General features: G+C 51.3%; 39 protein-coding genes (2 of these 39 cut by a window edge). 30 read left to right on the top strand and 9 right to left on the bottom strand.

Annotation, left to right across the window (positions count from 1 at the left end; all coding sequences use genetic code 11):
- On the bottom strand, nt 1-732 hold the 5' portion of the coding sequence (locus tag PXY01_RS09815; protein ID WP_127569670.1) for an ROK family transcriptional regulator. 441 nt of this gene lie to the left of the window's left edge; the window shows 732 of its 1,173 coding nt (coding positions 1-732); it begins with the start codon at nt 730-732; the stop codon falls past the left edge of the window.
- Between the two features lie 448 nt (nt 733-1,180).
- Between PXY01_RS09815 and xylA the strand changes: the two genes are divergently transcribed.
- Entirely contained in the window at nt 1,181-2,494 is a 1,314-nt protein-coding gene (gene xylA, locus PXY01_RS09810) for a xylose isomerase (RefSeq protein WP_127569669.1), read from the top strand.
- Nucleotides 2,495-2,606: 112 nt separating this feature from the next.
- Nucleotides 2,607-4,103 carry a xylulokinase gene (gene xylB / locus PXY01_RS09805; protein WP_127569668.1) on the top strand — a complete coding sequence of 499 codons (1,497 nt, stop codon included), beginning with the start codon at nt 2,607-2,609 and terminating at the stop codon, nt 4,101-4,103.
- A gap of 143 nt (nt 4,104-4,246) precedes the next feature.
- Here xylB and PXY01_RS09800 read toward each other — a convergent pair whose 3' ends face one another.
- Nucleotides 4,247-5,158: a helix-turn-helix domain-containing protein gene (locus PXY01_RS09800; protein ID WP_127569667.1), complete on the bottom strand. Its 912-nt coding sequence runs from the start codon at nt 5,156-5,158 to the stop codon at nt 4,247-4,249.
- Nucleotides 5,159-5,415: 257 nt separating this feature from the next.
- Here PXY01_RS09800 and PXY01_RS09795 point away from each other — a divergent pair, with 257 nt between their 5' ends.
- Complete coding sequence (locus PXY01_RS09795; RefSeq protein ID WP_246027860.1) at nt 5,416-5,883, top strand: hypothetical protein; 468 nt, start codon at nt 5,416-5,418, stop codon at nt 5,881-5,883.
- Between the two features lie 61 nt (nt 5,884-5,944).
- Here PXY01_RS09795 and PXY01_RS09790 read toward each other — a convergent pair whose 3' ends face one another.
- Nucleotides 5,945-7,216: a BaiN/RdsA family NAD(P)/FAD-dependent oxidoreductase gene (locus tag PXY01_RS09790; protein WP_127569666.1), complete on the bottom strand. Its 1,272-nt coding sequence runs from the start codon at nt 7,214-7,216 to the stop codon at nt 5,945-5,947.
- Between the two features lie 164 nt (nt 7,217-7,380).
- On the opposite strand from PXY01_RS09790, the gene PXY01_RS09785 reads away from it, so the two are divergent.
- The 7 genes from PXY01_RS09785 to acpS all read left to right on the top strand — a co-directional run bounded on the left by PXY01_RS09785 (nt 7,381) and on the right by acpS (nt 12,756).
- Complete coding sequence (locus PXY01_RS09785; RefSeq protein WP_127569665.1) at nt 7,381-8,241, top strand: alpha/beta hydrolase; 861 nt, start codon at nt 7,381-7,383, stop codon at nt 8,239-8,241.
- A gap of 245 nt (nt 8,242-8,486) precedes the next feature.
- Nucleotides 8,487-10,208: an ATP-binding protein gene (locus PXY01_RS09780; protein WP_127569664.1), complete on the top strand. Its 1,722-nt coding sequence runs from the start codon at nt 8,487-8,489 to the stop codon at nt 10,206-10,208.
- A gap of 49 nt (nt 10,209-10,257) precedes the next feature.
- Nucleotides 10,258-10,383: a hypothetical protein gene (locus tag PXY01_RS23045; protein ID WP_262385085.1), complete on the top strand. Its 126-nt coding sequence runs from the start codon at nt 10,258-10,260 to the stop codon at nt 10,381-10,383.
- 11 nt (nt 10,384-10,394) lie between these two features.
- Nucleotides 10,395-10,802, top strand: coding sequence for a DUF3905 domain-containing protein (locus tag PXY01_RS09775; RefSeq protein ID WP_127569663.1), 408 nt, complete (start codon nt 10,395-10,397; stop codon nt 10,800-10,802).
- A 147-nt stretch (nt 10,803-10,949) separates the two neighbouring features.
- Nucleotides 10,950-11,384 carry a BrxA/BrxB family bacilliredoxin gene (locus tag PXY01_RS09770; protein ID WP_127569662.1) on the top strand — a complete coding sequence of 145 codons (435 nt, stop codon included), beginning with the start codon at nt 10,950-10,952 and terminating at the stop codon, nt 11,382-11,384.
- Nucleotides 11,385-11,403: 19 nt separating this feature from the next.
- A complete protein-coding gene (gene nadE, locus PXY01_RS09765) occupies nt 11,404-12,213 on the top strand; it encodes an NAD(+) synthase (RefSeq protein ID WP_127569661.1) in 810 nt (269 codons plus the stop codon).
- Between the two features lie 108 nt (nt 12,214-12,321).
- Entirely contained in the window at nt 12,322-12,756 is a 435-nt protein-coding gene (acpS, locus tag PXY01_RS09760; RefSeq protein WP_127569660.1) for a holo-ACP synthase, read from the top strand.
- Between the two features lie 75 nt (nt 12,757-12,831).
- On the opposite strand, the gene PXY01_RS09755 is transcribed toward acpS, so the two are convergent.
- The gene (locus PXY01_RS09755) at nt 12,832-13,164 is read right to left on the bottom strand and encodes a c-type cytochrome (protein WP_127569659.1); all 333 of its coding nucleotides are present in this window, start codon (nt 13,162-13,164) and stop codon (nt 12,832-12,834) included.
- A gap of 153 nt (nt 13,165-13,317) precedes the next feature.
- Between PXY01_RS09755 and PXY01_RS09750 the strand changes: the two genes are divergently transcribed.
- The 4 genes from PXY01_RS09750 (at nt 13,318) to PXY01_RS09735 (ending at nt 17,790) form a co-directional block, all read left to right on the top strand.
- Nucleotides 13,318-14,250 (top strand): helix-turn-helix transcriptional regulator, encoded by a 933-nt coding sequence (locus PXY01_RS09750; protein ID WP_164744366.1) that lies wholly within the window; start codon nt 13,318-13,320, stop codon nt 14,248-14,250.
- A 46-nt stretch (nt 14,251-14,296) separates the two neighbouring features.
- Nucleotides 14,297-15,586, top strand: coding sequence for an A/G-specific adenine glycosylase (mutY, locus tag PXY01_RS09745; protein ID WP_246027867.1), 1,290 nt, complete (start codon nt 14,297-14,299; stop codon nt 15,584-15,586).
- Complete coding sequence (locus PXY01_RS09740; RefSeq protein WP_127569656.1) at nt 15,583-16,218, top strand: bifunctional 4-hydroxy-2-oxoglutarate aldolase/2-dehydro-3-deoxy-phosphogluconate aldolase; 636 nt, start codon at nt 15,583-15,585, stop codon at nt 16,216-16,218. Before mutY ends, PXY01_RS09740 begins: the two co-directional genes overlap by 4 nt.
- A gap of 861 nt (nt 16,219-17,079) precedes the next feature.
- Nucleotides 17,080-17,790: a 4'-phosphopantetheinyl transferase family protein gene (locus tag PXY01_RS09735; RefSeq protein WP_127569655.1), complete on the top strand. Its 711-nt coding sequence runs from the start codon at nt 17,080-17,082 to the stop codon at nt 17,788-17,790.
- Between the two features lie 193 nt (nt 17,791-17,983).
- On the opposite strand, the gene murA is transcribed toward PXY01_RS09735, so the two are convergent.
- Entirely contained in the window at nt 17,984-19,270 is a 1,287-nt protein-coding gene (gene murA, locus PXY01_RS09730) for a UDP-N-acetylglucosamine 1-carboxyvinyltransferase (protein ID WP_127569654.1), read from the bottom strand.
- Nucleotides 19,271-19,678: 408 nt separating this feature from the next.
- On the opposite strand from murA, the gene PXY01_RS09725 reads away from it, so the two are divergent.
- Both PXY01_RS09725 and PXY01_RS09720 read left to right on the top strand, forming a co-directional pair.
- Complete coding sequence (locus PXY01_RS09725; RefSeq protein WP_127569653.1) at nt 19,679-20,878, top strand: copper amine oxidase N-terminal domain-containing protein; 1,200 nt, start codon at nt 19,679-19,681, stop codon at nt 20,876-20,878.
- A 162-nt stretch (nt 20,879-21,040) separates the two neighbouring features.
- The gene (locus tag PXY01_RS09720; RefSeq protein ID WP_127569652.1) at nt 21,041-22,213 is read left to right on the top strand and encodes a transglutaminase domain-containing protein; all 1,173 of its coding nucleotides are present in this window, start codon (nt 21,041-21,043) and stop codon (nt 22,211-22,213) included.
- 41 nt (nt 22,214-22,254) lie between these two features.
- Here the strand turns inward: PXY01_RS09720 and PXY01_RS09715 are convergent, their stop codons facing one another.
- Nucleotides 22,255-23,400 (bottom strand): virulence factor, encoded by a 1,146-nt coding sequence (locus PXY01_RS09715; protein WP_127569651.1) that lies wholly within the window; start codon nt 23,398-23,400, stop codon nt 22,255-22,257.
- 314 nt (nt 23,401-23,714) lie between these two features.
- On the opposite strand from PXY01_RS09715, the gene PXY01_RS09710 reads away from it, so the two are divergent.
- The 3 genes from PXY01_RS09710 to PXY01_RS09700 all read left to right on the top strand — a co-directional run bounded on the left by PXY01_RS09710 (nt 23,715) and on the right by PXY01_RS09700 (nt 27,450).
- Entirely contained in the window at nt 23,715-24,794 is a 1,080-nt protein-coding gene (locus PXY01_RS09710; protein ID WP_127569650.1) for a Gfo/Idh/MocA family protein, read from the top strand.
- 252 nt (nt 24,795-25,046) lie between these two features.
- Complete coding sequence (locus PXY01_RS09705; RefSeq protein ID WP_127569649.1) at nt 25,047-26,669, top strand: ABC-F family ATP-binding cassette domain-containing protein; 1,623 nt, start codon at nt 25,047-25,049, stop codon at nt 26,667-26,669.
- 148 nt (nt 26,670-26,817) lie between these two features.
- A complete protein-coding gene (locus PXY01_RS09700; RefSeq protein ID WP_127569648.1) occupies nt 26,818-27,450 on the top strand; it encodes a zinc ribbon domain-containing protein in 633 nt (210 codons plus the stop codon).
- A gap of 124 nt (nt 27,451-27,574) precedes the next feature.
- Here the strand turns inward: PXY01_RS09700 and PXY01_RS09695 are convergent, their stop codons facing one another.
- Nucleotides 27,575-28,486 (bottom strand): helix-turn-helix transcriptional regulator, encoded by a 912-nt coding sequence (locus PXY01_RS09695; RefSeq protein WP_127569647.1) that lies wholly within the window; start codon nt 28,484-28,486, stop codon nt 27,575-27,577.
- Nucleotides 28,487-28,715: 229 nt separating this feature from the next.
- Here PXY01_RS09695 and yicI point away from each other — a divergent pair, with 229 nt between their 5' ends.
- The 6 genes from yicI (at nt 28,716) to PXY01_RS09665 (ending at nt 37,667) form a co-directional block, all read left to right on the top strand.
- Nucleotides 28,716-31,040 carry an alpha-xylosidase gene (yicI, locus tag PXY01_RS09690; RefSeq protein WP_127569646.1) on the top strand — a complete coding sequence of 775 codons (2,325 nt, stop codon included), beginning with the start codon at nt 28,716-28,718 and terminating at the stop codon, nt 31,038-31,040.
- A 178-nt stretch (nt 31,041-31,218) separates the two neighbouring features.
- Complete coding sequence (locus PXY01_RS09685) at nt 31,219-32,901, top strand: AraC family transcriptional regulator (RefSeq protein ID WP_127569645.1); 1,683 nt, start codon at nt 31,219-31,221, stop codon at nt 32,899-32,901.
- Between the two features lie 107 nt (nt 32,902-33,008).
- Nucleotides 33,009-34,025: an ABC transporter substrate-binding protein gene (locus PXY01_RS09680; RefSeq protein WP_164744365.1), complete on the top strand. Its 1,017-nt coding sequence runs from the start codon at nt 33,009-33,011 to the stop codon at nt 34,023-34,025.
- 9 nt (nt 34,026-34,034) lie between these two features.
- Nucleotides 34,035-35,042, top strand: a complete 1,008-nt coding sequence (locus PXY01_RS09675) for a FecCD family ABC transporter permease (protein ID WP_127569644.1) — start codon at nt 34,035-34,037, stop codon at nt 35,040-35,042.
- Nucleotides 35,035-36,057 carry a FecCD family ABC transporter permease gene (locus PXY01_RS09670; RefSeq protein WP_373864288.1) on the top strand — a complete coding sequence of 341 codons (1,023 nt, stop codon included), beginning with the start codon at nt 35,035-35,037 and terminating at the stop codon, nt 36,055-36,057. Before PXY01_RS09675 ends, PXY01_RS09670 begins: the two co-directional genes overlap by 8 nt.
- A gap of 23 nt (nt 36,058-36,080) precedes the next feature.
- Nucleotides 36,081-37,667 (top strand): alpha/beta hydrolase, encoded by a 1,587-nt coding sequence (locus PXY01_RS09665; RefSeq protein ID WP_127569643.1) that lies wholly within the window; start codon nt 36,081-36,083, stop codon nt 37,665-37,667.
- 71 nt (nt 37,668-37,738) lie between these two features.
- Here the strand turns inward: PXY01_RS09665 and PXY01_RS09660 are convergent, their stop codons facing one another.
- Nucleotides 37,739-38,788, bottom strand: a complete 1,050-nt coding sequence (locus PXY01_RS09660) for a cysteine peptidase family C39 domain-containing protein (RefSeq protein WP_127569642.1) — start codon at nt 38,786-38,788, stop codon at nt 37,739-37,741.
- Between the two features lie 151 nt (nt 38,789-38,939).
- Nucleotides 38,940-39,335, bottom strand: a complete 396-nt coding sequence (locus tag PXY01_RS09655; RefSeq protein ID WP_127569641.1) for a ribbon-helix-helix domain-containing protein — start codon at nt 39,333-39,335, stop codon at nt 38,940-38,942.
- Between the two features lie 201 nt (nt 39,336-39,536).
- Between PXY01_RS09655 and PXY01_RS09650 the strand changes: the two genes are divergently transcribed.
- From PXY01_RS09650 to PXY01_RS09630, 5 genes are all read left to right on the top strand, one after another.
- The gene (locus PXY01_RS09650) at nt 39,537-41,285 is read left to right on the top strand and encodes an ABC transporter ATP-binding protein (RefSeq protein ID WP_127569640.1); all 1,749 of its coding nucleotides are present in this window, start codon (nt 39,537-39,539) and stop codon (nt 41,283-41,285) included.
- Nucleotides 41,272-42,045 carry a helix-turn-helix domain-containing protein gene (locus PXY01_RS09645; protein ID WP_127569639.1) on the top strand — a complete coding sequence of 258 codons (774 nt, stop codon included), beginning with the start codon at nt 41,272-41,274 and terminating at the stop codon, nt 42,043-42,045. Before PXY01_RS09650 ends, PXY01_RS09645 begins: the two co-directional genes overlap by 14 nt.
- A 229-nt stretch (nt 42,046-42,274) precedes the next feature.
- Nucleotides 42,275-47,086: a non-ribosomal peptide synthetase gene (locus PXY01_RS09640; protein ID WP_164744364.1), complete on the top strand. Its 4,812-nt coding sequence runs from the start codon at nt 42,275-42,277 to the stop codon at nt 47,084-47,086.
- Between the two features lie 31 nt (nt 47,087-47,117).
- Nucleotides 47,118-54,893, top strand: a complete 7,776-nt coding sequence (locus PXY01_RS09635) for a non-ribosomal peptide synthetase (protein WP_127569637.1) — start codon at nt 47,118-47,120, stop codon at nt 54,891-54,893.
- A gap of 144 nt (nt 54,894-55,037) precedes the next feature.
- A protein-coding gene (locus PXY01_RS09630; protein WP_127569636.1) for a non-ribosomal peptide synthetase crosses the window boundary here: on the top strand, nt 55,038-57,671 show its beginning. Its footprint extends 5,064 nt past the window's final position; only the first 2,634 of its 7,698 coding nucleotides appear in the window; it begins with the start codon at nt 55,038-55,040; its stop codon lies beyond the right edge, outside the window.

Raw genomic sequence — 57,671 nt, 5'->3', positions numbered from 1 at the left:
ATGGCCTAACTCCCCGGAGAAGCCGGAGGCCCCCTTATACAGCTCTTTGTTCAAAATGATCCCGGTTCCGATCCCGATTCCGACACTTACATAAATCTGATGCGATATACCGCGTCCTGCTCCATACTTCTGTTCACCTTGCGCACCGGCGTTCGCTTCGTTATCGATCGTAACAGGTACGTTGAATTTATCCTCAACCAGCTTTTGCAGTTCAACCCGATCCCATTCCAGGTTAGGAGCGAACAGGATGGCGCCCTTGTCATCGACAATGCCCGGCACTCCGATGCCAATGCCGACGATTCCGTAAGGGCTGGCTGGCGCAAGAGCAATTAGCTTCTCGATGCATTCTGTCAGCTGCTTTAAGCCGGATGCCATATCGGGACGCTTCATTGACCACTGCCGTTCCTCGATCACATTGCCGCGCAGGTCAGTCAGCACGCCTCTAATATAGTTAACCCCCAGGTCGATGCCAATCGCATAGCCTGCCTGCGCATTGAATAACAGCATGACTGGCTTGCGTCCGCCTTTTGATTCGCCTTGCCCGATCTCTTCAACGAGCTGCGCTTCGATAAGGTCCATGACAAGACTAGATACGGTCGCCTTGTTCAACCCCGTCTGCTCGGAAATTTGCGCTCTTGACAAAGGTCCGCCTTTCAGCACAGAGTCGAATACGATCGCCGTATTTATTTTTTTTATCATGGTTTGGTCGCCTGTCGGCTTTGGTTTCGCCATATTTTTACATCCTCTGCAACAATAGTGGTTTTATTGTAGCATAACCGCTTAGGTTTGTTTAGTCATTAAACGAAGTAAGCGCTGTGCAGGGCCATTAATTAGTCGTGCGGTAATGATTATCGAATGAAAGTGCAACAATAGAACGGTATGCCCGCCAGATCCGATCGACATAGTAAAGAAGAACGTTAAGTCAATTTATAAAGTGGTGTATGAAGAGAACTTTTAGCGGCTACAATACGACAGATATAACAAATGTTACTCCAAAAACAGATTAAAAAAAATTTGTTCAAAAACTTAGTTTGTTTAATAGACAAACCAAGTTCCGGAGTGGTATGCTGTCGTTAGAACACCGCAATGCATTCGGTAACGAAGGTCGGATCGATCTAAGAGGCCGATGTGCAGGCATCGCAGTTTTGCACTAAATTATACTGAGGAGGATAAGTTAACGATGGCTTATTTCGCTAACATTCCGCAAATCAAATTCGAGGGCAAAGGCTCCGACAATCCGCTTGCATTCAAACATTATGATCCGAAACAAGTTGTACTTGGCAAAACAATGGAGGAGCACCTCCGTTATGCAGTTGCATACTGGCATACTTTCACGGCTAACGGCACGGACCCATTCGGTGCGGGTACGGCAGTTCGTGATTGGGATAAACTGAGCGGTCTCGACCTGGCGAAAGCTCGCGTAGAAGCAAACTTCGAATTCATGGACAAGCTGAACATTCCGTTCTACTGCTTCCATGACCGCGACATCGCTCCAGAAGGTGAAACGCTGCAAGAAACGAACAAAAACCTCGACGTTATCGTCGCTCTGCTCAAAGACGGCATGAAAGCGTCCGGCAGAAAGCTGCTCTGGAACACGCAAAATATGTTCACGAACCCTCGCTTCGTTCACGGCGCTGGTACGGCAGTTAACGCTGACGTATATGCTTACGCTGCAGCACAAGTGAAGAAAGGCCTTGAAGTAGGTAAAGAGCTCGGCGCTGAAAACTACGTATTCTGGGGCGGTCGTGAAGGCTACGAAACGCTTCTGAACACGGACATGAAGCTGGAGCTGGACAACCTGGCTCGTCTGTACCATATGGCTATCGCTTATGCGAAAGAAATCGGCTTCGACGCACAATTCCTGATCGAGCCTAAGCCGAAAGAGCCTACGAAGCACCAATACGACTTCGACGCGGCTACGACGATTGCATTCCTGCAAAACTATGGCCTGAAAGAGCACTTCAAGCTGAACCTTGAAGCTAACCATGCTACGCTTGCTGGTCACACGTTCGAGCACGAAATCCGCGTTGCTGCAATCAACGGCATGCTGGGCTCGCTCGACGCAAACCAAGGCGACATGCTCCTTGGCTGGGATACGGACGAGTTCCCTACGGATCTGTACTCCACGACGCTTACGATGTATGAAGTTCTCAAAGCAGGCGGCCTGGGCCGTGGCGGCGTAAACTTCGACGCAAAAGTACGCCGTGGTTCGTTCGAAGTGGAGGACCTCTTCCTGGCTCACATCGCAGGTATGGACAGCTTCGCATGGGGTCTGAAAGCAGCTGCGAAACTGATCGAGAACAAAGTACTCGACAGCGTAGTAGAAGAGCGCTATGCAAGCTTCAAATCCGGCATCGGTGCTGATATCGTTTCCGGCAAAGCAACGCTGGCTTCCCTGGAGCAATACGCGCTGCAAAACAACCCGATCGTCAACAAATCGGGCCGTCAAGAGCGCATCAAGCTGCTCCTGAGCGAAGTAATCTTCAGCGTATAAAATATCTATTGAATCTCGAGGCCTGAATACGGTCTCGCCAATCATAATTCAAGTTCAAAAAGTCGGCTATTTAGCTGGCTTTTTGAACTGTTGAGGGGAGCATTGTCGGACGATGAGTTATGTAATCGGTATTGACCTCGGAACGAGCGCCGTCAAGGCGCTGCTTGTTGATCGTGAAGGTGCGGTCCGCGGTGAAGCCTCGCGCGCATATCCGCTGTTCCATGAGCATTCCGGCTGGAGCGAGCAGAAGCCGGACGATTGGGTAGAAGCAACGATTGAAGCTTTGAAGGAGCTGTCCAGCGCTGAAGGCGTCAATCCTGCTGAAATCGAAGGCATCAGCTTCTCGGGTCAAATGCACGGTCTCGTGCTGTTGAATGCGGAAGGCAACCCGGTGCGCAATGCGATTCTGTGGAATGATACGCGTACGACGGAACAGTGCCGTGAAATCGAGCGTACGCTTGGCGATAAGCTGCTCAGCGTTACTCGCAATCCGGCGTTGGAAGGCTTTACGCTGCCTAAGATTTTGTGGGTTCGTCAGAACGAGCCGCAAGCATTCGAGCAATCGAAGCTGTTTCTGCTGCCGAAAGACTATGTGCGTTACCGGTTGACTGGTGAACTGCATATGGATTATTCGGACGCTGCAGGCACGCTGATGCTTGATGTAGCGAACAAGCAATGGAGCAGCGACGTGCTGGCTGCATTCGAGCTCCCGGCATCGTTCTGTCCACCGCTAGTTGAGTCGCACGGCTTAGTCGGCACGCTGCTGCCTGCTGTAGCAGAACGTTCCGGTCTTCCGGCTTCGGTTAAAGTATTCGCTGGCGGTGCAGACAATGCGTGCGGCGCGATCGGCTCGGGCATTCTGTCCGAAGGTCTGACGCTCTCGAGCATCGGTACGTCCGGCGTTATTCTCAACTACGAGAACGACAAGGATGCCGACTTCGCAGGTAAAGTTCACTTCTTTAACCACGGCAAAGAAAATGCGTTCTACGCGATGGGCGTTACGCTGGCTGCTGGATACAGCTTGAGCTGGTTCAAGAACACATTCGCGCCAGGCGAATCGTTCAATCAAATGCTGGAAGGCGTTGGCGAAGTGAAGCCGGGTGCAGGCGGTCTGCTGTTCACTCCTTATCTCGTCGGTGAACGTACTCCGCATGCAGACGCACAAATCCGCGCAAGCTTTATCGGTGTTGACGGCTCGCACCGCCGGATCGATTTTGCTCGTGCGGTAATGGAAGGGATTACGTTCTCGCTTAACGAGTCCGTTGACCTGTTCCGTAAAGCCGGCAAAAAAATCGAAACCGTTATTTCGATCGGCGGCGGCGCGCAAAATCCGGTGTGGCTGCAAATGCAAGCGGACATCTTCAACGCGACGGTTGTTGCGCTTGAGAATGAGCAAGGCCCGGGTCTCGGCGCAGCGATGCTCGCAGCCTATGGCTGCGGCTGGTTTGCAAGTCTCGACGCATGCGCGGATAAATTCGTCAAACGCGGCGCATCGTATACTCCGAATCCGGAGACGGTTGAAACGTATGCAGGTCTGTTCCGCATTTACCAGCAAGTATACGAGCAAACGCGCAGCTTGAACACAGCACTTGCCGCATACCGCAACTAATCAACGAGTATCTATTCCAGACTCTTATATCATTCGCGCACATTAAGGCGCACCCTAATACAAGCCGCTCTTTCGAGACTAGACTCCGAAGGGGCGGCTTTCTTATCGGCAAACAACAATCCCCCGGAATCCGGGGGATTGTATTATATGCTAAAGCTATAGGGGCCCCAGATCTCTTCCGGTCCGACGCCCAGTTTGTCAGCGATAAGCTTTGCGGTCAGCCGCTTAGGCTTCTTGATCTTGCCGTTACGTATTTTGGATATGGTTGTAAGCGAGATATGTGTTGAACGCGCAAGTTCGGTAACCGACACATTCTTCTCAGTCATGAGCAGTCTCAGCTTGAAGGAGGAGTCGATCTCCAACTGCTTCGGCTCCAAATGGAGCAGGACGACGGCGCTGCTCCTCACCTCACCTGTCCAACGACGGAAGGACATAAACAATGCGCGCGCTGTATAGCTATGGTCTTCGATATGAAGACTGAAGATGCAGGGATGCGGCTTCCGGTTGGCTGATGAATAGTCGATTGCCCGTTTCACATGTCTTCTGTCGTTTAACGATACGAATTGAAGGGCTGGCTGGCACAGAAAGCTCGAGGCGTCGTATTTCACTGGCGTCATGTAGCTTGTAATAGCCTGCACTGTCATCTCGTTGTCGAGAATGATGGATGCAGCCGCCCGTTCTCCGCGAATGACAGAGTCGATCCATTGCTGCTCAGTTATGTCATGCATTATAACTGCATATCGGCTGCCGCTGATGTCCGCTCTGCTAATTCGAATCACTTCCAAGCGAACGTCGAATTCGATATCTCTCTTGGAACGGATACGGCACCAAGGAACAACTGCCTTCGGCTGTACCCATTCCTCAAGTCGCTCGAACGGCTCGTTAGTCCCAACGTCGGCGACTACAAATTGGGATGGAGAGATGCCGAGCACTTGCTCCTTGTTGTAACCGCTCCATTGACAGAAAGCGTCGTTCATATCGACTAATTGAACTGTATTTGGCGAACAATCGATAATTAGAATCGGGTCTGAACTAAACGAGAAAACGTCGTACATGCACTGACACCTCTTTACGTCAGGATAAGTAACTCTAATCCGCTTTTCTTAATCTGATTTGATTGTATCATTTTCAATGTTATATTACATGACATAAATGAATAATTATTTGTAACATTTGATGGACGGATTTAGATTTTTTTGACCATCAGTTTTACGTTTATGCGGTTCTATGGATAAAAGTGGGGAGTGACGGGCAACGTAAGATGACTGCGCCGACGCTCGTACGATATTGGAGTACATGAGCGGCAGCGGCAATGAATACACGCATGCTGGAGGAAGTGAGAATAGGTATGGAAAGCACGAACGGCTCCGCGCTTTTATTTCAATTTGCCGATCATGTGAGTGCACAGAATGCAATTGCGACACTTCGCGAGCTTGGTTACGATCCGGTTGCGCATGAAGGAGGGCGCATTCATATTCATCTGGAAGGAAGTGACTTGACGTCAGCGCTGGAGATTGCGATGGCGCATGGAGGAGAGCTGGTAGAGGAGCATCCGCTCGATCCGGCTGCGGTAACGGGGCTTGCGTACGGAATGGACAGCATTCCGATACCCGCGCATACTGTCAATGAGGATTGGACGGATGAATACGCGGTCGGCAGCGGGGCTTATGCAGATGAAGGGGCGGGACTTCGCAACCGCGACGATGACGGTAATGAGGAAGATAGATTTAGACCCGACGACGGTTCCTATAATTTTATTTCGGGCGATGTTCATACCTAGAAGAAAGGGCTGTTCCGCTGGTTGTGAAGAAACTGACCTCAGAACAGCCCATATAAATTTATCAAACCTGCATCAGCGCACGTTCTGCAGCGCTTCTGCCGGCGGCATAGCCTGTCGAGAAGGCAGCAGTAATGTTATAGCCGCCTGTATAGCCGTGAATATCCAGCACTTCTCCACAGAAGTAAAGACCGGACATGAGCTTCGATTCCATTGAACGTGGATCGATCTCCTTCAGATGAACGCCTCCACCAGTAACGAAGGCTTCTTCTATCGATCGTGTGCCGTATGCGCGCAGCGGAAACATTTTTGTCACCTTCGCCAGCTCCATCCACTGCTGCTTCGGGATATTATCGTACGTCAGCTTATCCGGCAGCTCGGCTTTCGCAAGAAGCAGTGGAATCATTTTGTCTGGCAGATAGCGGTGGAGTACGTTTTTGATCGTCTTCTTAGGCTCGGCCTCCGCCAGCTTCAACGTCTCGGCATACACCTCATCAACTGTCTTATCGGGTACAAGGTCAATCGTTAGCACGATGTTTCCGATTTGATATTGCTTCAGCGCCTTCACAACAAACTGGCTGCAGCGCAGCGCGATCGGACCGGAGATGCCGAAATGGGTGAAAATCATGTCGCCGCGATGCTCTATTATTCGCTTGCCTTTCGGATTCCAGACTGACAAGCAAACATCGCGAAGCGATACTCCTTGCAGCTCCTTCGAGACGATGAATGGCTCATTCGACGTGATTGGAACCTCTGTCGGAAACAGCTCGGTAATGGTATGTCCAGCTTTCTCGGCCCAAGCATAGCCGTCTCCGGTCGAGCCGGTGTGCGGAACGGATTTGCCTCCGGAAGCGATAATGACAGTCGATCCAGCGATTCGTTCGCCGGAACGCAGCTTGACGCCGGCAACGGTCCCTTCTTTATATATAACTTCATCAACTGGTGAATGAACACGAATTGTAACGCCTTGTTTAACGACTCGATTAATTAACGCATCGACGACCGTTTTAGCTTTGTCTGTTACAGGGAACATGCGGCCGTTGTCCTCTTCCTTCAGTTTGATTCCCATCTCTTCAAAGAAAGCGACTATATCCTTGCTGCCAAAGCCAGTCAATGCGCTGTATAGAAATCGCCCGTTACCTGGAATATGTTTAATGAGCTCATCTAAATCCTTATTGTTCGTCACGTTGCAGCGTCCGCCGCCGGATATGCCAAGCTTCCGCCCGAGCTTATCGCCCTTGTCAAGCAGCAGAACGCTTGCTCCGGCTGAGCTTGCAGCTACTGCTGCCATTAGTCCAGCTGAGCCGCCGCCAATAATAATTACATCATAAATCATTATTTCGCCTCCGTGTCATCCCTGCTATGCCCTTCATTGTATACGCATTAAGCTCCATTGGCAAAGCTGTGGTCTGTTCTTGCTAGGCAATTGGATGAATCTCTTGCACTTTTTATCCAAAAGTGTTAAACCGAAAGTAAAAAGAGGTAAAGGATGTGCGGCTAATGAACTCAGCTTTTCAGCAAAGACAGCCTGTCTCATTTATAATGCCCAGTCCGGTAGACGGGCTACAGCTGCATGCAGCCGAGTGGCCCGTATTGACTAATCGTCCTCTTGGCGTCGTATGCGTCGTTCACGGGATGGGAGAGCACAAGGGGAGGCAGGAGGCTATAATCCGGCCGCTTCGTGATGCGCGTTTCGTCGTGTTTCATTACGACCAGCGGGGGCATGGGCAGTCCGAAGGTCGTCGAGGTCATGCACTGAAGCTATCCGATCTTACCCGTGACTTGGAAGCGATAACGGCTGAAGCGGCCCGCCGATATCCGTCACTGCCCTTATTCGTATACGGGCACAGCATGGGCGGTAACGTCGTTATTAATTATGCACTTCGGCACAAGCCGAGGCTTGCAGGTGTCGTGTTGACTAGTCCGTGGCTTCGCTTGTCGTTTCAGCCGCCTGTATGGAAGGTTAAGCTTGCGCGAACGGTCGGCAGACTGTGGCCGACGTTCTCGCAGTCGACCGGCTTGAAACCGGATGCTTTATACCGCCCGGGAAATCCGTATGCCGCACCGCCGCGTGACGAGCTGTCACACGGACGTATTACCGCTTCTATGTTCACTTCAGTCGTGGACGGCGGTGAATGGGCAATTGCACATTCGTACGAGTGGAAGGCTCCACTTCTTATCGTGCACGGAACGGCTGACCGCATTACTTCATTCGAAGCGAGCCGTCAGCTTGCGAATAATGCTTACCGGGATAGATGTACGTTCATAGCGGTGGAAGGTGGCTATCATGAGCTGCATCATGATTTGGAAGGTCCGAAGACAATGCAGAGGATTACGGAATGGCTGAGAATCACAACCTGAAATGAGCAGGCGGCTTCATAAAAGAATCGCTTTAGGGGGAAACGGATATTCATAAGTAAACCATAACAACGTTGGCAGTTGTCGGTTGGACAGCTGCTTTTCTAGTTTAATGAGTAAACAAGTAGGAATTATGAAATTGATGGTAGCTAAATTGCTGGAAGTATGTTTTAATCTGTGATAAATGATGGAAAATAAAACTCGAATTAATATGGGTTATTCAGCGTTCTAGGGAGGCAATTTGCCGGATGTGGAAGACGATGATTTTACAAGTATTCATATCCATGCTGCCGTCTCTTGTCTATCAATTGTGGCATGATCGGCCGAATTGTAACGCCAAGTGGGGAGCTTGGTCTACGGGGTTGTTCTGCGGTGTATCTATGGTGCTGTGCATGTTGTTGTCGATGCAGACGGAATCAGGCTATCAATTCGATATTCGACTTATTCCTTATATAATCGGCTCATTATACGGTGGTTACTGGAGCATGGGGGCGCTGACTCTCCTGTACGCAGGCCTTAGAGTCCCCTTCTTCCATACGGAAGGTGAATGGCTGACATTCGGGGTAATACTAATCATTTTTTGTCCGCTGCTTGTCTTGTTCATTCAGCCGTTTCATCTTGCCAGACGTAAAGAAAAGCACAGGATCGGGGTAGTGCTCATAACGGTATTGCAACTGCTGTACAGCACTTCTTTGCTCATTGATATTATTTTACAGAGACCGAATTTTGCATGGAGTGATGTATGGCTGTTTGGCGGCTTAATCGTGTTATCTTATCTCGTATTATGGGCCTCTATTCTTATTATCGAGAATATGCGTGAGAAGCAGCTGCTTCATGGCCAGCTAAGAAGAATGTCGGAGAAATACAGGGCTGAGGTACAGAAGCTGCAGCAGTTTATCGATGAGACTCCGCTCGGAGTCGTTATTCTCAATGCAGAAGGTAAAATTACACATTTGAATGAAGTGGCCCATAGGTATTTTTCTACTTCTGCCGAGAAAGGGACCGCCAATGAGATGAGAGGCCGTACTTATGTGGATCTGATCGATCAAGCCCAGGATGGGCAAAGTATTGCTATGCTGCAGAATGCACTCGGAGGTCAGAGAACCTCGTTTCAGCTTCAGGAAACGGAAGGACGGGTATTCGTCAAAACCGCCTTTACGATACGCGATAACGAGTTGGCGGGACAGGCCTCCATTACGGGGGCTGCGCTAATTATGCATGATATAACAGAGCTGAGCCATCTACGCGATGAGCTTGGCCGGATGGACAGGTTTAGTCTGGTCGGACAGATGGCGGCCAGCATAACGCATGAGATTCGCAACCCAATGGCCGTTATACGTGGATTCGTCCAATTGATGAGAGAGCGGGCAAATGAAGGGCAGCTGGAATATTTCCGTATCATTATAGAGGAGCTTGATCGAGCGAACGGGATTATTAACGATTTTCTATCCCTTGCTCAGAACCGATTGATCGATAAGACGCATTATTCGCTCAATAGTCTGATGGAGGAGATGCTCCCACTTATTCAAGCGGATGCCAATCTCCGCGGCATTCAAGTGGAGTGGCAGCCGAGGCCGGGGCTCCCTGAGCTGCTTCTGAACGATAAGGAGATTAAGCAGCTTATTCTGAATCTGGCCCGCAACGGACTGGAAGCGATGAAGAACGGCAGCGGCGTACTGTTAATTCGTACCGATTGGATACCGGGAGCGGTGGTGCTTCGTGTACAGGATAACGGGGTTGGGATTACCAAGGATCAAATGGACAAGCTGTTCGAACCGTTCTTCACAACCAAATCAAGAGGAACGGGGCTTGGACTACCTGTTTGTCTTAGTATCGTTGAACGCCACAACGGCCGGATTGATGTGGAATCGGAGGAGGGGAAAGGAACGACGTTTATCGTCACCTTCCGTCTGGAGGACGGAACTGCGGAGGCCGCTGCTTCGGTTGAGAAATATAAAAACATTGGATAAGCCGCAGCCCTGACGAGCATACTAATTTTCGGAAGGGGGTTATATGACGGTGAGCAGCAAAAACGCTCAGCAAAGCAGCGCCGATGCGGCCAAGCAGCGCGCGGGCTCCGGTAAAGCGCCAGAGTCGCAAGGCTATGATAAGAAGCTGGATGGTCCTAACCGTCCGTCTACATAGGCGGATAAGCAATGAGCAGACAACGGTATGAGGACTGGCTGGATGAACGAGATGCTGAGGCATACGGATATGCGGACGATCCGGAGCTTGATCCGTATGAGATCAATTTTTTGCCCGCATATCGCAAAGGTCGGGGGCCTAGGGCGCCGTTCGTTAACCGGTATGGAGTCGTCATTGGAGACCATATCTATTCGTCTCCTGAATCACCGCTGGAGCAGTGGACGAAGGATACAGATCCTGCTGTAATGGCAGGGGATGAGTGGGTCCACCCATACAAGGATATTGGATTTATGACGGCAGATAACCGAGCGATCTTCGAAGAAGGAGAATCGCCTGAATCGGGAATATTGCTCCATCCTGATAAAGATGTGGGCTACGTTTCCGATCCGCCGTCCTCGGACAAAGACAAACACGAATAAACGCCATGCGGCCTGTTGCAGGTACGCTTCATTTGATTATTCCAGACGACAAGCAGCCGGAGGATGCCCGGCTGCTTTTTCTTTACTTTCATTTTCAGCGAGGTTTATAATAGTAAGTAACATAATTTTGAAAGGTGAGTGAGGTACATGTCAATGTCCTTCGAACGATATATGCTGGATATGGTTCAACCGATGCGTGACGATCTGACGCGTCTTGGCATTCAAGAGCTGCGCACGCCAGAGCAGGTTGAAGAAAGTATCCCTAATGCGAAAGGTACGGCGTTAGTCGTTGTGAACTCTGTATGTGGATGTGCTGCAGGTCAATGCCGCCCAGGCGTGGCACTTGCGCTTTCGCACGACGTAATTCCGGACCACCTGTATACGGTGTTTGCTGGCCAGGATAAGGAAGCTACGGCGAAAGCACGCGAATATTTCGCGCCATATCCGCCATCTTCACCTTCCATTGCCGTAATGAAGGATGGAGAGCTCGTCCACTTTATCGAGCGCCATCAGATCGAGAACCGTTCGGCTGAAGAGATCGCAGCCGATTTGACGGCTGCATTCGATCGCTTCTGCCGCTAATAAGAGAGGACGGTTAGCGATGAGTTTACAGCGCGAAATTATTGAACGGCTCGGCGTTCAGCCCACAATCGACGTTGATGCGGAAATACGCAAGCGTGTCGATTTTCTCAAAAGCTATGTACTCAAGTCCAACGCCGCGGGACTGCTCATCGCCATTAGCGGAGGGATAGACAGTGCAGTCACTACGGGGCTGTGCAAGCAGGCGACAGATGAGCTGTCTGCCGAAACCGGCAAGGAATATATTACGCTCGGCGTATTCCAGCCCTATGGAGAGCAAGCGGACATTTCCGATAGCTATGCGACAGCCGATGCTTTCAAGCTGACCCACCGCGTGGAGACGAATATTGGGGAAGCGGTCGATGAGATCACGCTTGAGGTTGAGCATAGTATGAAGGCGATCGGAATTAACCGGCATCTTAGCCGAGGCGGTAAGGGCAACATCAAAGCAAGAACGCGTATGGTTATGCAGTATGCGCTTGCATTCGATTTGAACTTGCTCGTCGTTGGTACGGACCATGCATCGGAAGCGATTACCGGCTTTTACACGAAGTGGGGAGATGGCGCGGTCGATATTACGCCACTTAGTACGCTGAATAAGCGTCAAGTGCGCCAGCTTGCCGCGAAGCTCGGCGTTCCTCAGAGCGTGCTGGATAAGGCGCCGACGGCCGGCTTATGGGAAGGCCAGACGGATGAGAACGAGCTCGGCATCAGCTATGAGGATAACAGCAGCTATCTTGAAGGCAAGCAGATTGATCCTGCCGTTGCTGCGAAGCTTGAGAAGCAATATTTGCGCACGGAGCATAAACGTTCGCCGATTCCGGGCATCTAAGGAATCGAGCGATAGACAAGCCGGGACCTGATCGCTAGTAGCGAGCCGTCCCGGCTTTCTTGCAAGTATCAAGGATAAGGATACGTCAAATAATGGGGGATCACGAGCTTGATTATCGGAATCGGGCACGATATAGCTGATGTAGACCGAATAGCCGGCATACTGGAGAAGGAATCGGCAGATCGGTTCATGAAACGAGTCTTAGCCGGTCCTGAGCTGGAGGCTGCATATCAACTGACCGGAAGGCGCCTTGCGGAGTACGTGGCAGGAAGATTTGCAGCGAAGGAAGCGGTTGTGAAGGCGTTGGGCTGCGGCATTGGCGCAACGGCGGGATTACATGATGTGATCGTGACGAGAGAGCCAAGCGGCAAGCCGGCTGTGCATCTGTCAATGTCGGCTAAGCTCAAGCTTGGCTGGGTTAGCGATGAAGAATTAGAAGCGGGCTCAGGTCAGGAAGAGGATGGCAGGAGGCGTATACACATTACGATTACACATGACCGGGGATTAGCTTCTGCATTTGTCGTCATTGAGCAGCTCGACTAATTAAGCTTCGCATCATTAGCCCGTAGCTCCCAAGCACCTGACTAATAAGCCGGTCAGCATTAGATGCTAGCCGGCTTATTGGTGTGCAGCGAGCCATTCGCTAAGCGACTCGATCTCAGCTGTCGACAGCTTGTCCTGGAACGGAGGCATAACGTCGCCACCATTTGTAATTTGATGGACGATTTCTTCCTTCGTCATGCGGGCGCCGACTGTACGCAGATCGCTGTCGGGTCCGACTCTTCCGCTTAAATCCGCAGCATGACAGCTTATACATTTCGAATTGTAGAGCGCTATCGTATCGGCAGGACCGACTAGTTCATTCGAAGATCGGTTTGATGAACCACAGCCTGCGAATACGGCAATCGCTGCTGCGACTATAATAGCTAGCCGTACTTTTTTAAAGGTCATCGCCTACCCTCTCTTATCGTATGTTCTACAGCCAATTATAACATAACACAGTATTTCATCTTCTCTTTGCCGCACAGTCTCTTTATAATGAGGGAAGGCCCGTATTATTACGTGTCAAGCAACGATGAATCCAACACTAGGAGCATAACTATTTTGGCGTACGATAGCATATTGCATAGAAAACTGATTCAAATGGATGCGGAGCATGTGCTGAGTGGTATTTCGAGCCGGGAAGCGGGTTGGATAAGCGACTCGACAGGTATCGAGCTGAATCGGCTGTTTCTACCGATTTCCGGTCAAGGATGGCTGCAAATTGAGAACAAGAGAATGACGACGATACCCGGTAAGCTGTATTTGCTGCCTGTTGATGCGGAGCTGTCTTTCGGAACGGAAGGGAGCAGCAGCTTTGTTTTCTATTTCACTCATTTCAAAATGAATTTGGGCGATTATAACCTGCTTAAGGAGCTGGAAGTTCCATTCTGGATTGAGGCGGTGAACGAGCAAGAGCTGATTGAGCTGTTTGAGAAGCTGATTCGGCTACAGCAGACGGATTCGCTTCTTCAAGAGTGGCGGAAGAAAGCAGTGCTCTTAGAGTTGATTGCCTATTATATGGAGGGTGCTGGCTTCGAACGCAAAATTGAGGCAAAGCAAGCCTTGATCGAACAGTTCGAAGAGGTACTGAATTATATTGAGGACAATATGTCAGAGAGCATAACTATCGAGCAATTGGCGTCGATCGTTTGCCTTCATCCCAACTATTTCATTACGATATTTAAGAGCTTTACCGGCATCTCGCCGGTCAACTACATCATTGAACGCCGATTAGAGCACGCCAAAGCGCTCTTGTCGGAGACTGATATGGCGGTAGCAGATGTTGCGGCACGGATTGGCATGCAGAATCATTACTTGTCACGGTTGTTCAAGCAGCATTTCGGCTTGACGCCGCGCCGGTATCGCAAGCTGTCACATTCCATTGAAGGTGCTGTTCAACCGGCAGATTGTATAGATGATGGAGGGGACGGGGCAAGAAAGGAGGGGGCTAGTCATGAGCGGAGCTCGCGGTTCAGCACGAAAAAGCGCAAATAGCGTAGACGAATTCGCGGCTGCGCCTGTGCATTCGCAATATTTTGGCATGGAGCTTCTTCGCTGGTACGATGCTGTGAAGAGAAAGCTGCCGTGGCGAATGAACCGAGATCCGTACCGCGTGTGGGTATCCGAAATTATGCTGCAGCAGACGCGTGTCGATACGGTCATTCCTTTCTATGAACGATTCATGTTGAGATTTCCGACCGTTCAGGCATTGGCAGAAGCGCCTGAGGAAGATGTTCTGAAGCATTGGGAAGGACTCGGTTACTATTCACGCGCACGTAATTTACAAGCTGGCGCGAAGGAAGTTGTCGAACGATTCGGCGGAATCGTACCGGATGACGCAGCCTCGGTCGCTTCGTTGAAAGGAGTAGGACCCTATACGGCTGGAGCGATTATGAGTATTGCCTTTAATCGTCCCGAGCCGGCTGTTGACGGTAATGTTATGCGTGTTCTGTCGCGGTTCTGGCTGCTGGAGGATGATATTGCCAAGCCGTCAACCCGCGTCAAAATTGAAAAGCTGGCAAGAGCGATTATCCCAGAAGGCCGGGCAGGGGAATTTAATCAGGCGCTTATGGAGCTCGGCGCGTTAGTCTGTACACCCAAATCGCCTGGCTGCTTGACTTGTCCGGTCATGGAGCATTGTGAAGGCCGTCTGGCGGGCAAGGAGAAGGAGCTGCCGATTAAATCGAAGGCGAAGCCTCCTCGTCCTGAGTGGCGGCTTGGCGTTATCGTTGCAGGAACGGGAGAGCGGGCAGGTCAAGTGCTCGTTAGGCAGCGCCCGGAGACGGGGCTGCTTGCACGTATGTGGGAGCTCCCGCATGTGCTTGTGCCGCAAGAGGCGGAGAAGGCACTTGGCGGAGCAAGGCCGACCGCTGGCCGACCGAAGAAGGTGCGTGGAGCGGTGGCGTTAGGCGGCGAATCAGAAGCATCTAGTCGGAGGCTCGAGTATTCTGCGATGGCCGATTTGCTCACAAGAACGCTGTATAAGGATACCGGGCTGCTGCTTCGTCCGATTCGCCATTTGACAGAAGCTGAGCATGTGTTCAGTCACATTCATTGGAAAATGGACGTATTCGAAGCGGACATGCCGGGGGTGTTGGGTACAGAAAGGGTTGGCGGAACAGCAGCAGCCGCTGCTGAATCACCCGTAAAATACGTGACGTCGGCTGATAACGTGCAGCAAGCGGATGAGGGAAGAGCTAAGGATGACAGCCTGCCGGAAGGGTACAGATGGATTGGACCTGAAATGATGGAGACGCTGACTTTTCCGAATTTATTTATTAAGCTGCTACAGCAGTATTGGGGGATCGACGGAGGGAGATTATCGAAATGAGCGAATTGCTGGACATGCTTCATCGCCATCGGATTGTCGCGATATTGCGCGGCATCGAGCCAAGCCGTGCCGACATGACGGCGAAAGCGATTATTGACGGCGGGGTGCGGCTGCTTGAGGTGACGATGAATACGGACGGTGCAACCGCCATTATCGATCAATGGCGAACGAGGTTTGGCGGCGGTGAAGCTCGAATCGGTGCAGGTACGGTGCTCGATGTGAAGATGGCGGAAGAGGCTGTAGCAGCCGGGGCGCAGTTTCTAATCTCGCCGAATCTTGATGAGCAAGTGATAGCCTACGGTATGGAGAGGGGCATATCCGTATGGCCGGGCTGTATGACGCCTACTGAGATTGTCCGAGCTTGGAAGGCCGGGGCTGAGGCGGTCAAGGTGTTTCCGATGGGGACGCTTGGCTGGAAGTACCTTGCTGAAATACGCGCCCCACTTAACCAGATTCCGATGCTCGCCACCGGCGGCGTCAACCTAGATAATATCGGTGATTATTTTCGTGCTGGAGCGTGCGCAGTCGGTATGGGAACGAAGCTTGTCGATATGGATTGGGTCCGTGCGGGCGAGTATGAGCGGATTACAGAGCGTGTGCGGCAGTTCGTGTCGGCGGTTGAAGCGTTATAGAACAATAGAATGTTATATTCAGGCCTGCAGCAGAAGCTGCAGGCTTTTTTAAAAATCTTCTTTCTTGGGCAGCAGGTAGAGTAACATACCGAGCATCGTATATTTGAACAGCCTTGCTCTAAAACGAAATTTTTTTTCGACTGTAATCTCCAGAGGTACGAAAGGGACTGCTATTGTAAGCAGAGATAGGATGATTGTCTCCGTAGTTTGATGCCTCCTTCGATTGATTGCAGTTATTCTATTCGGGATCATTTGTTTGAGTTTGTTTCCTTATGTCGGATGAGATGCAGTACGATCAACATTAGAATAAGGACGACCGCTTTGTTAAGTTCGGCTACAATAAAAAGATTAAGCATGATGATGGTACCTAGAGCTGTAATGGACGAATCACCAAAATCTTTAATATAGTAGATGAAGCCTTGGATGGAGAAGATTAAGCTTATTGCTAAGCAGATATATAGTTTTTTTTAGTCATATAATGAGTCCTTTCAGGTTTGTTAGTTCTATTCTGTATCATGTTCTTTAATTATCGATTAGTTGAGAGAACGTTACTCGTCGGGGAGAAGGAAATCGGGATCTGAATAAGGATATTTTTGTTTATTTATAAACATATTATCATATTGAGAGGGGGACAAAAAAGAAGCCTGCGGCTAAAGCTGCAGGCCTTTCAATGATAGAACTTATATTAAAGGGGGGTCTTGTCACTTATTATAGGAGGTTAAGATGAAATGAATCTGAGAGGAATGTTACAGAATGATTACAAGATTTCCTCATAAAAAATAGTACCAACTACGTTCAAATGAGGTTATAATTTCCTGGTATGATGATTCTAGGGAAAGTGATGTAGAGTGGAGGCGGTACGTGTTGGTAGAGCTTTTCATGGTTCGTATTAATGAGAAAATAAGTCCCTCCATCATTTATCAGGATGTGCTGCCGACTTTATCTGCCGAGAGGCAGAATAGAGTTCGTAACTATAGACGTGAAGAGGATGCTAGACGATCGATTGTCGCCGAAATGCTGATTCGAGCTATTGTAATGGATAAATTCAAATTGGCCCATAATGAGATCGTATTCGGAACAAACGCATATCAAAAGCCTTTCTTAACTAACAATAGAGCATTTCATTTTAATTTATCTCACTCCGGCGATTGGGTATTGTGTGCCATAGATGCCTCTCCAGTAGGGACTGATGTCGAACGGATCAAGCCGATCGATCTCGACGTTGCTAGACGGTTCTTCTCAGCCTCGGAGTATATCGATTTGATGAGCAAACCAGAATCAGAGCAGCTGACTTATTTTTATCGTCTGTGGACAATGAAGGAAAGCTATATAAAAGCAGTGGGCAAAGGGTTGTCAATACCGTTGGACTCCTTCACCTGTCAGGTAAGTGAGACAGGAGAGAGAGCGCTGATTGAAGATTCTGGCAGGGTTTATTTTTTGCGTACGTTCCCGCTGGGTGATTATATGGTATCGGTATGCACGCAGAAGGATCAATTCTCCCAGCCGCTTGAATTGAAGGAGGAGACGTTGATTCACAGCTATTTAAGTTTATTGAATCGGAGAAAAGTGTAAAAAAAGTAGCCTGCAGCATTCGCTGCAGGCTGTTCTCAAATATATTTGGATTCTTATGGGGGGTCATGACTGTAATTATAGTTTCCTATTCTGAAATAGACCTTAGTGTAATATTACGGCTAGATTACAAATGAGTAACCGTTTGCATATGAATGATATACAGGACATGCCTAATAGTAACTTATAGATCGGATTAGCTTGTATGTGAGATCGGTAACGATTCGTCTAAGTCCAGCATCGTAATCTTCGCGCCCAGTGAGGAGAAGAGACCGATCACATCCTCGTAGCCGCGCTCGATATGCTGTATACCGGCAATCGTCGTTATACCTTCTGCACGAAGTCCAGCAAGGATGAGACAGGTGCCAGCTCGAACGTCTGAGGCATGGACAAGCGTACCACGCAGCGGAATACCGCCTCGTATAGAAGCGACACCGGATCGTACCTTAATGTCTGCCCCCATCCGGATAAGCTGTGGGACGTGATTGAATCTTCCAGGGTATACTCGCTCGCCGATGATGCTCTTCCCTTGAGCCATCGTCAGCAGAGCCGTTAACGGCTGCTGTAGGTCGGTTGCAAAGCCTGGATACATCGCTGTCCGGACTCTTACTGCTCTTAGAATACCGGTGGAATGAGCCGTAATGGAATGATCGTTGATTTCAATGTCGAGTCCGATCTCGCGGAGCTTCGCTAAACAGGAGGACAGATGCTCCGGTATTACGTCTTGTACGGTAACACTGCCGCCGGCAGCGCCGGCCGCCATTAGGAATGCGCCGGCAATTAGCCGGTCTGGAATGACGGTATAAGTACATCCTGATAATGAAGCTACGCCTTCAATTCGAATACAATCGGTGCCGGCTCCGGTGATCCGTGCTCCCATTCGGTTTAGCAAATTGGCAGTATCCGTGACTTCGGGATCGCGTGCCGCATTGAGCAGCGTAGTTGTGCCCTTCGCCAGCACTGCTGCAAGCATTGCGTTAATGGTAGCTCCGCATGTGATGACATCGAAATAGATGGATGCTCCGGTAAGCTGCTTAGCTTCGACGCTATAGCTGCTTTCTGTGTAAGAGTATGTCGCTCCCATCATCGTTAAAGCTTTGACGTGCTGATCCATCGGACGGCTGACGAAATCGTCTCCGCCTGGATAGCCGACGGTTACTTTGCCGAATTTGGCAAGCAGTCCCCCGATAAAATAATAGGCGCTGCGGAACGATGAGGATTGTCCGGCGTCTAGAGCTGTTGAGTGTATCGCCGTCGGATCGACGATAAGCGAACCGTTCGGCTCGCGTGTAATGCGAAGACCGATTCTCTGTCCGATATCGCTGATCACACGAATATCGGCAATATCAGGTATACCTATAAGCTTAACCGGCTCGTCCGCTAAGCAAGCAGCAGCGAGCAAGGCAAGCGAGCTGTTCTTGGACCCAGGAATATGGACGCTGCCGCTCAAAGGACCGGAACGTTCCACTTTAATTGCCCTCATTAATGTTTCCTCCGCTCGAATAATCTTCATTCGCCAATGCAGAATTGACGTTGCCGCTGTTGAAATTGTTCATCATTTCATAGATGCTTTCTGATCGGAAATATAAAGCAAGTGAGGGCACAAGTGCTTCGAATAGCTGTTGTAAAATAAGTTACCGATGCTCTTCGGTCAGCATAATATTCCTCTAATATGTGGAGATATGACATAATCTGAGTCGATTATATTCTGCGTTGTTCGATGTTGTCAATTTATGCATGAGGCCTCGTGAATAGGTAGTCTCTCTCCCTCTAGAAATCTCGAATTCATATAAAATAAGCGGGTTACCTATTTATAGGTAATAGTGAAAATAGATTACTATTTAGGTATAATATTTTATGATCTGTTCTACATATTATTGAGAGGAGAAACATGATGAAGAAGCTTACTGCACTCATATTGGCCGCGATGCTGCTCATGCTAACATTCGCTGGCAGTATCTCCGCAGCTGCGAACAATAAGCAGTCCATTCAAGTATGGATTAACGATCAGAAGGTTCAATTCGACGTTCCTCCTATTCTTGTGAAAGGTACGACGTATGTCGAGTTCAAAGGACTGTTCAAAGCGCTCGGTTATTCCATTTCTTATGATGAGTACAGCAAAGTGATTACAGGCAAGTCGGAGCAAGGCACCTTGACACTGAATACGTTAACGGGAGCAGCGACAGTCAACGGTAAGAAGCAAGAGCAATCCGCACAGCCGATCATTCAACAAGGACGTACGCTCGTTCCACTTCGTTTCATTGCGGAAGCAACGAATTTGAATGTGAAGTGGAACAAGGAGTCATTAACGATTACGATTACGTCCAAAGGCTCTTCGGAGGGCGAGATTAAAGAACTGCAAGCTTTTTTGAATTTACTTGACGAATATTCCGATACCTATGATATTGACAACATCCGTAAACTGCTTTATCCAGGCTCACCACTTGAATCGATTATCGACCAGGTATTGGATACAGTATCTGATGACAATGTGGTGACGAAGACGACCTCTACGCTCACTAGAGTGCTGAACTTGCAGGGCGATTCGGCTGTGATCGAAGTTGAGCAATTATCGAATAAAGTAAGCGGCGGCTTTTATTTGGACAACAAAGCGATCTATCAGCTGCAGTTGAAACGCGGCGAGGATCAGCAATGGAAGCTGTATATGCTTGTGCCGGAAGAGATCGAATACCTGAACGTAGAAGAGGCGGTCAGCAAGGAAGCAGATGTGCCTGCTGACGAGAAGGCGGCAATTCTAGATGTGATTGACAAGCAAATTCAAGCAACGAATGCCGAAGATCTTGAAGCCTATAAGGCTACGCTCGATCCGAGTATGACGGGGATCAATGAAACAATTGCGCTAACGAAGCAGGTGTTCGCCGCTTACGACTTGAAAGTGACGCTTGAAGTGTCCCGTATTGTCGAATATTCCGATACGAAAGCGGTTGTATATGTCGTGCAGAAGACGGAGAAGCTGGCAGGTCCTGCATTCGAAGATAACCGTACTCAGTTAATTCTCACTCTAATCAAATCGGCCTCGGGACAATGGCTCAACAGCGAAGGCACAATCATTAAAACTGAAGCAATATAATGCATTTTATGAAATGAGGGTTGCCGCAGGCGGCCTTTCTTTATTTTGCTGGCATAGAGATATAGGGCCTGGGGATTAGCTTTCCAAAAATGGTTCTAGCTTCTCGGTTTCGGTTATAATGATGGTTAACATGATCGAATCAAGGAACGCGAGGTGGATGAGGTGCGTATTGTACGAATCATCCTAGTCTTGACATTATTCGGAATGCTGGGTGTATGGCAGCTTCAGAGAGAGGCGTTCCAGAGGAAGCTGCAAGGCGCAATCCCCGTTACGGCTTCTACATTTCAAGAGCACTCGCCGCGGGAAGTTATTGAACAGAATCTGCTCGCACGCAACGAGCAGTTTTCTTTTACAATTCGTGATTTCCAAGATGCGGAGCAAGCTTTCAAGCAGGCATTCGCGGATGCGGCCTCGGCAGACGATTATACTGCTTATATTATCGATTCGTATCGCTATACGATTAGAGAACGAGCGAATCGGGCGGACGTGGAAATGACGGTCCAATACCGGGAGACGGCCGATCAGACGGCACAGGTGGAGCAGTTGACCAAGCAGGCACTGCGATCAATCGTTTCGGCCGCTGGGATGAATGACCATACCAAAGTAAAGCTCATTCATGACTGGGTTGTTGATCGGGTCGAATACGATACCTCTTTAAGCAGCTATACTGCGTACGAAGCATTGATTACCGGTAAGACGGTTTGCCAAGGCTATGCGCTGCTGCTGCAGCATATGCTTACGAAGGCAGGCTTAGAGTCCCGTATTGTAGAAGGAACAGTGTCGACCGGCGATCATGCATGGAATCTTGTTAAGCTGGATGGCCGATGGTATCATCTGGATGCAACCTGGAATGATGCGGCTCCTTCGATGAAGACAAAGAACAGCGGGGAAGCGAAGAACAGCACGGAGGCTACAGTAAGCCGTTATCGGTACTATTTGCTCAGCGATAAAGAGATCATTCGCGATCATCAGTGGACGAAGCCGTATCCGAAGGCCGTAACGGAATATTCAGAGACGCTGGCTTTAGCTAAGCAGAAGAGTACGAAGCACGAGGCTGCGGAATGGGCCAAGCTTGAGGCGGGAATCGGGCTGGATTGGCTGGCGCCATCCCGAACGGCTCAATCGGTCGATATGCTGACTGAGCGGCTTGATGATATGGTTCGCAGCGGGAAGGCCGAAATGCAAATTCGATATACAAGCGGAGGAAGCTGGTCAGAAGATATACGGTCCGCGATCCGCAAGGCAGGAATCCCGGACGGCTACACCGTTCGAAGCTACCCTTACGGAACAGACGGCTCGGTGCTGCTGCATATCAAATTGATGCAAGACATATAAAAGGCAGTCCCCTAAATTTCGTAATGGGGACTGCCTTTGTACTATGTGCGATTGCGCTGTGTCATTTGCTGCCAGACAGAGCCAGCAGCCTCCTCTCCTCGTTCGATCCGTTCAACCGCCATCGTTGCTTGAAGCGATATTTCGAACTCGGGATCTTTGGCTGCCTCACGCAGTGCCTCAAGTGCGCTCTCGTCTCCGGCTTCGTATAAGAAGCGTGCTGCGCGCCAGCGGACAAGCTTATTCTTGTCGCGAAGCGCTTCGATCATCGGGCCAATCGCGGCTGGATCACCGATATCTGAAAGGGTGTCGCCTGCGGTACGGCGAACGGATACCGATTTGTCCTTCAGTGCGGAGAACAGCAGCGGCATCGCCTCAGCGCTTCGCAGGTCGCCGAGATAGACGACAGCGAGTCGGCGGATCGATGCGTTCTCATCGTTGATTGCCCGCTTAAGCATCGGGAGAGCCTCGGGAGTGGACTCAGATAGACGATCGAGAGCGGCGTATCGGGTCTGCCAATCAGGAGAATCAAATGCAGCCATAACTTCGTCAGCCGACAATGGCGTCGGGCGGACAGGCACATCGACCGGAGCCTCTGGACCTTGCTCAATTGAAGCCTGGATAAGGGCCGCAAGTCGCTCGTCCGTATAGGCAGCTTCCAGCTCACGGACGATTTCGGCTGCGATATCCTCCGGCTCACCGTAGCGTACGCCGAATTCCTCCAGCTTTCGTTCACGGATCATCGTCGCGCCTGCGGCAGCCTGTACGGCATCCACGAACCGCTGCGTCATCGCAGCGCGAACCTCGCGCTCACCAATCCGTACGCGAACCTGTATTGGGATACCGCGGTACTGCTGCACGAGCACATGCGCTTCTCCGAAGCCGTCGACGGCTGTCGCTACACCGGACGATGCACCCGCATCTGCGTCTTCCCCAGAGGATAGCAAGCGGCGAGCTTCGGACAAGATGCGCTGCCAGTCAGCATTCGGCAGTCGGTCCAGCGCAATAAAGTCAGCCGTCCGGAACAAGCTTTTCACTCCTTCGATCGCAAGAAGCGGTCGAAGCGTCTCCGGCGCTTCTGACGCTTGTGCCGGATAATAAGTATGACGGAAGCCGCGGGGCAGCATCTCATCGACATTAAGTTTCATCGAATTCGGACTCGGCGTTGGTTCGATTGATAACAGCTTCATAGACCATTCCCCTCCGCTAACAACTCATTCAGTATACGAATAGTTTACCCGATATCGAATCAGGATGCGAATCTCCGTAGGTGCCGAACAGCACCTATGGAGAGCCGATCGGGCGATTGATCGAGAGATAGGTGCCGTAAAGCACCTAAACGACCGTCTCATAACAAATTAGGACAAGCATTAGCCAATCCGGCACATCGTTATCTATTGAAGACGGAGATATAATGAAATCAATCTCATAACCGTCTCTGTATAAGAATATACTCATATGTATAGAGTGGCGCATGGCGGCATAAATCGGAGGAACGACAACGATGACAACAACTTCAACTTCCCGTATACGGTTCGGTGTAATCGGGGCCGGAGCGATAGGCGCAGTTCATATGGACGTGTTGAACAAGCTCGGTGAAGCGGCGGAGCTTTGCGCGGTAACGGATACATATTTGCCGCTGGCTGAGCAGAGAGCAGTTGAGTATCACATTCCAGTTGTACATTCTTCACCGGAGGAACTGATTTCTGATCCGGGGCTGGACGCTGTCGTAGTGGCTGTGCCGAATTATTTTCATGCCCCGCTAACAATCGCTGCGCTGCAAGCTGGCAAGCACGTGCTGCTTGAGAAGCCGATGGCGAGTAACTCCATCAAAGCAATGGAAATTGTACAAGAGCAGCAGCGGACAGGCAAAACCGTAATGATTGCTCAGCAGATGCGTTTTACCGGTCTTGCTCGTGCAGTCAAGGAGGCTATCGATGCAGGTAAAGTTGGTCGGATCTATAACGTGAAGACCGGCTGGATGCGCAAGAAAGGTATTCCTGGCTGGGGCTCCTGGTTCACGCGCAAGGAGCTGGCGGGCGGAGGTCCGCTTATCGATATCGGCGTACACATGCTTGATTTGTCGCTTCATTTGATGGGTAGTCCGAAGCCGGTATCCGTATTTGGTACAACCTATGCAGAATTCGGTCCGCATAAGCGCGGCATCGGCACATGGGGAACGCCGAACTGGGAAGGCTCGTATGACGTTGAGGATTTGGCTACAGCGCTCATTAAGCTCGATGATGGTTCGACTTTATCACTTGATGTGAGCTGGGCGGCTCATGCAGCCAGCTTCACCGAACAGCCGTTTATTCATATTATGGGCACAGAGGGCGGCGTATCGATCGTTGGCAGCGAGGCGACTTATATTACGCATGTGGGTGACGAGGTTGTAACGAACAAGATCGAGCCGCTTGATGAGGTGAATGAGCGGGAGCTTGTGGCGAGACATTTTATCGATGCGATACATTCAGGTAGAACACCAGTGTCATCGGCGATGTCCGGGTATACGAATAACCGGATTTTGGACGCGATTTATGAATCGTCGGCAAGCGGCGGTGAAGTGAAGTTGAGCTGGAAATAGCGATAGAAGCTTCTGGACCGGTAGAACGGTTTAGAAGCTTTTTTATTACGTTTACCACTTGCAAGGCCGTTCAACGTCTGCGTGGCACAGCAGTTGTATAGGATTGCTTCGGGTGGAAGAAATAGCGCTGGCGGATCGGTTGATCAAGCTTTGCAAAAGAGTGGTAGATCCTCGGTGGATACGTTATGACGAATACGTGTATTTATGATATAATAATGCGATGAACATGTTTGAGAGGACGGGATTCAATCCATGATAAGCACATCTGGCGTATCGCTTCGTTACGGCAAGCGGCCGCTATTCGAGGATGTTAATATTAAGTTTACCCCGGGCAACTGCTACGGTTTGATCGGCGCGAACGGCGCAGGCAAATCGACATTTCTGAAAATTTTGTCCGGCGAGATTGAACCGAACACGGGCGAAGTCCACATTACGCCTGGCGAACGGATGGCCGTACTGAAACAGAACCACTATGAGTATGATGAGTTCCCGGTCCTAGAGACGGTTATTATGGGCCATAAGCGTCTGTATGACGTCATGAAGGAGAAGGACGCTCTTTATTCGAAAGCGGATTTCACCGATGAAGATGGTATTCGCGCAGGCGAACTGGAAGCGGAATTCGCAGAGATGAACGGCTGGGAAGCGGAGTCGGAAGCGGCAGAGATGCTTAACGGTCTTGGGATCTTAACGGAGTTCCACGATAAGAAAATGAAAGAGCTTGGCGGCAACGAGAAGGTTCGCGTATTGCTCGCGCAGGCGCTGTTCGGCAGCCCGAACATTCTGCTGCTCGACGAGCCTACCAACCACTTGGATATGGAATCGATTCGTTGGCTGGAGAATTTCCTTGCGAGGTTTGAAGGCACTGTTATCGTAGTCAGCCATGACCGTCACTTCTTGAACACGGTATGTACGCATATCGCCGATATCGACTTCGGCAAAATCCAAATGTACGTGGGCAACTACGACTTCTGGTACGAGTCGAGCCAGCTGGCGCTTGCGCTGCAGCGCGACCAGAACAAGAAGAAGGAAGACAAGATTAAAGAGCTGCAAGCGTTCATCCAACGTTTCAGCGCGAATAAATCGAAGTCGAAGCAGGCAACGTCGCGTAAGAAGATGCTCGACAAAATTACGCTCGAAGACATTCGTCCTTCGAACCGCAAATATCCGTTCATTAACTTTAAGCCGGAGCGCGAAGCAGGTAAGCAGCTGCTGCTCGTAGAAGGCTTGACGAAGACGATTGACGGCGAGAAAGTGCTCGATAACTTGACATTCACGGTGAACAAAGGCGACAAAATTGCTCTAGTTGGTCCGAACGGCCTGGCGAAGACGGTGCTGTATCAGATCATTATGGGCGAGCTTGAGCCGGATGCGGGCTCATTCCAATGGGGCATTACGACGACTCAAGCATATTTCCCTAAGGACAACTCTGCTTACTTCGACGGTGTCGACCTGACGCTCGTAGATTGGCTCCGCCAATTTTCGAAGGAGCAGGACGAGACGTTCATCCGCGGCTTCCTTGGCCGTATGTTGTTCTCGGGCGATGAGGGCATGAAGAAAGCGAGCGTTCTGTCCGGTGGCGAGAAAGTGCGCTGCATGCTTTCGAAGATGATGCTTTCCGGCGCGAACGTACTCATTATGGATGAACCGACGAACCACTTGGATCTCGAATCGATTACGGCGTTGAACAACGGCTTGATCGACTTTGACGGCACGATGCTGTTTACTTCGCATGACCATCAGTTCGTACAGACGATTGCCAACCGGATTTTCGAGATTACGCCGAACGGCTTGATCGACCGGATGATGTCGTATGACGAATATCTTGAGAGCGAAGAAATTCAAGCGTTGCGCGCACGGATGTATCCGGCCGAGTAACGATGCCAGTGCCCGCAGGCAATTTGCTTGCGGGTTTTTGTATAGTTGATGAGGTACGTTTGAACGAGAAGCTGATTGAAATGCGACATGTAGTGGTTAATGAGAACTATATAGACTAGCTTGATTGTAAGTGGAGGGGACTTGCCGGATGTCTATTTTTGACAAAATGAAGCAGGGTGCATCCGATGCAGCGCGCAAAGCGCAGCAGACGATCGAAGTAGCACGTCTTAACAGCCAGAAGGCTTCACGCGAGAAGGATATGACGAGACTTTATACGGAGATGGGCGAAGCGATGTTCAACGCTTATCTATCCGGTGAGACAGCTGAATCGGAAGAGACGGTTGCGACGTGCTGCGAGCAGCTTAAAGCGCTGAAGCAGGAGATTGAGGCGCTCGATGAACGGATTAAAGCGGTTAAGCTTGAGAAAAGCTGTTCTTGCGGCAAGGTCGTTCCGCTTAACGTTAAGTTCTGCCCGGACTGCGGAGCGCGATTTAATGAACAGGAGCCTAAGCCGGAGATGACGATGGGTGAGATTCGCGTTATATGCCCGGACTGCGGTACCGAGAACGAGCTAATGGCTAAATATTGCACCGACTGCGGACTAGAGCTCGGTAAGCTGAAAGCTACAGCCGCACAAGCGGTGACATCCAGCGAGGAAATTCAGCAGGTGAAGTCAAATCCTTATGCAGAGGAGAGCGGCGAGCCTGTCGGACAAGACCAAGTGCGCCATAACGACCAGGATCGTGACCGGGCCAAAGACCGTTTTGGATACGAAGAATAATGAATGCCGTGCAAGTCGATAATTGGCGCTTGCACGGCTTTTTTTGTTGTGGTTAGGCTGAGCTGGCGTCGGTCGACCGCCTGGTGTGACACAAAAAGTGATGCAAGAGGGGTGGATAGTCCGGTTAAGAGGAAGCCCATCCCCCATCCCGTGATGACTCCTTCCGGAATTCGGAGGGAGTCGTCCGCATTTGCTTACGGAACACTTTAATGAAGTAGCTGATGTGATCGAAGCCGACCTCAAGCGCGATGTCGCTTATTTTGCGGTCGGTGCTGCGCAATAGCTCGGCAGCTTGGCGCACACGGTAACCATTCAAGTAGTCAATTGGTGTCGTACGTGTCATCGATTTGAACCAGCGGATGAACTGGCCTTCGCTCATTGGCACAAGGTCGGCCAGCTCTCGGATGCGGATCGGACGGTCGAAATGCTGCTGAATATATTCGATGACTGACTTCAGTCGTTCCACCTTGGCGAGCTCGCCGGCGCTGACGGCGGGCCGCTTGCGCCACTCGCCTGCAGCCGCAATCTCGGCGAACAGGAGCAGCATACGTCCTTTTAGTGCGGCTTCATATCCTGAAGACTGCTGCTCATATGCTGCAATCATTGCGTTAAGATGAGCAAGTACGCTGTCGGCCCAGCTGGCGCCCGGTCGAATGAGACGTGGAAGTGCGGCACGTTTCTCCAGCAGAGGCGCGACGAAGTCGGCTTGGACGGCGTCGTAATCGGCGCTGGCCAGCCATCTTATATCAAAGACGATCGCGCAAAACCGGCAAGCCGCCCCGTTGCTGGAATGGCCCGCATGAATTTCACCGCCGTCAATAAAAACCGATTCCCCTTCCCGGACAACAAAATAGTCGGTGTCGACTTGAAACAGCACTTCGCCCTCTAGCACGCAGAAAAACTCCGCCTCCTGATGCCAATGCATATCCAGCACCGGCTCTCCCGCCTCGCGATCGATCCAATAGGCAGCCAGCGGAAGCATCGCATCGCCATGCAATCGTTTCTCCCGAAGATTATGCTTCGTGTACAAATCCATTGGTCCGATCCACCTTTGCTGTCAACTGTCCCCATTATCAGAATCGTGCTATAAATGCACATTATGTTGATAGTTTGATGATAATATAATCATTATAATACAACTAGAAACGGCTATACAAACAAGCGATCGCCGCATTGTTCGCGTGTGAAAGCCGGATGTCACTCGCTCACAATAATCAGACGAATATATTGCATATCGAGTACGATTCGAAAGGTGGACAATCCTTATGAAATTCCATAACGGCAACTGGCTCATCCGTGAAGGCTTTACGATCAAATCGGCCGTGCAGGCGCATGAAGTTGAGCGGCGGGGTGATGAGCTGACCGCATATGTATCTCCAATTCCGATTCAAAGCCGCGCTAACATGCTCGATACGCTGCAGCTAACAGTGAAGTTCCACTCTCCGGCACCGGGCGTAATCGGCGTGAAGCTGATTCATTACGCTGGCGTAGTTGAGCGTGGTCCGAAGTTTGAGCTGACTCCGCAATCGAGCGGTCACGTGACCGTAACGGAAACCGAAGAAGAGACGATCTACACAACCGGCAGCCTGAGCGCCCACATTCGCAAAGGCGAGGAGTGGAGTGTAGCATTCTATCGCGGCGGCGAGCGTCTGACAGGCAGCGGCCCGCGCTCCATGGCCTATATTACGGAAGGCAATAAGCGCAGATGGCTGCGCGAAGAGCTTGATCTTGGCGTAGGCGAATTTATTTACGGTCTCGGCGAGCGGTTCACTGCATTCGTGAAGAACGGACAAACCGTCGACATCTGGAATGAAGACGCCGGTACAAGCTCCGAGCAAACCTATAAAAATATTCCGTTCTACGTCTCGAACAAGGGCTACGGCGTTTTCGTCAACCAGCCGGAGCTTGTATCGTTCGAAGTCGGCTCGGAAAAAGTGAAAAAGGTTCAATTCAGCGTTGAGGGCGAGTCGCTTGAATACTTCGTCATCGACGGACCATCGATTAAGGATGTGCTGGGCAAATATACCGACCTGACAGGTAAACCGGCGCTGCCGCCGGCATGGTCGTTCGGCTTATGGCTGACAACGTCGTTCACGACAAACTATGACGAAGCGACAGTAAATTCATTCGTAGATGGCATGGCGGAACGCGATCTTCCGCTTCACGTCTTCCACTTTGACTGCTTCTGGATGAAAGAATATCATTGGACCGATTTCAAATGGGACGAGCGCACATTCCCAGATCCGGTAGGCATGCTGAAGCGTCTGAAGGACAAGGGGCTCAAAATTTGTGTCTGGATCAACCCTTACATTGCGCAGCGCTCGCGTCTGTTCGAAGAGGGCAAGCAGAACGGATATCTCGTCAAGCGTCCGAACGGCGACGTATGGCAGTGGGATTTGTGGCAGCCGGGCATGGCGCTCGTAGACTTCACGAACCCGGCTGCATGCCAGTGGTATGCAGGCTACTTACGGGACCTTGTCGATATGGGCGTTGACAGCTTCAAGACAGATTTCGGCGAGCGGATTCCTACAGATGTGGTATACCATGACGGCTCCGATCCATTCAAAATGCACAACTACTACACGCAGCTGTACAACCAAGTTGTGTTCAACGTACTGGAAGAGAAGCTCGGTAAAGGTGAGGCAGCGCTGTTCGCTCGCTCGGCTACGGCGGGCGGTCAGAAGTTCCCGGTTCACTGGGGCGGCGACTGCTATGCAGACTATGAGTCGATGGCAGAAACCCTCCGCGGCGGCCTATCGCTCGGCCTGTCCGGCTTCGGCTTCTGGAGCCACGACATCGGCGGCTTCGAGAATACGGCACCGACACATGTATTCAAGCGCTGGCTGCAGTTCGGTCTGCTGTCGAGCCACAGCCGTCTCCACGGCAGCAAGTCGTACCGAGTGCCTTGGGCTTATGACCAAGAAGCGGTCGACGTTACACGTTTCTTCACGAAGCTTAAATGCAGCCTGATGCCGTACCTGTTCGACACAGCGGCGCAAGCGCATGAGCTCGGTATACCTTCGCAGCGCGCAATGGTTATCGAATTCCAGGACGATCCGACGACCGAGTTCTTGGACCGCCAGTATATGCTTGGTGAGAACCTGCTCGTAGCTCCGGTATTCCAAGAGAACGGCGATGTGCAATATTACTTGCCGCAAGGCGGTACTTGGACGCATGTACTGACAGGCGAGACGAAGCAGCCGGGATGGCACAAAGAAACTTACGGCTTCGATAGCTTGCCGTTGTTCGCCCGTCCGAACTCGATCATCGCATTCGGCGCGAACAATGTTCGTCCAGACTATGATTATTCCGCTGGCGTAGACTTCAACGTGTATGCGCTTGAAGACGGCCGCAGCGCTGCTGCGACGGTTCGTGACATCAAGGGTGAAGTAGAGACGACGGTTTCCGTTGTACGTGAAGGCAAATCCATCAAAGTGTCGCTGCAGGGCAGCGGCAAGGCGTTCAGTATCACGCTGCACGGCATTGGCGAAATTCTGTCTGCCAATGGCGCATCGGCATCGGTTGATGGCAGCTCTGTGCTCGTGCCGGCCGGCGAGCGCAATGTGAACGTGACGATTACGTTGAAATAATATCAATTTAAATAACGGAAGAGCTGAGGATGACCTTGGCTCTTCCGTTTTTTTGTTCAGTTCTATGACAGAAAAGTTGGATTGAATATAAACAAACAGGTGTATCCACAACCAGCATTATTTGCTATAATCCAACTAATGATAATGATAATTATTTTCAAATGAGGGTGGAGCCGCGATGAGCAGTCAAGCGATTGAATCCAATACAGGCATACATATAGAGAGCCAGCAAACGAATGTGGACATCAGTCAATTAACAGCCAGGCTGTGGGATATTGAATTGGTTCGCGTGAAACGAGGAGAGAAGCGTGGGCAGCAGCTCCTCTCTACGAACGCATACCTTGTAATACTTGAAGGAGCGGGAATGCTGGAGCGTGGTTTCAGCGTGACACGCATGAGTGCAGACATTGTGTACCGCTGTAAGCCGGAAACAACGTTCGGCTTATCGGCCTGTGGTAATGAAGAAGGACTTGTCGCTGTAATCCGATTCAGCTTGTTCGCCCCGTCATACCAGACGAGCCAGACGCTTTATGCCGTTCATGCTGATGAGCTATTGTCGGAGACCGACGGAATAGTGATTGAGCCTATAGGCAAGCTAGCGGCCAGATGCCGCACCATATATGAGCATAGCCGGAGTGAGGACAGTCTAATCCGGTGGCGGGCACAGCACGAGCTGCAGGAGCTGCTGTGTGAGATTATTGGGACTTGCCGGAAGCAAAAGCGATTCGGCACCTCGGGTACGCTGGAGCGAGTGAGGCTGTGGATGGAAGAGCACTACATGGAGGATATTACGATTGAAACACTTGCCGGGGGTGCGCAGCTTAGCCCGAAATATTTTGCCGACCTATTCAAGAAGACGTATGGGGTGAGCGCTCTCGACATGCTGCTTGATATACGAATGGCGAAAGCAAAGCAGCTGATGCTCCGTTCTGAGCTGCGACTGCGGGATATTGCGCATGAGGTCGGATACGAGGACGAGTTTTATTTCAGCCGTAAATTTAAGAGGACGTACCATATATCGCCATCTGAATACATCAAGCAGCGTAAGCGTAAAATTGCTGTCTACGGCAGTACATCCACAATAGGATATTTGGTGCCCTTAAATATCATTCCGCATGCAGCTCCGCTCCATCCCAAATGGAGCGCTCACTATTATGACTGTTATCGCGCCGACATTCCATTTCATCTGGATGCGTTTCGCCAGAATCAGCACCGTATGGACAACGTTGATAAAATAGCAGAGGCGAAGCCGGAGCTGATCGTCACGACGCCGGATCTAGAGCCGTGGGAAAAGAAGCGATTGACGGAAATTGCGCCTACGCTTGTGCTTCCAGAAGAAGGGCCGCAAGCCTGGAAGCGCGGCTTATGCGAGGTCGCAGCTGCGCTTGGCCGAGAAGATGAGGCAGAGCATTGGATAATGCAATTTGAGCAGCACAATAAGGAGTGTCGTGCACAACTGGCAGAACAATTGACGGAACAGTCGGTGATGGTCGTTCGTATGCTCGGCAGCCAGTTATACTGTTTCACCAATCAGACGATCGAAGATGTGATGTACGGCGATCTTGGCGTTCGCCGGCCGGATGCATTGAGCGACCGGTTGTTATATGGTCAGCGGCTGACGCTTGACCGGCTGGAGCAGTTGCAGGCTGATTATGTGCTGCTGCTCGTCCGGCAAGATTCAGAGACGCTCTCGCAGTGGCAGCGTTTGAGGCAGTCCGCGAGGTGGCTTGCGCTTTCTGTTGTTCACAATAACCGTCTCAAACTGATTCAATCCAATCCGTGGAGAGAGTATTCGCCGATTGGGGCACAGCTTACGAGAACGAACATGATGGAGCTTTTTTCTGGAGAATGTCCATCGTAAATCTGCGTTTTGTCCATGGATGGACGAATCAGCCGGAACTATAATCAATAATGATAATCGTTATCAATAAACATTGTTTTATTCGTTGAAGGGAGACAGGGGAAGAAATGTTTAAGAAGTACACTTGGCTTGCAGCGTTGATGATTGTGCTTGCTGTCGTATTGACAGCTTGCGGCGACGATAAAGAGGATAAGAGTGAGCAGCAGGAGACGGGGGCTACAGCTGCTGTTAGCGATACAGCAGATACGCAGGCAGAGACGAAGGATGGAGATGCATCCTCGGCTGAGACGAAGGTTATCAAATATTTGGATCAAGAATATACGGTGCCCGTGAAGACTGAACGTATCGTAGTGACGGGAGCGCTCGAAGCGATGGAGGATTCTATCTTGATGGACATTCACCCAGTCGGCGCTATCTCGGTGAAAGGTCAATTCCCGGCGATGTTCTCGTCGATTGTTGACAAGGCTGAATCGGTCGGGGAGAAGACGGAGCCGAACTTCGAGAAAATATTGGAGCTTAAGCCTGATGTCATTCTCGCTTCTTCGAAATTCGATCCGGCTGTTGTTGAGCAGCTGAGCAAAATTGCGACGACGATTCCTTATTCGCATGTGTCGACGAACTGGGCGAGCAACCTGGAGCTGCTCGGCGAGCTGACAGGCAAGCAGGATAAGGCGGCTGAGCTGATTGCGAACTATAACAGCGATCTTGAGGCGGCCAAGGGCAGCATCACGAGCAAGCTGAGCGATAAGAAAGTGCTGCTGCTCCGTATTCGCGCAGGTTCGTTGTTCGTCTATGCTTCTCAATTGTATTTTAACCCGATGCTGTATGAGGACCTTGGCTTGACGATTCCAGCTGAGGTTGAAGCGGCGAAAGCGCAGGATGCTATCGCACTGGAGAAGCTGGCTGAGATTAATCCGGACGTCCTGCTTGTTCAATTCTCTGAGGAGGAGAATAAGGACAATCCGAAGGCGCTGGAAGAACTGCAGAATAACCCGATCTTCCAAAGCATTAACGCATCGAAGAACAATCAAGTGTTCATTAATATTGTCGATCCGTTAGCGCAGGGCGGAACGGCTTACAGCAAGATTGAATTCCTTAAAGCATTCCAAAGCAAGCTGGGCTAATAACGGACCATGCGTCTGAAACATACGCTGCCGACCGCCATCCTGTTGATGGCGCCGGCAGCTATTGCGTTCCTTATCCTGCTCTCGGTTCTATATGGAGCGAAATCGATACATGCGCAGACCGTCTGGGACGCGGTCTTCCATTTTGACCGAAGCAATGTCGATCATCAGATCGTCAGAGCCTCGCGAATGCCCCGCGTAGTGGGCGCGATGCTTATTGGATGCTTTCTGGCTATTTCTGGAGCGCTTATGCAGGGAATGACGCGCAACTATCTTGCCTCTCCGTCCATTATGGGCGTATCGGATGGCTCGGTGTTCTTCGTTACGCTGGCCATGGTATGGCTCCCGTCGACTCATTCGCTCAGCATGATCGGGATCTCGATGCTGGGCTCGGCGTTCGGATCGATCGTCGTATTCGGTCTCGCTTGGCTTATTCCGCAAGGGATGACGCCGGTGAAGCTGGCTATCATTGGAACGATTGTAGGTGTGTTCCTTAATGGTGTTGCGGACGCAGTAGCAACCTATAATCAAATCTCGCAAAGTATAAGCTTCTGGTATAACGCGAGACTGTATCAGATGGACCCGGAGATGATCAAGCTTGCTATTCCGTTTGCCATCGTCGGTATCGGGCTTGCAGTCGGTCTGTCTCGATCGATAACGGTGTTATCGCTAGGCGAGGAGTTGTCGGCTGGACTCGGTCAACGGACGGCACTTGTGAAGGGATTGTCGATGCTTGCGGTCGTTCTATTAACGGGCGTATCGGTAGCACTTGCAGGTCAAGTCGCCTTCGTCGGCTTAATTATCCCGCATGTCGCCCGCATGCTGAGCGGTCAAGATTACCGCTGGATTATTCCGATATCCGGTGTGCTTGGAGGCTTATTCCTCGCGCTGTGCGACGTTCTGGCGCGCTTCGTCAACTATCCGTTCGAGACGCCGATTGGCGTCGTGACGGCACTGTTCGGCGTTCCTTTCTTCCTCTACCTAATCTGGACACGGGGAGGCGGACAGCGTGTATAGCCATTCTCCTTATTCGCTGTGGAAGGTGCTTACGGGATGTATACTCTTTATCGCGGTCGCGGTCTATCTGAGCGTGACGAGCGGCGCATTCGACATGTCCGTGCTGGAAATCGTGAAGACGCTGCTGCGCATTGATTCGGACGCGGACCGCGATCTTGTCCTGTTTGAATTCCGGCTTCCTCGGATTGTGCTCGGCTTGCTGGTCGGCTTTGCTCTTGGTGCAGCTGGGGCTGTTATTCAAGGTGTGACGCGCAACAATTTGGCTGATCCGGGCATTCTCGGCATTAACGCCGGAGCGGGCATGATGGTTGTCTTGTTCATGTTTGCACTGCGCGAAGTTATAGATATAGAGGGGACGCTATCCGTTCTCATGATGCCTATGTTCGGTATGGCAGGTGGACTTGCGGCTGCCGGTCTTATTTTGCTGTTGTCGAGACGAGGAGGACGGCTCGATCCGCAGCGGCTTATTCTTGTTGGCATTGCAATGTCGCTCGGCTTCGGAGCAGCTACGCTGTATATGTCGCTGAAGATGAATCCACGGGACTTTGAGACGGCTGTTGTCTGGCTGTCAGGCTCAATACATAGCGCCAATTGGAAGTATGTGGCGGCACTTCTGCCTTGGATAGCGTTGATGCTGCCGATCGTCTGGCTGAGGTCAGATAAGCTGGACGTAATGCAACTGGAAGAAGTGAGCGCGGTCAGTCTCGGTTTGTCGTTAGAGCGGGAGCGATTAATTTTGTTGATCGGCAGCGTCGGCCTCGTGGCGGCCAGCGTATCGGTTTCCGGCAGCATAGGTTTTGTCGGCTTGATCGCGCCGCATATGGCCAAGAGGCTGATCGGATTGAGCCATCGCAGAATCATTCCGGTCAGCGGCTTGATCGGAATGGCGTTGATTGCGGTCGGCGATTTTATTGGCAAAACGATATTCGCTCCGGCGCAATTAGCAGTCGGGATCGTTATTTCCATTATTGGAGTGCCTTACTTCGTCTATTTACTAATTCGAGCGCGTACATAATGAGAGCGAAAGGAAGCGATGGGATGTCTCGGTTTCAAATGCTGCAGTATGAAAACCGCAGGCTGACGGTGGCGCTGCCTCCCTCATACGAGCAGAGCGATCAGCACTATCCGGTAGTTTACGTGCAGGACGGGGGAGAACTGTTCGAGCAATGCTTCAATTATATCGACATGCTGTGGAGGGAGAAGAAGCTACCGGAGCTTATTCTTGTCGGCATTGAATCCGCTAACCGTAACGATGATTATACGCCCTGGCCTGCCGATCGGCTCGCCCCGGCGATGCCGGGCTTCGGTGGCGGCGGACGGGCATATGTCGATGCGCTGGCGGACAGCATAAAGCCGTTCGTCGACCGGCATTATCGGACGAAAGCTGAAGCTGAGCATACTGGGATCGTCGGAGGCTCGCTGGGCGGCCTCATTTCGCTGCTTGCTGGCGTATGGAGACCGGAGACGTTCGGGAGAATCGGCATGCTGTCTGCATCATTCTGGTTCGAAGGGATTATTGAATGGATGCGGAAGCTGCCGGTGCAGACCGGTAAGCAGCGGATGTATATGTCTGTCGGAAGCCGAGAAGGGATCTATAAGAAGGGAATTCAGAACCGGATGGTGCCTCATACGCTCGAAGTGCATCGCATTCTAACCGGATTATGCAACGACGCCTCAGCGTGGATGAAGTTCGATATCGATGCGGGAGGCACCCATGACGGGTTGTTCATGACAAGGCGGCTGCCGGATGCGCTTCGATGGCTGTTCGGCGATCGAGATGCCGGTATTCAGACGGGAGGGCCGATGGCTTCCTGTTATGCGCTTCCAGGAACGGAGACGTTCACGCTCCATGCGAAAACAAGCGGTCTTGATTATCGGATCTTCGTATCCGTTCCTGTGAAGCCTGCGCCTGCTGAGGGTTATCCGGTGCTGTATGCATTGGACGGAAATGCCTACTTCGGCTCGTTATCGGAGGCGATGCGGATGCAGTCCCGCCATCCGCTCGGGATTGATCCAGGTATTATCGTGGCGATCGGGTATGACTCGGAGGAGCCGTTCGTGACGGATCGCAGATTCTATGATATGACGACCGAAAGTGAGCCTTCCTTCGCAAGGCCTGACGGTTCACCATGGCCGAACACGGGCGGAGCGCAGCAGTTTCTCGATTTTATCGAGGAGGAGCTGAAGCCGTTCATCGAAAGCCGTTATCCGATTAACCGAGCGAGACAGGGGCTGTTCGGCCACTCGCTTGGCGGCTATTTTACGCTGTATGCTTTGATCGAGAGACCAGAGGCATTCCGTACTTATTGCGCGGGAAGTCCGTCTATCTGGTGGAATAACCATGATCTGCTCAAGCGGTTGCCGAGCTTTATCGAGCGTATGCGTGAGCAGCAGATAGAGGCAGAATTGCTGGTCGGGGTTGGGGCGGAAGAGAAGCCCTCCATGGTAGAAGATGCCCAAACGATCGTTAATCTGCTGGAGCCGCTCCATTGCGAGGTCGGCCCATTCAAGCGAGCCTTTGTTAGCTTCGAGGGCGAAGGGCATGTATCGGTCATACATCCGCTCATCAGTCGGATGTATCGAACTATTTTTGCCAAAGAGAGTGAACCGATGAATACGAAATGAATATAGAAGGCACGAACAAGGGACTCCTTCCGACGCTGCGTGCGGCGGTAAGGGAGTCCCTTCTAGCTTATTTATGATGATGTTAGAACGGTAACTTGTTGGCTTGACTTCGGCAGCTGCTGCTTAAGCTGAGGAATGAGCCTTTCTAGAACCGCCTGCTCCATCTCTCTCATCTTTCTTAATTCGTCTACCATCTTACTTAGGAGACTTGGGCTCATCGTAATTTCGTATTTGAGAGCGCTTGCTCTTGTCTTGAATGAGAGCTCTTCAATAAGTGAATATTGCTCGATTACCCAAGGATCGACTGCAATCCCTTTCTCTTCTTGTAGATATCGAAGTCTGCTCGTCATCGTTTTCTTATGCTCATAGATGACATGCAGCACCTTGGTGTCGATCATTTCGTTCCCGGAATTAGTTAGGTAATCGATCACGGAATCGTAAGTATTCAGCCCATAGATGTGATCTACCGGATCATAGTACATGCGGAATCGTTCCGATGTATTGCGGGAGTACAGGTAATCCTCCATCATCTCGATGATGATAGATAAGTCGAATGTGTAAGTTCGATCAAGCTTCAGCTCATACGAATGAATGCCGTCGGCATGAATGACGATCGGGCCGACACCTTGCTCAGTCGTGCTGTAGGCTTGCTCAAAGTCGCGCATATCCACTTCGGTAAAGGTAAAAGTTCTCGTGGCATCGAACCCGGCGATGTGAACGACGCCGCGCTCATCATCGAAGCCATATATTAGTGTGTCGTGAATAAAATGTATCTTCTGATACGCCCATCTGTCAGGCAAATAATATTCGTCTAGAAAGGTCATGACATACTGGTTGTTGCTTATGGAGTCCTTAACGAACTGGACAGGGTTTACATACTTACTGATGATAGATCTCTTCGTATAGCATTCAGCGATGAACGGAGTTTTCATCCCCAAGCGGTCGAATTCGTAGTAGTTGACGGCGAAAGACTCCGATTCACTCTTCTTACTATACAACTGAATGTAATTGCAGTTGAACCAATCGTTGAAATACGGGTGAAGCGCACTGATTAGCAACGGAAAGGCATGATGATGGAAACTGTTAATGGGCGTCTCGCCCAAAGGAAGGATTGTGGACATCTTTAATACTCCTTTATCAAATGGGATGATAAATGCTGATACGAAGAAGATGTCGTGGAGGAAAGGGCAAGCTTCGGGCCATGCTCGACCTTGTTCATTGTCTGCGTGAGTCCCGGTATGCCCTGACGTTCTAGGATGAGAGAGGTGAAGCTTAGTTGGAATGGCTTTGCAGGGAGCGCAGAAACGTTTTTACGTCTTCTCGTGCTCGGATCGTGCCGAAAATACGGGCTTTGCCTATCGTCGCCTTGGCCAGCTCGACCGTAATGTCGTTCGATAACACAAGTCCGCCGATCAGCTTGATATCCAGTCGAGTGCCATCCCGTCTCATTTCTTCGAGCTGTTCGCGATCGAAATCTAGTACCCCAACTACGAAATATTTCTTGTCTTTAATTTCTGTAATTGCGGCTGAATGGCTGTCCAGCAAGCTCTTAATGGCAATCCGGATGAAATCGGTTCGGTTATTGTAATAGCCTTGATCCACGAGCAAATCAATTTGGCCGAGATCGACAGGACCAAGATTGATGCTCACTTTCTCCAAATCGGCCATGTCATCACTCCATAAATTTCATTTACATGATGTATCCAATATGCCTTCTTGACCCATCATTGTCAATAGATTTTCTAGAAAATATATGTTGCATGAACTGGAGAAAATTACTATCATATACTCCAGAGGGAGCATAGATGGATTCTGATTGGTATCTGTACAGATGTTGCCCGAAATTCCCCAGCCGAGGAGAGGACGATCATGGCAAAGCCTAAGAAGACGATATGGAGGCTGCTCCATTATACGTTTTCATACAAGTATTCCTATCTCGTATTGATATGCACGATGCTGATAGGCATTGCATTGGAGCTTGGAGTCGCTTGGTACTTGACGGAAGTGACGAACGCGGCGATCGATACCGGCAGCGAGCGGTGGAAGTCGCTTATTGTAACAGGAGTTATTATTTTGTTCTTTACGGTAGTGAACAGCTTCGCCGACATTTACTTCAAGGCGCGCGTATCCTCTTTAATTCGCCACGATATTCGCAAAAATACGATGTCGAAGCTGCTTCGGATGTCGGAAGCCTATTTTGCAAAGAATCATTCGGGCGAGCTGCTTAGCCGAGTTGTCAGTGATAATCAGGCGATTGGCCAAGTTTGCACCGAAACGATTCTTGCTTTGATCCGGAACCCGCTGCTCGTGACCTTCTCGTTCGTGTATTTGTTGTCGCTGAACTGGAAATTGGCGCTGATCTGCTTATTTATTGGACCAATGACGATCTTCATCGGCAAAATATTCGGTAACGCACTTCGCGGGAATGCTCACCATCTGCAGCAGCAGAATGCGAAGATGACTTCTGTTATTACCGAAATTGTAGGTACGACGGTTATTCTCAAGACGTTCCGGCTGCAGGATAAGCTGTTCCGGAAATTCGATTACAGCAGCTCTGGCATAAGTAAGTATGAAATTAAGGGCGGACGGATTAATGCTATGCTTGCCGCTTCTTCCACCTTCGTTGGCCATTTTGCCTTTATTGTGACGTTTATTGTCGGCTCCTACTTCGTATCCAGAGGCGAAATGGAAATCGGCGCACTAATTGCGTTCATTCAATTGATGAATCACCTGACATGGCCGTTTACCGGATTGGCAGGGCTGTGGGGCTCGTTCCAGCAATCTCTAGGCGCTGCGGACCGTATATTCGCGTTGATCGACGAGAAGTCTGAGTGCGAGCGATTTCCGGTGCAAGGTTTACCTGTTAAGGAGTCTCCTGGCTTAAGCATGGAGAAGGTATCGTTCAGCTATACAGAAGGTGAGAGGGTGCTGCGTGATATATCACTGAGTATTAAGCCGGGTGAGGTCGCGGCTATTGTTGGTCCTAGCGGCGGTGGCAAGTCGACTATATTTAATTTGCTGCTTGGTATGTATCCAGTAGAAGAAGGAAAGATACGGATCGGACAGACGGATATCAGCTCAATGGACGTTCACGAGCTGCGCAGTCATTTCTCACTTGTACCGCAAGAAAGCCAATTGTATAGCGGAACGATTCGGGAGAATATTGCTGTCGGCAATCCGGAAGCGTCAGAAGAGGATATTATTACAGCTGCGCGCAATGCGAACGCTTACGAATTCATTATGGGGCTCCCGAACGGGTTGGACACCGATATTGGGGAAGGAGGAGCGAATTTATCTGGTGGACAGAAACAGCGAATTGCGATTGCCCGCGCATTGCTGAACCCAGCGCCTATACTGCTGCTGGATGAAGCAACCGCTGCACTGGACAGCGAGTCTGAACGGCTTGTTCAGGATGCACTAGAGAAGTTGATGGCCGGGCGCACGACGATCATTATAGCGCATCGATTGTCAACGGTCCGAAATGCCGATCAGATTATCGTTCTGGAAGACGGACAAATTTCCGCTACTGGCACGCACGAAGAGTTGATGTCGATGGATGGCATGTACAAAAAAATGGTGAATAATTTCAGTGAAGGACTTGCCGATGTCAGCGCGTAGCTTATTGCCGTATGTTGTGCAGGCTGTATTTCGTAATGTTGCAGTCAATGTTAAGGTGACGCTGCCGATTTGGGCCGAGGAGAATAAGAATCAATATGTTCTAATTTGTGTTACAGATGCGGTCACCATTACGACGGGCAAACAAACGTATTATTTGCCAGAGGGCGGCGCGGCAATTGGGAATGTGCTGGAGATTCATAATGAGAGCCAGCGGATTAACAGTATTCAGTATGCGGTTATTGAGCTAAACAAGAGTATAGCGTTTGATTATTTGCCGCTCGACGCGAATTGCAAAGAGCAGCGCGAGATCATTCAGAGTGTATTTGCATTTGAGGAGAAGATGTCGAACGTAACGACAATAAAGCGAATGCTAGAGGCGCAATGTTATGCAGAAATGGGGGGGGTTTACGATTTTTCCTACGAGTCGACGGAGAGGCTCGTAAACGTTCATCTGTACATCCAGAAGAAATATTATTTGGATCTATCTCTTGAGATGCTGGCGGAACGGGTCAACTGCAATCCGGTCTATCTGTGTAACGCTTTCACTAAGAAGTATGGCGTATCGCCGATGAAGATGGTTCAGCAGCTGAGGATGGAAGCGGCATTGAAAATGCTCGTCAGTACGAATAAACCGCTGAGTCAAATTTGCAGCGAAGTCGGATTTTATTCCGTTCCTTATTTTTCGACATTGTTCAAAAAGTACTACGGCGAGTCGCCAAAGCGATATAGGGATAACTTCCTGATATCCCGAAAGCAGTAGTAGAACACTAGGCTTTCCATTTATTTGGAAAGCCCTCTTTTTGCTCTCGATTGTTAAGATTGTGAAATAAAAACGTACTCGAATTTATGGTTCTTATCGATTTTACAGATATTATTGAATATCCCATAATGACACCTATATAATACAAAAACAGATAATTTAATATTTTTTTAAGTAATTTGATTTATTAACTGTAAAAAAGAATATGTTCGTTCAGGGTGGTGTTCTTTTGGAGAAAAGTACAGTGCTTAACGAGATTGTAGCATTAATGAAAGGCTGCATCGGCATCAATGAAAATTATAAAGTGGATGTTGACGCGGACTTTTTTGCTTTGGGCGGCGATTCCATCGGGGCCGGAGAGCTGTTAGCGTCGATTCAGCAGAAGTATCAGATTAATTTGACGTATAATGAGTTGTTTGCCGACGCGACGGCTGCCGCGATCACCGAGCTCGTCATAAGCTGTCAGCACCAAGCAGCGGCACGGGACAACAGGATTGCGCCATTAGAGCTACAGCCATATGTTCCGGTATCCGCTGCTCAGCGAAGACTGCTCGCGATCGAGCAACTGGATGCGAAGACCAGTTATCACTTGCCGGTATCGATCGTCCTCAAGGGCGAGCTGGACGACGAACGATTCGTTGATGCCTACAATCGAATCGTGGCGAAGCATCAAGTGCTGCGAACCTCCTTCGAATGGATCGACGGCGAGCTTGTTCAACGGATACACCCGTATGAATATTGCGATATTCGTGCAGCGGCAAACGAAGAGGGGATCGAGACGCATGTTGAACGGCTTATCCTACCGTTTCAGTTGGAGCAGCCGCCATTAATTCGGGCCTCGCTCATCCGGTTAGGCAGCGACGAGCATCTGTTCCTGTTCAATGTTCACCACGCGATATTGGACGGATATTCGATCGGGTTGTTTATGAAAGAGTTATCCGAGCTATATAACAGCGGTGAAGCTACGCTCTCTGAGTTGCAATACAGCGATTTCGCAGTCTGGCAGAATGAACGACTGAAGACGGATAGTTTAGACGCTAGCCGCAGCTTCTGGACAAGGCATCTCGAAGGCGAGCTTCCGCTGCTTAATATCCCAACGGACTACAGCAGGCCGAGCATGCAGAGCTTCGAAGGCAGACGAATTTACGTGAACATTGAGCCTGCATTGACAAGCCGGCTTCAGCAGGTTGCACGAGAACAGGAAAGCACGCTGTTCATGGTGTTATTATCCGCCTATTACACGCTCTTGTCACGTTACAGCAATCAGGAGGATATCATTGTAGGCGTTCCGTCAGCAGGACGAACGGTGTCGGATTTAGATCGAATGCTGGGTATGTTCGTCAATACGCTTCCGTTACGCGGCTTTCCGCAGCAGGACAAAACGTTCCGAGCCTTCCTCCAAGAGATGAAGAGCGTCGTACTAGAGGCATTTGAGCATCAGGAGTTTCCGCTCGAGGCGCTTGTTGAGAAGCTTGAAATTTCGAGAGACCTGTCTCGCAATCCGTTATTCACGACGCTATTCGTTCTCCAGAACATACCGCCATGGAATGTAAGTCTTCAAGGGATCGAAGCCGAGGCTGTTCCGGTGGATGCGCGAGGCTCCAAGCTGGACCTGTCGGTCGAGGCGCTTGAGATCGACGGCATGATCCAGCTGACGGTCGAATATGCAACGAAGCTGTACAAGGAAGATACCGTGCGCCGAATGTTCGAGCATTATATTCAAATTCTTTCCCGCATCAGTGATAACCCACACATCAAGCTCCAAGATATCGACATGTTATCTGCTGAAGAGAAGCATTGGCTCATTCAAGCGAATAACGAAACGTCGGCTCCTTTATTGCCGCATCACACGCTGCAGCAATTATTCGAAGACAGAGTGCTGATACATCCGGACAAGATTGCCGTCACCGCACCAGAGGGCGGGCAATGGCAGTCACTCACCTATGAAGAACTCAATGCAAGAGCTAACCAGGTGGCGCACGCTTTGCGTCAGCAAGGGGTAAACAGGAACGAAATTGTTGCGCTGTGCATGGAACGGTCGCTCGATATGATGATCGCCATCTTAGGTATTCTGAAAGCGGGCGCAGCTTACTTGCCTCTCGACATCCAGTATCCGCAAGAGAGAATGCAATACATATTGGATAACAGTCAAGCCCGCGCCGTTCTTACGCGTGATGCGCGCGGAGAGGAGATCATCCGTTCAACGTATTGGGGGGAACTGATAAACATTCATTCCGACAAGATTCGCGAACAGCCGACTGATAATCCCACAATGATAAATACGGGGAGCGATCTTGCCTATATCATCTATACTTCCGGCTCGACCGGCAAGCCGAAGGGCGTCATGATTGAGCATCGGTCTGTCATGAACCGGCTGCACTGGATGCAGCAGACGTTCATGTTTGAGCAGGATGACGTTTTCTTGCAGAAGACAGTTCATACGTTCGACGTCTCGGTATGGGAGCTGTTTCTGTGGTATTTCAACGGAGCTTCCTTGACTTTGCTGGCGCCGAACGCCGAGAAGGATCCTGAGGCGATTGTGTCTGCACTGCGCGAGCGGAACGTATCGGTCATTCATTTTGTTCCGTCCATGTTTAATGCGTTCGCTGCTTATGTGGAGCATAGCCCGCATAGCAGCTTGAATAAGCTGCGCTATATCTTCACAAGCGGTGAAGCGCTTAGCGCGGAGCTGGTGAACGCCTGCATGAGAAATCCGATGTTCGCGGACGTGAAGATCGTCAACTTATACGGACCGACGGAGACGACGATCGACAGCACGTATTATGAATGCACCTCGAAAACCTATATAAACGTTCCAATTGGTAAACCAATCGCTAATACACAAGTGTATGTAATCGGCAGTCATGGCGGGCTGCAGCCGATCGGTGTAGCCGGAGAGCTGTGCATCGGCGGCATAGGCGTGGCGCGCGGGTATGTGAATCGGCCAGACCTCACGCAGGAGAAGTTCGTCGACAATCCGTATCGTCCAGGCGAACGGATGTACAAGACGGGCGATTTGGCAAGGTGGCTTCCGGACGGTACGATCGAATATTTGGGCCGAATTGACATGCAGGTGAAGATTCGTGGCTATCGTATCGAGCCCGGCGAGATTGAGAACGAGCTTCGCAGGCATCCGGGCGTCCGAGATACGGTTGTCGTGTCGCATCGGGGATCCGATGGCTCGCATTCGTTATGTGCTTATGTTGCGGCGGAGCCGTCGGTCGATACGGCGGAACTGAGAAGCCATCTAGGTAAGTCGCTGCCTGATTATATGATCCCAGCCTATTTTGTTCATTTAGATCAGCTGCCGCTTAATGCGAATGGCAAAGTCGATCGCAAAGCGCTTCCGGCGCCGGAGGAGGCCTTCCAGACGGAGCGCGACTATGAAGAGCCGGACAGTGATCTCGAAGCATGTATGGCGGATATTTGGCAAGAGGTGCTCGGGCGTGAGCGCATCGGGCGCAACGACCATTTCTTCGAACTAGGCGGCGACTCAATCAAAGGGATTCAAGTATGTGCTCGCTTATACAAGTATGGCTGGAAGCTGGAGATGAGGCATCTATTTCAGCGACCGGTATTGAAGGATGTGTGTATAGAAGCAGCGCCGCTTAAGCGCCGTGCCGAGCAGGGCGTTATCGAAGGAGACATCGAGCTGCTGCCTGTTCAGCATTGGTTTTTCGAACAGGAGCTGGCCGAGGCAGGTCATTGGAATCAGGCGATGATGCTGCAGGGCAAGCAGCGAATCGATGCTGATGCGCTGTCTCAGTCGATTGCCAAGCTTGTAGAGCATCATGACGCTCTAAGAACGGTGTTCCGTCGCGATGAATCGGGAATAAAAGCTTACATTCGCGGAATGGAGACGTCCGAGAGGCTCTATTCGTTCGAATTAGCCGATTTCTCCCATATCGATGAGTCAGAGAAAGCCATTGCCGAGCTGACGGAAGCAACACATCGCGATTTCGACCTGGAGCACGGGCCGCTGCTGCGGGTCAAGCTGATACGGGATAAGAAGCACGATCATGTGCTGCTTGTTGCCCATCATTTGGTTATCGACAGCGTGTCGTGGCGGATTGTTCTCGAGGATCTGGCGATAGCCTATGAACAGATTAGCTCAGGCAAGACTCCGGTTCTGCAGGATAAAACGGACAGCATAGGCACATGGGCGCTAGCGATGCGTCGATATGCCGCAAGCAGGGGGCTGATTCACGAAGCTCCGTACTGGCAGCGAATTGAACAAGCCTCTGTACGGCCGCTGCCGCAATATTCGTCGCTAGGCGATGGGACGATGCGCAATAACGCGATTGCATCGATTCGGTTGGAGCCGAATGAGACCGAACTGCTGCTTAAAGACACGCACAAAGCCTACAACACCGAAATGAACGATGTGCTGCTGACAGCTCTGGCGCTTGCGTTGAAGGATTGGACCGGTGACAGCACCGCTCTGCTTAGCGTAGAGGGACATGGAAGAGAAGAAGTTGTCGACAATGTCGTCGTCACTAGAACCGTAGGCTGGTTCACTTCCATCTACCCTGTCTTGTTAACCATTGAGCCGGAGCAACCGGTCGGTGAGCAGCTGAAGCGGGTGAAGGAGACGCTGAGGCAAATTCCGAACCGGGGAATCGGATACGGTGTACTGCGGTACTTGGCACCTTCAGATAGCTGTGAGCAGGAGAGCTTCCGTGCAAAGCCGGAGATCAGCTTTAATTATTTGGGTCAATTTGACGCTGATCTGAACTCCCGGCTGTTCATGCCTTCGTCCTACGGATCGGGATTGGCGGTCGGGGAAGGCAACCGCAGGCTGTACGCGCTGGATATCGTTGGGATGGTGCAGCATGGCTCCATGACGATTCAATTCCAATATGACAGCGGCACATATCAGCAGGAAGTAATGGAACGGTTGGCAGAATCATATAAACGGCATCTACAGGCTATTATTGCTCATTGTACAAGCCGAACGGAGGCCGAAGTTACGGCGAGTGACCTTGCCGGGGGCAATGTGAATTTATCGGATATTGAAGAAATTATGAAGCTATTTAATTAATCCAGTAAATATTGAATAAAGGTGGACGGGCATGAAAGCAGGTTCTTCGATTGAGAAAATTTATCCGCTGGCTCCGATGCAAGCGGGAATGGTATACCATTGGCTGCTGGAGCCTCAAAGCACGCTATATTTTGAACAGACTACGTTCTCATTCGAGGGGGACGTGCGGGCCGAGCTGCTGGAGGCGAGCTTAAACAAGCTGGCAGCCCGGCATCAAGCTTTTCGCAGCAATTTTTTGCACGAGAAGCTGCAGCAGCCCGTTCGGGTAGTGTTCCGTGAGCGGACGTACAGCATCCGGCAAATCGATTTCTCTCATCTTGAAGAGGATGAGCAAATGAAGCAAATAGAGCAATTCAAGCATGAGGACCGATCGCTCGGGTTCGATTTGTCTGGCGGCGATTTAATGCGGGTGGCCTTATTATCCAGAGGCGGTGGACGCTATGAGCTGGTATGGAGCTACCATCATATTGTAATGGATGGTTGGAGCGTCGGTACGGTGCTGAAGGATTGGTTCATGTTCTACGAGGCCGCCTTGCACCAAAGTGTGTTTGACCCTCCAGCGGCCGAGCTGTATGAGCGGTACGTTCAGTGGCTGCAGCGGCAGGATACAGCGGCGTCCCTTGCGTATTGGAACCAGTACCTGAAAGGGTATGAGCAGACGGCAGAGGTACCTTCGACATCTGTATCGAAGCGTCACGGACAATATGTGCAGCGTGAGATCCAGACCGTAATCGGTCTAGAGGCGACGGGCAAACTGACTGCATTGGCTCAGCGGCATCGCGTGACGCTAAATACGGTGCTCCAAACCGTCTGGGGCATCGTCCTTCAGAAATATAATAATACGGATGATGTCGTATTCGGATCAGTCGTTTCGGGACGTTCCTCGGAAGTGGCGAACATCGAAGCGATGGTCGGATTGTTTATTAATACGATACCGGTTCGAATTCGCGCTGAAGGCAGCTTGCGCTTCGATGAGCTCATTGAGACGGTACAGGAGGAAGCTCTGAAGAACGAAAACAACAGCTTCGTGCCGTTATCAGAGGTGCAGGGGCAAAGCGACTTAGGGCAAAATTTAATTCAGAATATTTGGATTTATGAGAATTATCCGATAGATGAAGCGCTGAACAAGCTGATGTATGGAGGCGGGCTTGGGTTCACAACCGTTGGGATCAGCCGCTATGAGCAAACGAACTACGATTTCAATATCGTCGTCCTGCCATCGGCGGAAGAGCTTGTTGTCCTGTGCAGTTACAACGAGAACCGCTACGCTGCTGAGGAAATCGAGCGTATACTCGGCCATTTCGTCCATGCCGTCAGTCAAGTCATTGAGCGGCCTGATATTAGAGTTCAAGAGATTACACTGCTATCCGAGGCGGAGCGCCGTTTGTTGGAATCATTTAATACGGTGGAGCTGTTTCCGCAGGATAAGACGATTCAACAGCTGTTCGAAGAGCAGGTGCAGCGGACGCCGGACTCGATTGCTATTGTGTTCGAAGAACAGCGCATTAGCTATGCGGAGCTGAATGCCAAGGCGAATCGGCTGGCCCACCGACTGCGGGATATCGGAGCCGTTCGGGATGGGCGGATCAGCTTGCTGGCGGATCGGTCGATCGAGATGGTCGTCGGCATACTGGCTGTATTGAAGGCGGGCAGCGCTTACGTGCCGCTCGACCCTGAATATCCGGATGAACGGCTTGCATATATGCTGGCGGATAGCGGGTCTGACATTATGCTCGTTCAGCCCGCGCTTCTGAAGAAGGCCGAGACGTTAAGGGCGGCTAATTGGAACGGGAAGCTTGTCGTGCTCGGCTCGGAAGAGACGCAACAGACGGAAGAGACGGAAGATTCTCATAACCCTTCTATTATTAATGAGCCGTCCGACCTTGCCTATATCATCTATACGTCAGGCTCTACCGGGAAACCGAAGGGCGTCATGGTCGAGCACAAAGGCATCGCCAATGTTCAGCTATCGTGGCGGGAGCATATTGGCGTCGTGCCGGAAGACCGGATCGTCCAATTCGCGAGCAGCTCGTTCGACGCCTCGGTATGGGAAATTTTCATGAGCCTTCTAACAGGTGCAGAGCTGTACATCCCGACGAAGGAAACGGTGTACGATGCGGCGCAATTTGTTGCATATGCGAAACAGCACAAAATTACCGTCGCTACGCTGCCGCCGACCTACTTAAGCATGGCAGACCCGGAGCAGTTGGCCAGCTTGCGTGTCATTATTACGGCAGGATCAGCTATTACGCCGGAGTTGGCGCAGCGGACTATGAAGTATACCCAATACCGCAATGCTTACGGCCCGAGCGAATCAACCATTTGTACGACCATCTGGGTGCCGGAGGAAGGGGAGCGAATCGAGGGACGTTCGGTTTCGATCGGCAAGCCGATTGCGAATTTGGATGTTTACGTTATCGGCCATCATAATCAGCTGCAGCCGATCGGCGCAGCCGGCGAGCTGTGTATCAGCGGCGTCGGGGTAGCGCGGGGCTATTTGAATCGGCCGGAGCTGACGGCAGAGAAGTTCATTGATCATCCGCTGCGGCCAGACGAACGGATGTACCGAACAGGGGACCTTGTCCGCTGGCTGCCAGATGGCAATCTGGAGTATTTGGGCCGGATTGACACACAGGTGAAGATTCGCGGATTCCGGATCGAGCCGGGTGAAATCGAGAATGAGCTGCAGAAGCATCCTGCTGTTCGCGAAGCTGCGGTCGTCGTTCACACTGAAGATGACGGCATGCAATCGTTATGCGCTTATGTTGCGGGACATGCGGTGGAAGGGCTGGATTCAGCAGAGCTAAGGGCTTATCTGGGCCAACGGCTGCCTGACTATATGATTCCATCGTATTTCGTAGCATTAGAGCAGCTGCCTCTAAATCTTAACGGCAAGGTCGACCGCAAAGCACTGCCTTCGCCTAAGCAGGGAATGGGAACCGGCAGCCGGTACGAAGAGGCCGCCACGAGTCTTGAGGCTAAGCTGATCGAGCTGTGGCAGCAGGTTCTCGGCCGCGATCGCATCGGTGTTCACGATCATTTCTTCGAGCTGGGCGGCCACTCGCTCAAGGCAACGGCACTGGCATCGGCTATTCATAAGCAGCTTGATGTGAGTGTACCGCTGAAGCAAATATTCCGAACGCCAACGGTTCGGGAATTGGCTCGATATATTGAGCGCGCAGAGCAGCGGGTGTATCGTCCAATCGAAAATGCAGCCGTGCAGGATGTGTATCCGGTATCCTCGGCGCAGAAGCGGCTGCTTGTGCTTGAGCACATGGAGGATGGATCTTCGGTTAACTACAACATTCCGATGATGCTGACGCTTGAGGGTGAGCTCGATGCTTCACGGCTGGAGAGGGCTTTGCAGCAGCTAGTCGACCGGCATGAATCGCTGCGGACATCGTTCGCATGGCTGGACGGTGAGCCGGTGCAGCGAATCAGTGAGAATGTACTGCTGCAGCTGGAGAGATCTCGGGCAGGCCAAGAGGAGGCGGAGCGCAGGGCGGCTGGTTTCGTGCGTCCGTTCGATTTGGGAAGGGCCCCATTGCTTCGTGCGGAGTTAATTGAAATTGTTGAAGAACAGAATGAGTGTGGTGCCGAATCGGTTGTAACAGGTGCGGGCTATCAGAAGCATGTGCTGCTGCTCGATATGCACCACGCTATTTCGGACGGTGTATCCATCGGCATTATGCTAGAGGAGCTGTCGCAGCTTTATGCCGGCAGCGAACTCGCGCCGCTGCGCGTGCAGTATAAGGATTACACCTTATGGCAGCAAGAGAGAGTTCGGAGCAAGGCGATGGAAGAGCAGCGCAGTTATTGGCTGAAGCAGTGCGCGGGCGATCTTCCGGTGCTTGACTTGCCGACGGATTTTGCGCGCCCGGCGGTTCAGCAGTTTACGGGTGACAGGCTTTCCTTCACGGTGAATGCGGCGTTAACGGAGCAATTGAACAGGCTGGCGCAGCAGACGAACAGTACGCTGTACACGGTGCTGCTTGCGGCGTACCAAGTACTGCTTGCCAGATACGCCGGTCAGAGCGATGTTATCGTCGGAACGCCGCTGGCCGGCAGGCTGCATTCGGATACGGAGCGAATGCTGGGGCTGTTCGTCAATACGCTCGCGATCCGTGCGTTTCCTGAAGGCTCCAAGACGGTAGAAGCTTTTCTAGCCGAGATGAAGGAAACGGTGCTTGGAGCACACGAGAACCAGGAGTATCCGTTCGAGCAGCTGGTCAGCGATTTGAACGTTCCGAGAGATTTAAGCCGCAACCCGCTGTTTAGCACCGTATTCGCACTTCAGAACGTAGGGCCGATGAAGCTGCAGTTGGGCGGCGTCGAAGCTTCGCCTTATCCAGCGGACTACTACATCTCGAAATTTGACTTATCAATTGAAGCGACGGAGCATGACGGCGAAATCCAGCTGCTTGTCGAGTACGCCACCCATTTGTTCAAGCCGGCATCGATTGACCGGATGATGAAGTCTTACATGACGCTTCTTCATTCGTTCTGCGAGAACCGTTCCGCGCTGTTGTCGGACATTCCGCTCGTACCGGAGGAGGAGCGTGCGCTTCTGAATGCATGGAATGACACGAGGGCGGACTATCCGAGCGGAAGCACGATTCAGCAGCTGTTCGAGGAGCAAGCGGAGCGGACGCCGGATGCGACTGCTGTTGCATTCGAAGACCAGCGTGTCAGCTATGCGGACTTAAATCGGCGGGCGAATCGGCTTGCGCGTACGCTGCGAGGCGATGGCACGAAGCAGATCGTCGGATTGCTCGCTGAACGTTCCGTTGAGATGGTCGTTGGCATACTGGCAATACTGAAGGCTGGCGGCGCTTATGTGCCAATTGATCCGGAATACCCGGACGAGCGGATTGTATATATGCTTGCAGACAGCGGGGCGGGAGTCCTGCTGGCACAGCCTTCTCTACAGGCGAAAGTAGAGGCGGTTCAGGCGGCAGGATATGCAGGCGCTGTACTGGCATTAGAAGAGGGTGCCGGTATTGGCACGGAGGTCGGATTCGAAGCTGCAGCAGATGCGGAAGCTTCGAGCAATTTGCCTTGCATGAGTGAGCCGACTGACTTGGCCTATATTATTTACACTTCGGGATCAACCGGCAAGCCTAAGGGGGTCATGCTTGAGCATAGGGGCATCGCAAGCCTGCGGACCGTCTGGCTGGAGGACTTCGGCATCGGCCCAGGCGACCGTGTCGTGCAGTTCGCAAGCAGCTCCTTTGACGCCTCGGTATGGGAAATGTTCATGAGTCTTCTGACAGGTGCAGAGCTGCATATACCGACGAAAGAAACGATTTATGACGTGGAACGGTTCGTGCAGTATGCCGAGGAGCGTAAGCTGACTGTTGCATTGCTGCCGCCGACGTATCTTAGTATGGCACAGCCAGAGCGGCTAGCAGGCTTCCGGATTATGTTTACGGGTGGATCGGCGATTACGCCGGAGCTGGCAGAACGAGTTGGGAAGGTAACCCGCTATATCAATGCATACGGGCCGAGTGAGGCTACGATTGTTGCGACGTTATGGGATATGCCGGCGGGAGAGCAGCTTGCCGGTCGTTCCGTACCGATTGGCAGACCAATTGCCAATACGGAGACCTATATTCTCGGTCCTGGTGATCAGCTTCAGCCGATCGGTGTAGCCGGAGAGCTGTGCATTGGCGGTGTCGGAGTGGCACGGGGCTACATGAATCGGCCGGAGCTGACGGCGGAGAAGTTCGTAGACAATCCGTTCCGCCCTGGTGAGCGGATGTATAAGACAGGCGACCTTGCACGGTGGCTGCCGGACGGGACAATTGAATATATGGGCCGAATCGACACGCAGGTGAAGATTCGCGGTTATCGGATTGAGCCTGGCGAGATTGAGAACGAGCTGCAGAAGCATACGGATGTGCGGGAAGCAGTGGTCGTTGTCCATAAGGAAGCAAGCGGCGAACAGGCGTTGTGCGCCTATATTGCGGGCCCGTCTGTAAGCGAGCTTGGCACAGCGGCACTTCGGGCCTTCTTATCGATGCGGCTTCCGGATTATATGATTCCGGCGTATTTCGTTGCAATGGAGCAGCTTCCGCTGAACCATAGCGGTAAGGTTGACCTCAAGGCGCTGCCGGCGCCGGAGCAGGGCATGGATGCCGGACGGCCTTACGAGGAGCCGGCTAGCGAGCTGGAAGCACGCATGGCCGAAGTGTGGCAGGAGGTGCTTGGGCGCGAGCGAATTGGCGCAGCCGACCATTTCTTCGAGCTGGGCGGCGATTCGATCAAGGGGATTCAAGTGTGCGCCCGCTTGTATAAGCATGGCTGGAAGCTGGAGATGAAGCAATTGTTCAAGCATCCAGTTATGCGGGATGCTTGCTTGCAAGCGGTGCCGCTTGCTCGAAAAGCCGAGCAAGGCATTGTGGAGGGAGAGGTAGAATTGCTGCCGATCCAACGGTGGTTCTTCGAGCAGCAATTCGAAGATGAAGGCCATTGGAATCAAGCGATGATGCTTCAAGGCAAACAGCGGATCGACGCGGATGCGTTGGAGCGGGCAGCAATGCAGCTGGTCTGCCACCATGACGCACTGCGTACCGTATTCCGCCGAGAAGGAACGAGGGTTCAAGCTTATATTCGTGGTGTTGATGGAGGCGAAAGGCTGCTATCTTTCGAACGTGTTGATTATTCTCACCTCCGCGAGCCAAGCGAAGCTATTGCGGAGCTGGCCGAGAGGACGCAGTCAAATTTCGATCTGGCGAACGGACCGCTCCTGCGCGTAAGGCTAATTCATACGAAGGATCATGACCATGTGCTGCTCGTGGCGCATCACCTTGTCATCGACGGCGTGTCATGGCGAATTGTGCTGGAGGATTTGGCAATCGCATATGAACAGGCCGCCCAAGGTGAGGCGCTTGTTCTGGCGGACAAGACCGACAGCACGCGGGAGTGGGCGGCAGCGCTTACCCGATATGCGACAAGCCGGGATGTACTCAAAGAAGTGCAGTATTGGCAGCAAATCGAACAGTTGGTCATCAAGCCGCTGCCGCAAGACCATCCGTCAACATGCAAGCGAATGTGCGATAACGCGGTCATCCGAGTAGAGCTGGATGGGACGGAGACAGCGCTTCTATTGGAAGAGGCGAATCGGGCATATAACACCGAGATTCAAGATATTTTGCTGACCGCACTGGCCAGGACGCTGCAGGAGTGGATGGGCGAGTCCTCCGCAGTAATCAGTGTGGAAGGCCATGGTCGGGAAGATATCGTCGAGTCTGCTGTCATTAGCCGGACGGTCGGCTGGTTCACATCGATGTATCCGGTCATGGTGGAGGCGAATCCGGACGAATCGCTCGGCCTGCAGTTGAAGCGGATGAAGGAGATGCTGCGTCAGCTGCCGAGCCGAGGCATCGGATACGGAATTTTGCGCTATTTGACGCCTGCTGAGCTGGTCGAAGGAACGGTCTTCAGCCTGAAGCCGGAAATCAGCTTTAACTACTTGGGACAGTTCGATAAGGACATGAACAGTTCGTTGTTCGAGCCCTCTCCGTTCGGAACGGGTGAGACGATTGGAGGCAGCAACCACCGAATGCATGAGCTGGACATCGTTGGGCTTGTACAAGGCGGCTGTCTGACCGTCCATTTCAACTATGACAGCCAATCGTATCGCCAAGAACGGATGAAACAAGCAGCCGCAACATTCGAGAGAGAGCTGAGGGCACTCATTGCGCATTGCACAAGCCAGTCGGGGTCCGAGGCTACGCCGAGCGACTTAGGGGACAGCTCGATTACGCTCGAAGAACTGGAAGCCATCAATAATCTATTTGCTTAATGCGACAATGTCGAGGGGCCCGCGCAATGCCCGAGTCTGCAGTCCTTCATATACGGCTCGTATGACTCGGGTTTAGCTGTCGGTAATCTTCTTCAGCCTGTAACGGTGGTTGATTTTACATATAGGTAGGAGGACGGCAATACGATGAAAATCGAGAAAATATATCCGCTTGCGCCCATGCAGTCAGGAATGCTGTTTCATTCCCTGTACCACGAGGGGGGCGGCGTCAACATTGAGCAAATCATTGTGTATCTTCGCGGTGCTGTGCATGCTCGGACGCTGGAGGATGGACTAAATGCACTGATCCGGCGGCATGAGGTGCTGCGCGCATCGTTCATTCATCAAGAGACGAAGGAGCCGCGGCAGGTCGTGCTGAAGGAACGGCCAATCGTGTTAACCGAGCTGGATTGGTCAGAACGGAATGAGGAAGGCTGGGAGCAGGGGCTGCATGCTTACCTTGCGGCAGACCGCGAGCGCGGGTTTAATCTTACGAAGGATCCATTAATGAGAGCAGCCTTATGCAAGCTGGGCGACAACCATTATGCGCTCGTGTGGAGCTTCCATCATATTCTGATGGACGGCTGGTGCCTCGGCATCCTCCTGCAAGAATGGTTCGAAGCTTATCAGGCTAGTAAGGAAGGACGAGCTTTGCAGCTTGGTCCTGTCGTTCCATACAGCGAGTATATTCAGTGGCTGGAGAGGCGGGATCAAGGGGAATCGTTAGCCTATTGGAAGTCCCAGCTGGATGATTATACAGTGGGCGCCACTCTTCCTTATCAGCGGTTAAACGGCGATACTGACGTCGCATACGTTCGGGGAGAGTGTGAAGTGCGCCTCGAAGCCTCGCTTACAGAGCGAATCCACGACACGGCGCGCAAGCTTGGGGTGACGGCAGGCACGGTGTTCCAGACCGCATGGGGTATCATTTTGCAGCGGTATAACCGTCTTGACGATGTCGTGTTCGGAACGGTTATTTCGGGCAGGCCGACGGAAATTGCCGGGATCGAATCGATGATTGGTCTGTTCATTAACACGGTTCCGGTACGAATAAAGAGCACGGCAAACATGAAGGTTAGCGAATTGCTTCAGCAGGCACAGCACAATGCGCTGGAGGCTGACCGTCATGCTTATTCGCCATTATATGAAGTACAAGCAGCAAGCCATCTAGGACAAAGCTTGATTGATCATCTTGTTGTTTATGAGAACCAGCCTGTTGATGCCAAGCTGCTGTCCCCAGAGCAGGCGGAAGCAACCGGGTTCTATGTCGAACGAATTCACGGTATTGAGCAGACTAATTACGATTTCTGTATGACGGTGCGTCCAGGTGCGGAGACGAGCTTGACGATTAATTATAATGCGGGCGTTTACGCGGACGCGGATATGAAGAGAACATTGACGCATATGCGGCAGGTGCTTCAGGTGATTGCCGATCAACCCGACGCCTTGCTGTGTGATATCGAAATTTTGAGCGTGGAGGAAAAGCTTCAGCTTGATGCATTTAATGCGACAGAATCGGAATACCCGCGCGACAAGACGATTCAGCATATATTCGAGGAGCACGCTGCCCGCACTCCTGATGCGATAGCTGTCGTATGCGAACGAGCACAGCTTAGCTATCGGGAATTGAACATTCGCGCTAACCGGCTCGCGAATAAATTAAGAGAAGAGGGGGTTCAACGTGACGAGATCGTCGGATTAATGGCCGACAGCACTGTAGAGACGATCGTTGGAGTACTGGCGATTCTAAAGGCAGGCGGAGCCTACATGCCGCTGGACCCTCAGTATCCGCAGGCTAGGATATCGTTCATGCTGGAGGATTGCGGAGCGCGGCTGTTGCTGTCGCAAGAATCGTCCGATACGGAAGGGCTGGCATTCGATGGCAAGCTGCTTGATATTGCGTCCATAAGTACGGACAGCCGATACGGCGATCACAATCCCGCTATTGTGAACGCTTCTTCCGATTTGGCCTTACTCCTCTATACGTCAGGAACGACGGGGACGCCGAAAGGAGTTATGATCGAGCACCGGCATGTCAACCGGCTAGTCATCAACGTTAACTATGCCGATTATGACGCGAGTGACCGTTTCTCACAGACCGGCTCGTTCGGATTTGACGCGACAACATTCGAATTTTTTGCCGCGTTATTGAGCGGAGCCTCACTTTATCTTATCCCGAAAGACGAGCTGCTCGACGCCCATAAGTTCGGCAGAAGGATTCGTGAATATGGCATCACGTTCATGTTTATTACAACGCCGCTGTTCAATCTGTATGCAGACGAGGACCCGGGTATGTTCGCAGGCCTTCGCAGCGTCATCTTCGGCGGCGAGTACGCTTCACCGAAGCATGTGAACAAGGTTCGCGAGACCGCCCCTTCAGTTCAATTAATTAATGCCTACGGTCCAACGGAAAATACGACCTACAGCACATGCCTGCGAATTAATGACAGCCATAAGGAGAGCATTTCGATCGGGGGTCCGATCTCGAATACTCAAGTCTACATATTAAATCAGTACGGAATGAGACAGCCAACCGGCGTCGCTGGTGAGCTGTGTGTCGGCGGAGAAGGCGTAGCGCGCGGCTACTTGAACAGGCCGGAGCTGACGGCTGAGAAGTTCGTCGATAATCCGTTCCGCCCTGGCGAGAGGATGTATAAGACCGGCGATATGGCCCGCTGGCTGCCGGACGGCACGATCGAATATTTGGGGCGAATTGACTCACAGGTCAAAATACGCGGCTACCGCATCGAGCCGGGCGAAATTGAGAATGAGCTGCTAAAG

The sequence above is a fragment of the Paenibacillus xylaniclasticus genome (assembly GCF_004001065.1).
GTDB classification, from domain to species: domain Bacteria; phylum Bacillota; class Bacilli; order Paenibacillales; family Paenibacillaceae; genus Paenibacillus_T; species Paenibacillus_T xylaniclasticus.
The sequence above is the reverse complement of the archived record's forward strand: the minus strand, read 5'-3'. Positions and strand labels throughout refer to the sequence as shown.

Excerpts from the sequence above, each read along its gene's own strand:
- PXY01_RS09755 (WP_127569659.1), bottom strand. The coding sequence starts at position 13,164 with ATGACCTTTAAAAAAGTACGGCTAGCTATTATAGTCGCAGCAGCGATT.
- PXY01_RS09665 (WP_127569643.1), top strand. The coding sequence starts at position 36,081 with ATGTCTCGGTTTCAAATGCTGCAGTATGAAAACCGCAGGCTGACGGTG.
- nadE (WP_127569661.1), top strand. The coding sequence starts at position 11,404 with ATGAGTTTACAGCGCGAAATTATTGAACGGCTCGGCGTTCAGCCCACA.
- PXY01_RS09635 (WP_127569637.1), top strand. The coding sequence starts at position 47,118 with ATGAAAGCAGGTTCTTCGATTGAGAAAATTTATCCGCTGGCTCCGATG.
- PXY01_RS09770 (WP_127569662.1), top strand. The coding sequence starts at position 10,950 with ATGTCAATGTCCTTCGAACGATATATGCTGGATATGGTTCAACCGATG.
- PXY01_RS09675 (WP_127569644.1), top strand. The coding sequence starts at position 34,035 with ATGCGTCTGAAACATACGCTGCCGACCGCCATCCTGTTGATGGCGCCG.
- PXY01_RS09680 (WP_164744365.1), top strand. The coding sequence starts at position 33,009 with ATGTTTAAGAAGTACACTTGGCTTGCAGCGTTGATGATTGTGCTTGCT.
- PXY01_RS09685 (WP_127569645.1), top strand. The coding sequence starts at position 31,219 with ATGAGCAGTCAAGCGATTGAATCCAATACAGGCATACATATAGAGAGC.
- PXY01_RS09645 (WP_127569639.1), top strand. The coding sequence starts at position 41,272 with ATGTCAGCGCGTAGCTTATTGCCGTATGTTGTGCAGGCTGTATTTCGT.
- PXY01_RS09785 (WP_127569665.1), top strand. The coding sequence starts at position 7,381 with ATGAACTCAGCTTTTCAGCAAAGACAGCCTGTCTCATTTATAATGCCC.
- PXY01_RS09695 (WP_127569647.1), bottom strand. The coding sequence starts at position 28,486 with ATGGATTTGTACACGAAGCATAATCTTCGGGAGAAACGATTGCATGGC.
- PXY01_RS09650 (WP_127569640.1), top strand. The coding sequence starts at position 39,537 with ATGGCAAAGCCTAAGAAGACGATATGGAGGCTGCTCCATTATACGTTT.
- PXY01_RS09705 (WP_127569649.1), top strand. The coding sequence starts at position 25,047 with ATGATAAGCACATCTGGCGTATCGCTTCGTTACGGCAAGCGGCCGCTA.
- PXY01_RS09655 (WP_127569641.1), bottom strand. The coding sequence starts at position 39,335 with ATGGCCGATTTGGAGAAAGTGAGCATCAATCTTGGTCCTGTCGATCTC.
- xylA (WP_127569669.1), top strand. The coding sequence starts at position 1,181 with ATGGCTTATTTCGCTAACATTCCGCAAATCAAATTCGAGGGCAAAGGC.
- PXY01_RS09795 (WP_246027860.1), top strand. The coding sequence starts at position 5,416 with ATGAATACACGCATGCTGGAGGAAGTGAGAATAGGTATGGAAAGCACG.
- mutY (WP_246027867.1), top strand. The coding sequence starts at position 14,297 with ATGGAGCTTCTTCGCTGGTACGATGCTGTGAAGAGAAAGCTGCCGTGG.
- xylB (WP_127569668.1), top strand. The coding sequence starts at position 2,607 with ATGAGTTATGTAATCGGTATTGACCTCGGAACGAGCGCCGTCAAGGCG.
- PXY01_RS09780 (WP_127569664.1), top strand. The coding sequence starts at position 8,487 with ATGTGGAAGACGATGATTTTACAAGTATTCATATCCATGCTGCCGTCT.
- murA (WP_127569654.1), bottom strand. The coding sequence starts at position 19,270 with ATGAGGGCAATTAAAGTGGAACGTTCCGGTCCTTTGAGCGGCAGCGTC.
- PXY01_RS09790 (WP_127569666.1), bottom strand. The coding sequence starts at position 7,216 with ATGATTTATGATGTAATTATTATTGGCGGCGGCTCAGCTGGACTAATG.
- PXY01_RS09710 (WP_127569650.1), top strand. The coding sequence starts at position 23,715 with ATGACAACAACTTCAACTTCCCGTATACGGTTCGGTGTAATCGGGGCC.
- yicI (WP_127569646.1), top strand. The coding sequence starts at position 28,716 with ATGAAATTCCATAACGGCAACTGGCTCATCCGTGAAGGCTTTACGATC.
- PXY01_RS09715 (WP_127569651.1), bottom strand. The coding sequence starts at position 23,400 with ATGAAGCTGTTATCAATCGAACCAACGCCGAGTCCGAATTCGATGAAA.
- PXY01_RS09700 (WP_127569648.1), top strand. The coding sequence starts at position 26,818 with ATGTCTATTTTTGACAAAATGAAGCAGGGTGCATCCGATGCAGCGCGC.
- PXY01_RS09775 (WP_127569663.1), top strand. The coding sequence starts at position 10,395 with ATGAGCAGACAACGGTATGAGGACTGGCTGGATGAACGAGATGCTGAG.
- PXY01_RS09660 (WP_127569642.1), bottom strand. The coding sequence starts at position 38,788 with ATGTCCACAATCCTTCCTTTGGGCGAGACGCCCATTAACAGTTTCCAT.
- PXY01_RS09725 (WP_127569653.1), top strand. The coding sequence starts at position 19,679 with ATGATGAAGAAGCTTACTGCACTCATATTGGCCGCGATGCTGCTCATG.
- PXY01_RS09740 (WP_127569656.1), top strand. The coding sequence starts at position 15,583 with ATGAGCGAATTGCTGGACATGCTTCATCGCCATCGGATTGTCGCGATA.
- PXY01_RS09800 (WP_127569667.1), bottom strand. The coding sequence starts at position 5,158 with ATGTACGACGTTTTCTCGTTTAGTTCAGACCCGATTCTAATTATCGAT.